Origin of the sequence: Clostridium sp. 10cd* (assembly GCF_044336395.1) — a bacterium.
Classification (GTDB): domain Bacteria; phylum Bacillota_I; class Bacilli_A; order Erysipelotrichales; family Erysipelotrichaceae; genus Clostridium_AQ; species Clostridium_AQ innocuum.
The window spans coordinates 2,476,218-2,532,844 of sequence record NZ_CP172347.1; the positions used below are offsets into that span (position 1 = coordinate 2,476,218).

Here is a 56,627-nt window from a genome sequence, read left to right on the forward strand (position 1 = left end):
TGGCAACGACACGTTCCTATTTTGAAAAGGGAAAGGAGTCTGCCCTATGCGATTAAAGGTATTTGACACAATTGATGAAGCATTAGCCCTGCTTTCTGAAAACAATGAATTCTATCATGAAATAGAACGGGAGATTGAACAGTATCTGATTGCGGTATTTAAGGAATCCAGTGAAATGATCATCGATATCAATTCGCGTGTGAAGTCAAGGGAGAGCCTGCGTGAAAAAATCATCCGCAACCGCTTTTACGTGGAGAATGACAGCGCGCAGGGAATTCTGGATAATCTGAGTGATTTGATCGGTTTTATCATTGAATGCCGTTTTATTGAGGATGAATACAATGTGCTCAATAAAATACGGGAAACACTGAACATCCGTAATGAAGAGGATGGCTTCTATTATAATGAAATCAATCCGCACTTCTTTCTTGACTGCGCCTCACGGCAGCCCCAGATTCAGAAAAACGGCTTTGCGATCTATCGTATTGACGGCTATTATCTCAAGGACGGACAAAAGGTCAACGTAGAGCTGCAGATCAAGGCGCTGGTGCATTCCTTCTGGGGTGAAATCGAGCATAAGCTGGTGTATAAAAATACGAATTATTATGTGTATGATGATTTCATGAAGGATCTGCTTGCCAGCATCAAGGCCAATCTGACCATTACCGACCGGCAGCTGAACATCATATACAATCAGATGCAGGAAACGTCGCTGAGTGATGCGAGTATCACGGAAACCAGCTTTGAAAAGCAGATTTCCAAGGCCATCAATGATTTGTTCGCACTGAAGATGAACGAATCCATCGGCTTTACGATGAATCTGAAAAGTGTATCTACGATTCTGGGACATTACATCTTTATCAAGGACATTCGCTTTGACGGCGGAAACAATGACCGTATCTCCTCCCTGTTTCGTACCTTCAAGAAGCTGAATTCCATTCAGATGGATTTTGAAAATGAAATTCTCATGGATGCGGATTTCTATTCCAAGGATGTGTTTGTGCATATTCTGGGAAACTATCTGATTTCCGTGCTGAACCGCGATTATGACTGGTTCGTCTTCTTTAAGATGCTGTTCGCCATCGAGCCGGGAAACAATATGGAGGATTTCTGTCTGTTTCTAAATGTAATCAAGAATTATCTGGTCGACAATTACTGGCTGAATACGAGCTTTGTCCGTCTGCCGATGGATCAAAGCGACCTGCTGCATGAGGAATGTGCCCGTATTCTGGCAAACTCCCTGTGTGAAATCGGTACAATTGATATCATTCACGATGATAAAATGGTCGCCATCAACAAGGCGTTTGTCCGCTTTATCGAGGAGCTGGAGAACCGTGTGATCTCCTATTCCGATTTCATGCAGTACCGCAGCGCCTATTATGAAGACTGGATGCAGCGCATGAACAATATTTTTCAAAAGTGAATTAACAGGTATAAGAGGTGTCCTTCCTGCATAGGGTGTAATAGCAAGGAGGGCACTTTTTATGAATAAACAAGCACTTGCATTTCTGACCATGTTCTCTCTGATTCTGATGCTGTCTGTCTACTATGTGACACTGCCGGCGGATTCCACCAGTGTCATGGAGGAACAGGCCCCTCAATCTGATAAAAAAGCAGATAAGGAAAACACAGCAGCAAAGACAGAGGATGCTCAGGGCAAGACGGAAGAAGCACAGGAACAGAAGAAAGATACATCAGAATCGGCAGATGGTTCAACAAAGCTGCAGGACAGCATCAATCAGAAAAAGGAAGAGGAGATCAACCGCAATTCCAGTGTGGTTGCGGATACCAAAAGCGATGACAGTGCAAAGAAAGAAGCACTTGCCGCAATCGATGAGCTGAAGGATGAGAAAAGCATGCAGAAAAGCGTGGCTGACCTGCTGAAGAAGGATGGCTATCAGACAGCTGTGGAAATCAATGGAGATACGTGTATCATCTCGGTGTTTGAACAGAAGGATGATAAAAATGTTGCGAAAACGATCATGCAGAAGGCACAGGAAGCTACAAATCACAAATATTTGATGGAAGTTACTTTCAAATAAGAAATCTTTTTGGTATAATAAGCCTAGAAGGTGATGAAAATGGCTCAAGAGTATATTGCATTAAAGGAACGAAACAATGCAGGTGTAATCGCACTCAGCAAATCTGCATTCCAGACGATTGCGAAAATCGTTGTCGAAGAGGATGAAAACATTCGGCTGGCGGACAGCGCTACACCGTTTAAATATCCGATCAGCTGCAAGATCGTGAATGATCAGCTGATTTTGTCCATCGACATAAAAGTAAAGTACAGCGTAAACGTAAATGAAGAATCAAGCAAAGTACAGAGTAAGATCTTTGAAAATATTGAACATATGACCGGGTATACACCGGATATCATCGATATCCACGTCGTTGGCTTTATCTTTTAAAGAAATCCGTACGGATTTCTTTTTTTCATGAACAGAAGGGAAGTGTAAACATGGCGGTAAGTCTTGAGGACTGCCTGGTAATCGGAATATCCAGCCGGGCATTGTTTGATCTGGATGATGAAAACTACATATATGAAACCAAGGGATTACAGGCGTATAGCGAATATCAGCTGGCGCATGAGCAGGAAATTCTGAAGCCGGGCAGCGGATTTGCCCTGGTGAAGGCCCTGCTGAAGCTGAATGAGAGCAGTAAGAAGCGAAGAGTTGAGGTATTGATCATGTCACGCAACAGTGCGGATACCTCGTTGCGTATCTTTACCTCGATTGCCCATTACGGACTGGATATCACCCGGGCGGTGTTAAGCGGCGGAGGACCACTGACCGGCTATCTAAAGGCATTCGGTGTGGATTTGTTTTTAAGCGCCAATGAGGAGGATGTCCGTTCTGCGCTTGCGGCCGGCTTTGCGGCGGGACGCATTTATACCAATGCGATTGAGGGCTATGATCCGCTGCAGGATATCGCTCAGATCCGGATTGCCTTTGATGGTGATGCCGTGCTGTTTTCAGATGCGAGCGAACAGATATTTCAAAAGGACGGTCTGGAGGCATTCGCAGAGCATGAAAAGGCATGTGCCCGACAGGTACTGCCGGAGGGACCCTTTGCGCAGTTTCTCAAGACGATTGCGGCCCTGCAGAAGGAATTTGAAGGGCATGCACCGATACGCACCGCCCTTGTGACTGCACGCAATGCGCCGGCGCATGAACGGGTGATCCGAACTCTGCGTGCATGGGATGTCCGTATTGATGAGGCCTTTTTTCTGGGTGGCATTACAAAGCGCGAGGTGCTGAAGGCGTTTGGTGCGCACATCTTCTTCGATGACCAGAGCAGCCATACCACACCTGCCAGCAGTGTTGTGCCGAGTGCACAGGTTGTGTATGGGGATGGAAAGTGAAAAAATTAGCAGGAGCAAAGACTGCAAAGTAACAGGCAAATATGATAAAATAAGAAAGATGAATGGAGGATTTCTATGAACAGCAGACATAAACTACGGGAGCTGGCAATGACCAGCCTGTATCAGCATTTTTTATTACAGAAGGATATCAAGGAGTGTGTGTACGACAACAGTGAAACCAATGAGATTGATCCGTTTCTCTACACGGTAACCATCGATGCCATCCGCTATCAGGACGTCTATATTGACAAGATCAATGCGGCACTTCGTCAGGACTGGACGTTTGCGCGCCTTGGCTTTGTGGAGCAGGCCATTTTGATGATGGCGGCATGCGAGCTGGATTTGGAAACGGCACCGAAGGCAATTGTCATTGATGAGGCTGTTACACTGGCGAAGAAATACTGCGACGATGAAACGTATCGTCTGATCAACGGGGTACTGGATCGTCTATGAGTCAGAATGTTTATAGTGTATCCGCGCTGGTACACTATATCAAGCAGACGCTGGACAATGATATCCGTATCCAGTCCATTCTCATCAAGGGGGAAATCAGCAATTTTACAAATCACCGCAGCGGACACTGGTATTTTACCCTAAAGGATGCCCGTTCCAAAATCAGCTGTGTTATGTTTTCCTCCCATGCCAGACGCTGTAACATCCTGTTGAAGGAGGGGATGAAGGTCATCGTAACGGCCTCTGTCTCCATGTATGAGGCGGGCGGAAGTGTACAGCTGTATGTGACAGCGGTACGCTCGGATGGCCTGGGTGATCTGTTTCTGCAGCTGGAGGAAGTGAAAAAGAAGCTGGCTGCACAGGGCTTGTTTGATCCGCAGAAGAAAAAGCCGCTGCCGCAGTATCCGATGCGCATCGGTGTGATTACCGCGAAAACCGGAGCGGCCGTACAGGATATCCTGACGACGATTTCCCGGCGCTGGCCGCTGGCTGAGGTTGTGGTGTATCCCAGCCTGGTACAGGGGATTCAGGCAAGTGGAGCCATTGTTGAAAATCTGCGCAAGGCGGATCAGGGCGGACATGATGTCATCCTGCTGGCAAGAGGCGGTGGACCGATTGAGGATTTGTGGTGCTTCAATGAGGAAGCAGTCGCCCGTGCCGTGTTTGCCATGCATACGGTTATCGTAACCGGTGTCGGTCATGAAACGGATACGACACTGGTGGATTATGTATCGGATGCCCGGGCGCCGACACCGACAGCTGCAGCGGAGCTGATCACGCCGGATTTGGAAGAGGTGCGCATGAACGTATCCCTGATGCGGCGGCGGCTCGTAAAGGATATGGAAACACGTCTGCATATGGCGAAGCAGGCCCTGGAGCCGATTCGTTCACACCGCTATATGCGCGACCCGTTAAGCTACATACGGGAAGAGGAAATGAAGCTTGCCATGCATGTGCAGCAGCTGAGCATCGTGGAAGCAACGGTTGCCGCAATGGCCATGCAGCTGAAGCAGAATTCCCATAAGCTCGCCATACACAGCGAACGCCTGTTTCAGAAGAATACACGCAGCATCGCGGAAAGCAGGCTGCGTCTGACGCAGGCACTGCACAATTACGATACGCTGCGAAAACGTCAGATAGGGAATATCAGCGCATTGCTGGATGCCTATTCCCCGCTGAAAAGTCTGTCCCGCGGTTATGCCATCGCCTATCATGGTGATGAAGTGATATCCAGCGTGGACGCTGTAGAACAAAATGACCGGCTGCGCTTGCGCATGCAGGATGGATATTTATATACAAACATCGAGAAGAAGGAGAAATTATAATGGAACAGAAACTGCCGTTTAAACAATCCATGAGCCGGCTGGAGGAAATCATTGCCGCACTGGAAAAAAATGAAATCGAGCTGGAGGATGCCATCGCTCTGTTTGAAGAAGGACTGCAGCTGGTGAATTCCTGTGATTCACAGCTGAAAAATTTTGAAAATCGTGTACAGGAGCTGCTGAACACCTATCAGGAGGGCAGCGACAATGTCTGACTTTGAAAGCTATCTGTCCCATTGTCTGGATACGCTGGAGCACAGCAGAGTCCGCGAGGCAATGCAGTATTCTCTGATGGCAGGCGGCAAGCGGATACGCCCCAGGCTGCTATTGGCAGTGCTGCGTGCCTATGGCTTTGAAGAGACGATCGGCTATCCCGTAGCCGCTGCGATTGAAATGATCCATACCTATTCCTTGATTCATGATGATCTTCCCGCAATGGATAATGACACGCTGCGCAGAGGTATGCCGACCTGTCATGTCAAATTCGGCGAGGATGTCGCTATTCTGGCAGGGGATGCCCTGTTGACGCAGGCCTTTTATACAGCGGCAGCGTGTACCTGCCGTGCAGAGGTTCTTGTGGAAATCTTAAAGCTGCTTTCCGAATTCAGCGGAGCAAACGGCATGATTCTGGGACAGATCAAGGATTTGGAGGGGGAAGCAAATCCCGGCATTGATCATGCCGGACTGCAGGTTATCCATTATTATAAAACCGGCAGACTGCTGAGCCTTCCGCTGGTCTGTGCAGCACTGCTTGCAGGACACAGGGAGGATGCAGCGGTATGGGAGCGCATTGGCGCAGATACCGGATTATCCTTCCAGATTCAGGATGATATTCTGGATGTGACCAGCACCGTTGAGGAGCTTGGGAAAAACATCAACAGCGATGCGGAAAATGAAAAAACAACCTATGTCACGCTGATGGGCGTTGAAGCCGCCCGAGAGGAAGCGGATCGCTATTACCGGCGGGCGCTTGCACAGCTTGATGCGCTGCCGCTGGATGCAGCACCGGTAAGAGAGCTGTTTGACCAGCTGATGAAGCGAAAAAACTGAGAGGAGCGGTTGCATGAACATCTACGATATCAAACAGCCTGAGGACATCAAGGAATGCTCGATTGCGCAGCTGCAGGATCTGGCACAGCAGATACGTGTCTTTCTGATTCAAAGCATTGCCAAAACCGGAGGACATCTGTCCAGTAATCTCGGTGTGGTGGAGCTGACGCTGGCCATGCATTATGTCTTTGATTCTCCAACGGATAAATTTATTTTTGATGTCGGTCACCAGTCCTACGTACATAAAATCCTGACGGGTCGGGGAAATCAGTTCGCAACCCTGCGACAGTATAAGGGGATTGCCGGTTTTCAGAAACGTAAGGAAAGTGAACACGATGTCTGGGAGGCCGGACATTCCTCCACCTCACTGTCAGCGGCACTTGGCATGGCGGTAGGGCGTGATTTGCATAAGGATACCTACCAGATCGTGCCGGTCATCGGGGATGGTGCGCTGAGCGGTGGTATGGCCATGGAGGCATTGAACCAGATTGGCAGTGAACAGCGCAATATGGTCATTATTTTTAACGATAACAACATGTCCATATCACAAAATGTGGGCGCAATGGACGAGGCCTTTACCAAGCTGCGGACAAGCAAGCCCTATACGACATTGAAGGAAGATCTGAAAGGGGCATTATCCACCTCCCGTATGGGTTCCTCTTTACTGCATACCATGAAAAGCATGAAAAATGCAGTCAAGGAAAACGTGGTGGATACCTCTATATTCGGTGATTTTAATCTTGACTATATCGGGCCGGTGGACGGGCACGATTTAAAGATGCTGATCAAGGTACTGAAAATTGCCCGGCAGCACGAGGGACCGATCGTTGTCCATGTCATCACGAAAAAAGGCAAGGGCTATCGCTATGCGGAAGAGGATAAGGAAGGAAAATGGCACGGTGTCAGCCAGTTTGACCCGGAAACCGGAGAATCCCTGGCGAAGCTTCCGGCAGGACATAAAAGCTGGAGTGAGGTCATGTCCCGTACACTGATGAAGCTTGCCGAGCATGATGAGCGCATTGTCGCCATTACACCCGCAATGAAATCCGGCAGTAAGCTGTCCGCCTTTTTTGACCGCTATCCGACACGTTCCTTTGACTGCGGTATTGCAGAGGAGCATGCAATGACGTTTGCGGCAGGCCTCTGTACGCAGGATATCCGTCCGTTTATCTCTGTATATTCCTCCTTTCTGCAAAGAGCCTATGACCAGATCAGCCACGATGTGGCACGTATGCAGCTGCCGGTTGTCATCGGTATCGATCGCTGCTCACTGGTCGGAGAGGACGGTGAGACGCATCACGGTGTGTTCGATATCGCCATGCTGCGGCCCATTCCGAATATGATACTGGCACAGCCCAAGGATGCCCGGGAAGCGCAGAATCTGCTGTACTCCGCCTTTGCGCAGAACAATCAGCCCTATGCGATACGCTATCCAAGAGGTAACGTGTCCTATCAGGCGGTGGAGCAGTACACCTACATACCACCGGGAACCTGGACACAGACGGTGATCCGTGAGGATTATGCGCTCAATATCATCACCTACGGACCGGATGTGGATCGTATCATTTCCAAGGCGAGGGTGAATCAGCTGCCGATCCGGGTAATCAATGCACGCTTCTTCAAACCGATTGATGAGGAGCTTTTGACCTCCGTCTGTGAGGAGGATAAGCCGACGATCATCTTTGAACCGGATATGCTGTGCGGCGGCTTGTCCAGCGCTATTACAGAATTTGCCAATGACCACCGCTATGCGACACATTTTGTCCGTATGGGAATCGATGATCATTTCGTGGAGCACGGCTCGCTGCCGCAGCTGCGAAAGCTGGAGCATCTGGATATGAACACGCTGTTTGAAATCATCACAAGCTACCTGAGGCCGGAAAAGAAATGAGACTGGATGTATATTTAAGCACGCAGGGACTGTGTGACAGCCGTGCAAGAGCACAGGATGCCATACAGGAGGGCAGAGTGACTGTAAATGGAAGGATTGCGAAGAAAAGCAGTATGCCGGTGGATGATTCCATGGATATCAAGCTGGAGGAGGCGGAAACAGCATTTGCCTCCCGCGCAGGCTATAAGCTGTATGATGTGCTAAAGCCCTTTGAAATCGATTTGGAGGGACGCGTCGTTTTGGATGTCGGTGCTAGCACCGGAGGCTTCAGCGATGTCTGTCTGCAAAACAAAGCACGCCTTGTCTACGCAGTGGATGTCGGAAAGGATCAGCTGCTCGAGCGATTGAAAAACGATCCGCGCATTATCAATATGGAGGGTGTCAACTGCCGCTATCTGAGTGGGGATATGTTTGATCCGCGTCCGGATTTTGCCTGCATGGATGTATCCTTTATCTCCATACGGCAGATTCTTCCGGTGCTGGCAGAGCAGTTTGCCGATATGGAAATCGTCGCCCTGGTAAAGCCGCAGTTTGAAGCTGGCAGAGCAAAGGTCGGCAAGCATGGCATCGTGAAAAATGAAAAGGTACACATCGAGGTTTTGCAGTCCATGTGCGACTATGTGAAAACCCTCGGCCTATATGTCCATCACCTGTGTGCCAGCAGTGTGCTGGGCAGGGATGGCAATAAGGAATTCGTCATGCATTTGAAGCATACACAGACGCATAAGGTTTTTCCCATTCGGGATATTGTTAAAAATTATACAGTAAAGAGGTGAGAATATGCTTACACAGATCTATGTGAAAAATTTCATCCTGATGGATGAGGTGCAGCTGGAGCTGCATGACAACATGTCAGCCTTTACCGGAGAAACCGGTGCCGGAAAATCCCTGTTAATGGATGCCATCGGTATTCTGAAGGGAGATCGTGTTAACAGCGACATGATCAAGGAGGGCTGTGACAAGGCTGTCATTGAAGGCGTTTTTGAACTTGCACCACAGCACAGCGTGCTGCAGCAGCTGCAGGATGCAGGCCATGAATGTGAGGACGGCCTGCTGATTGTTACACGTGAGGTAACCCGGGAGGGAAGAAGCATTGCGCGGATCAATCAGCGCACGACAACGGTTTCCTTTGTAAAGCAGATCGTTTCCCAGCTGGTCGATATTCATTCCCAGCATGACACACAGTATCTGCGTAATGCGGCATCTCACCAGCTTCTGCTGGACCGATTTGCACGCGATGAAGATCTGCTGGCAAAGACGAAGCAGAGCTATCACAGCTACCGTTCCATGAAGGATGCCCTGGAGGAAGCGCTCCACAGTGATTACAATGAGGACGATCTGGAATTTCTAACCTTTCAGCTGAATGAAATCGACGAGGCACAGCTGCAGGAAGAAGAACTGGAGGCGCTGGAGCAGGAACAAAAACGTATGATGGCATATGAAAAGCTGAGCTCCTCCGCATCACAGGCGGTTGCCCTTTTGGATGAGGGAAGCGTTTCTTCCATCTATGAAAGCTATCGCCTGCTGCATGCGCTGCATGAGGATGAAACCTTTACGGATGCGGCTGCACAGCTGCTGGATCTGTACTATGCGCTGGATGAGCAGTGCTCCCGCGTCCGCACCCATCTGGAGGAGCTCGAATTCGATGAGGGCCGTTTCCATGAACTTCAGGAAAGAATTTTCCTGATACACAAGATACAGCGGAAATACGGCGGCAGCTATGCGGCTGTCATGGAGAAACGCAGCTTTCTGGAAAAAAAGATCGACAGCATCCTGCACCGCCAGGATTTTATCGCAAAATCCGAGAAGGAGCTGGAGAAGGCCAGAAAGGTATATGAAGAAGATTGTATGCAGCTGCATGTGCTGCGCGAAAAAAAGGCAAGGGAGCTGGAGCAGCTGATTCTGCAGCAGCTAAAGGATTTGCAGCTGCCCAATGCACGTTTCCACGTTGAACTGGAGCCTTTTGAGGGGAATGCGCAGGGCAGTGACAAAATCACCTTTCTGGTATCCATGAATGCCGGAGAGCGGCTGCGTCCGCTGCAGGCTACAGCCAGCGGCGGGGAGCTTTCCCGTTTTATGCTGGGATTGAAGACCGTCTTTACACGGCTGACGGGTATTGATACCATTATCTTCGATGAAATCGATACCGGTGTCAGCGGCAGTGTTGCGTTTTCCATCGGAAAGAAAATGCGTCAGCTTGCGCAAAGGACTCAGGTGTTCTGCGTGACTCATCTTGCAAGTGTTGCGGCCTGTGCCATGCAGCATTATGTAGTGGAAAAGCATCAGGAAGGCGGACATACAGAAACTACGATCCGCCTGCTGAACGATAAAGAGCGCATACAGGAAATGGCTGTGATATCACAGGGCAGCACCAGTGAAAGTGCTCTGCAGGCAGCAAAAGAGCTGTATGAGCTTGCAAAAAAGGAAACAGGTAATAATTAACTGACATGACCATCTCCCGAGGAACCACACTATCTTCAGGAGGTGAACGATTTGTACAAAAAAATAGTTGCTTTTTTATGCGCACTGTCCCTACTGCTTCCCATCGGCATTCACGCCAGCGATGACCTGTATCTGGGCGGTGACAGCATCGGTATTCAGCTGGATTACAACGGTGTGATGATTACGGGAACATATCCGTTCGTCGTACAGGGTGAAACCTATGATCCCGGCGGTACCATCCAGCCCAGTGATATCCTGGTAAAGGTGAATCAGGTACCGATATCCTCCATGGATGAATTGTATCAGCAGCTGTCCGCCTTTCAGGAATCTGTCAATGAGATTCCTGTCGAAATACGACGCGGTTCGAACACCATACCGGTTACCCTGAAAACCACGTATGATGCCTCCACACGTTCGTTTAAAAGCGGCTTGTATGTAAAGGATAAAATTGTCGGTGTTGGAACATTGACCTATTATGATCCCTCCAACAATACCTACGGAGCCTTAGGTCATGAAATTATGGATTCTGATTTAAAGCAGATTGCAGAGGTACCTTCCGGAAGCCTGTATCCGGCCAATGTCATATCTATAACGAAGGCACAGGATAACATTCCGGGTGAAAAGCATGCGGAAATAGATTTCTCCTCCGCCTTCGCCAATGTACTTGCTAATACCAATATCGGTATTTATGGTCATTACGATTCCATGCTGCGAAATGTCGAAGCTCTGCCATGGGCAAAGCATGATGAGGTACATACGGGAAAAGCCGTCATGTATACTGTCTTACAGGGAAATACGATTGAGCCCTTTACGATTAACATCACGAAGGTACACCGGCAGAATACATCCGATGTCAAGGGTATCGAATTTACGATTGCGGATGAGCGTCTAGCTTCTGCGTCGAATGGAATCGTACAGGGAATGAGTGGATCACCGATTGTGCAGGATGGAAAAATCATTGGTGCTGTCACGCATGTCATCACCTCCCACCCTTCCAACGGGTATGGAGTCTTTGTCGAATGGATGCTTGAAAAATCCAGAAATATGGCTTAAAATCCGCATAAACCGACATATTTTGAGCAAATGTTATGCTTTGAAACAAAAGGAACGGCGTTTTCGTCGCTCTTTTTCATTTTTTGGAAGTTTTTGTGAAATTCTTTTCTTCATTCGACATTTTATCTGAATTTCTGCATACGGAGGTTCGTATAATGGATGTCAGTAAGGAGAGAGGAAATGTATGAATAACAAAATGAATGTATATCTGGTGGATGATAGCATGGAGATGATCCACAGTATGAAGGAAGCGCTCACAAAGAGCGACGGGTATCAGGTCATCGGAAGTGCCACCAATGGCGAGCAGTGTGTCAATGAGCTGCGCGGCAAGCATCTGGATGTCCTTGTGCTGGATCTGATTATGCCGAAGAAGGACGGCATCAGCGTTCTGCACGATTTGAAGAAAAACCATATACAGGTGGATCACATCATCTGTACAACACCGTTTGTGAACGATCTCATCGTGGCAGGTGTTCAGAATTACCGTATCGATTATATTCTGATGAAGCCCTTTGAGATAGAACAGCTGTGTGATAAGCTGAACTTCATTGTCGGCTACACACGGAAGGAGCATATATCCAGCAATGTGGTGAAGGTCAATCTGGATGATGATGAGAAGGAGCGTCTGCAGAAGCTGGAGCTGGAAAGTGAGATTACAGAGCTGTTGCATGAAATCGGGATTCCTGCACATATCAAGGGCTACATGTATCTGCGTACAGCAATTCTAGAAACCTATCTAAATGTTGATTTTCTGGGACAGATCACAAAGGTGCTGTATCCGGAAATCGCCAAGAAATATGCAACCACGGCATCCCGTGTGGAAAGAGCCATTCGACACGCAATCGAGGTAGCATGGAACAGAGGGAACATTGATGCAATTGATGATATCTTCGGATATACGATATCTGCCAGCAAGGCAAAGCCAACCAATTCCGAATTCATCGCCATGATTTCCGACAAGCTGCGCTTAGAGCACAGACTGCGCAACAAAAACAATGTGATCAAGACATTCCGCTAGCTTTTCCCCTGTAAATCCAGTATACTATACTGTAAGACAAGGGAGTTGTTTTATGGCAGGAAGAGTTATCTTACATATTGATCTAAATTCCTACTTTGCAAGTGCGGAGATATTGAAAAACTCTGCACTGGAGGGGCAGCCGGTCGTTGTGGCGGGACTGCACAGGCGAAGTGTGGTATCAACGGCAAGCTATGAAGCCCGCAAGTACGGGGTACACAGCGCGATGCCATTGCATATGGCAATGGAGAAGTGTCCAAATCTTGTTGTTGTTCAGGGCGATTACGGCTGGTATGAGGAATTGAGTAATCGTTTTTTTAAATATCTGCGTCGTTTTTCAAGTCTGATCGAGCCGGCCAGTATCGACGAATGCTATATGGATGTCACCGATGTCATCAAGGACTATAAGCGACCGCTGGACCTTGCCTGGCAGATACAAAAGAGTGTGCAAAAAGATTTGAAGCTGCCCTGCAGTATCGGTGTGGCACCGAACAAATTTCTGGCAAAAATGGCAAGCGACATGCGTAAGCCGATGGGAATCACGATATTGCGCAAGCAGGAGGTTCCCAAAAAGCTGTGGCCGCTTCCCATCAGTGATATGTGGGGAATTGGAAAGAAGACGGTACCACTGCTGATCAAGCATGGAATCACAACGATTGGCGACCTTGCGGATGCAGAAAATGAATCCAAAATCATGACGCTGCTTGGCAAGCATGCCTATACATATATTCAGAATGCACGTGGTAACGGAAGTGCACAGCTTTCCTTCAATACCAGTGTGCAGTCCATATCGCAGTCCACAACTCTGGATCGTGATATTACGGATTATGAGGAGGTTAAAACCGTTTTGAAGCGTCTTGCGGCCACATTGAGCAGACGGGCAAGGGAAGATCATATCAAGGGTTCTTTAATATCCATCAGTATCCGCTATTTTGACTTCACCAATGCCGTTCGTTCCACCAACATTCATTCCTATACCGATGATGCAAACGTGCTGCTGGAGCATGCACTGCTCTTATTTGACCGTCACTACAACGGCAGGGAAATCCGTCATCTGGGAATCGGTCTGGGCTCTCTGTATTCCGCAGAGCATACGATCGATCAAATCGATTTGTTTCAGCATGAGATTCAGCCGCTGAACGATGTCGAGGATGTGTTGAAGGAGCTGAATGCGCAGCTGCCGGGAGCGCATCTGATACGAGCCAGTGATATTCATGCGTCCAAGGGACAGAAATAAACGAAAGAGCCTCATAAAAGCTTATGAGAAGTTTGTCGATAAGTTGGCAGCAAGACTGCCTTCTTTTTTTCATATAGTGTAGTGAGGTGACAATATGAAAAAAAATATTCCCCTAAAAAAGAGGCAGGGTTATCATGGGTTTCTCAAGAAATACCATAACGTATATCTGTTTATAGCGATTCTTGTCGGCTGCGGGATACTGATGGGTATCATTGTATCCAATTATATTGATGTATCGGATATAAAGAGCTTATCCAGCTATCTGACGACCATTGATTCCGGTGTTGATAAATACGATTACTTCGTATCGCAGTTTTTCAGCGGTATCGTGTTTATTCTGTTTGTGTTTTTGCTGGGAACCTCCCTGATTGGAATTCCCATTATCAGCTTTATCGCCTTTACGAAGGGTATGCAGATCGGCTTTTCCTGTGCGCTGTTTGTGTATACATATCATTTAAAGGGAATTGCAGGCATTATCATGACCCTGCTTCCACAGGTGGCAATGGATCTGATTGCGACCTTTCTGATCTCCGCCAGCGCCATTCAGCTGTCCATGTATATCATCTATTCCACAACGAATCGGGAGCGGCTCAATTTCAAGCAGCTGGGCAACAATGTACTGAACGATATCTTTATCTGCTTTGTGATCATTCTGGCAGGCAGCTATCTGAAATCGACACTGGTGATCGAATTCATAAAACTGTTTAATTTGATGTGATCTTCCGCTATAATAATAGAGACAGGGAGGTTGCAGCATGGAAAATTACACGTATGATTATATCAACGGGACGGATATTTATCTGTATCAGCATAAAAAGATGTTTCGCATCAACACAGACACGGCGCTTCTGGCGCAGTTCATGAAGGTCAAAAAAGGGGAACGGGTACTGGATATCGGCACGAACAACGGAGCGTTGCTTCTTGCGGCACACCGCTATGCTCCGTCATATCTGTATGGCATCGATATCCAGCCGGAGGCCATAGCGGTTGCGGAAAAGAATATGGAGCATCACCATATAACGAATGTGGTGCTCATGGCACAGGATATATGCGATGCCGCTTTGGAAAAGGTGGATGTTATTGTCTGTAATCCGCCATATTTCAAGGTGGATCAGGAAAGCAATCTCAATGAATCGCAAAGTCTTCAGATGGCGCGCCATGAACGCTTCCTCACACTAAGGACCCTGTGTCAGCGGGTCAGTGAGCTGCTGGATGAAAAGGGACGCTTCTATATGGTGCACCGGGCTTCCCGTATATCGGAAATCGCCTATACCCTGAAGCAGCATCGTCTGGAAATTCGTACCCTCCAGTTTGTCTATGATGCCAACAGAGAGGAAGCAGTCAGTGTATTGGTGGAGGCGGTAAAGGATGGCAGGGTAAACGCCCACGTACTGTTACCGCAGATCATAGAGCGATGAATCTGCAGGAGGCTCTGCAGGACTATCTGCATTACATACAGGCGGTTGATCAGAAATCACTGGCAACCATTCATTCCTATACACAGGATTTGCAGGAATACCTCAGCTGGCTGCAGATGCAGGGAAAAACGGAGATGGAGGATATTCTGCCCCGGGATATCCAAAGCTTTTTATCTGATATGGAGCAGGGGGACATACAGGAGGACGGCCTGTGCTATAAGCGCAGCAGTGTCAATCATATGCTGAGCAGCATTCATATGTTTCACCGCTTTATCTCAATGAACCATCCCTCGATTCTGGATCCCTCGATCCATCTGCGGGGAGGGAAGAAGGAACAGAAGCTGCCCCTGTATTTCAATCCGCATGATATCGAGCTGCTGCTGGACAGCTTTGGACAGGATGCGCAGGGACTGTATCAGAAAGCCATTCTGGAGCTGCTGTATGGCTGCGGTCTTCGTGTCAGTGAGGTGTGCGAGCTGCGCATAAATCAGGTACACCTGGAGCAGGGCTATCTGCGGGTGATCGGAAAAGGGGATAAGGAACGCATGGTGCCGATGCATGAACGCTGTATGCGTGTCCTGCGTACGTATCTGACACAAATCCGTCCAACATGGGAAAAGCGGAAAAGTACACGTGTTTTCCTGAACAGCAGAGGAAATGTTCTGACACGGCAGTATGTTCATACGCTGATTAAGCAGCGCCTGCAGGCACTGGGGCTGGATGAGCGTCTTTCAGCGCACAGCTTCCGTCACAGCTTTGCGACACATCTGTTGGACGGCGGTGCAGATTTACGGGTTGTGCAGGAGCTGCTGGGACACAGCGATATCGCAACAACACAGATTTATACTCATGTGCAGAACCGGAGGCTGAAGGAAGCCATCGATCAGTATCATCCCCGCTCCGTTAAAAAGGAGAAATGACAACGAGGAAAGCGCACATCATAAGCTTAGTCATATACCACCTCACTGCCTCTGCTGCATGGAGTGCTGTCTAAGATAACATACAGGAGGAAGGCAGTTCTAGTTAAAATTATAGAAGGTTTCTGCACGAACAGCGCATAGCCTTCATCGTGCTGGCAAAGAGTCATTTATCGCAGACAGGAAACGCACCTTCCGTTTGCTATACGAGCCCTACCATCCATTTCGCGAAAAAGTGAATCGAAAGCATTGGAAAACGATGCGAAAAGATGTAAAATAAGATAGGTTATACAGATAATATAAGGAGAGCTGAATATGAGTAACTGTAATTCATGCCCCAGCAAGGGAACCTGCGGCAAGCAGGCTGACAGCTGCGGCATCCAGAATAATGAACGCAATAAAATCCGTCATGTCATCGGTGTGATGAGTGGCAAGGGCGGTGTAGGAAAATCCAGTATGAGTGTACTGATGGCAAAGGAAATGGCCAGAAGAGGCTTTCGTGTCGGTATCATGGATGCGGATATCACAGGACCAAGTATTCCACGTCTGATGGGACTGGAGCATGCACAGGCATTCGGTACAAACGACGCCATTGAGCCGGTCGTGGATAAGGATGGCATCAAGGTCATGTCTTTGAATTTTCTGATGGAGGATGAAAACCAGCCGGTTGTATGGCGCGGTCCGATCGTAGCAAATGCAGTTAAGCAGTTCTGGACTGATGTCGTATGGGAGGAGCTGGACTATCTGTTCATCGATATGCCTCCGGGAACTGGTGATGTCGCGCTGACGGTACTGCAGAGTCTGCCTGTCAGCGGAGTTATTATGGTATCCACTCCGCAGCCGATGGTATCCATGATCGTATCCAAGGCAATCAATATGTGCAAGCAGGTCAAGGTCGAGGTACTGGGGATTATTGAAAATATGAGCTATGTCGTTTGTCCGGATTGCGGTAAACGGATCGAAATCTTCCAGCACCGCAATGTGGAGGATTTTGTCAGGGAAAATGAGGTGCCTTTATGGGCAGAGCTGCCGATGATGGACAGCATTTCCAGAATTTACAAGGATGATGATTTCGATACGGAAACAGCACAGCAGATGTATGCCTGGATTTCACCTGCGGCAGATCAGCTGATTGAAAAAATGGGCAAATAAATACATAAAGAGGAATGTTAAACAGCACGATAACCTTTATTGGATATCGGCTGCATCTTCCTCTTTTTTTTGCGTAGTCTTACTACAACAGCAAAGCTCCTTTACAGGGGATATTTAGATAAAAATGCTGGAAATCCTTTCACCCTTCTTGGATGAAACAATTTTCAAAAAAAGATGTTTATTTTTTACATGAAGTGTGCTATATTAGTAAAGGATTTTTTAAAAGTATCAATCTGCTTTGAAAATACCCGTAAGGAGGAATTTTTATGCCAGGATATGTAGTTGTCGGAACCCAGTGGGGAGACGAAGGAAAAGGCAAGGTTGTAGATTATCTGGGATCACGCATGGATGCCGTTGTGCGATTTCAGGGAGGAAACAATGCGGGTCATACCGTCGTTGTACAGGATAAACACACAGGACAGAACCAGCAGGTGGTGCTTCATCTTCTGCCAAGCGGTGTGCTGCAGAAGGCTTCCTGCATCATCGGACCAGGGGTTGTTGTGGATCCGTTTGTCTTTCTGGAGGAAATCAATCAGCTGGAGGAGCGCGGTTTCAATACAGATCATGTATTGCTCAGTGACTGCTCACACATCATCATGCCCTACCATGTACGGCTGGATGCTTTGATTGAAGCAAGTCTGAAGGATCATAAAATCGGAACAACCAAGCGGGGAATCGGCCCCTGCTATGCGGATAAATATTCCCGTCAGGGACTGCGTATCGGAGATTTGCAGGATTTTGAAAGCTTTAAGAAAAAGCTGAAGCTTGCAGTGGATATGAAAAATATCACCTTTCAGAAGGTGTATGAGGATCCGGGCTTTTCCTATGAGGAGCTGGTTGCGCAGTTTGCGCAGATTCGCAAGGCATTACTGCCGCGTATCATCAATGCACAGATTGTAATCAACCAGGCACTGGATGCACAGAAGCAGGTTTTATTTGAGGGTGCACAGGCCGCCATGCTGGATATCAATTACGGGAACTATCCGTATGTGACAAGCTCCTCTCCAACCTCCGCCGGTGTTTGTACCGGTGCCGGCGTTTCACCAAAGAAGCTGGATGTCATCATCGGTATCGCGAAAGCATATTCCACAAGAGTCGGAGAGGGACCGTTTGTGAGTGAGCTGTTCGACGATATGGGTGCGTGGCTGCGTGAACAGGGACATGAGTTCGGGGCAACCACCGGACGTCCGAGACGCTGTGGCTGGCTGGATGTGAATGTGGTGCGTCATGCGGCTATGATCAACGGATTGAGCGATCTGGTTATCACCAAGCTGGATATTCTGAGCGGCCTGAAGAAAATACGCATGTGTGTAGCTTACGATATTGACGGTGTACGCTATGATTATATCCCGAGCAGCATGGAAGAGCTACAGAGGGCAAAACCGATTTATGAAGAGTTTGACGGCTGGCAGGAGGATATTTCTACGATGAAGACCTACGAGGAGCTGCCTGAAAACTGCAAAATCTATCTGCGTCGTATCGAAGATCTGTGCAATACGCGAATTTCTATGATTTCTGTCGGTCCGGAACGCAACTGCAACATTTATCTTCATGAAATGCTGAAATAGTTGACAACAGCACATCACTTTTGTAATATAATACTGGTATCGGAACAAAGGCGTTCTACAGGCGGAAAACGTAGCTTTTCCAGATTTGTAGACGCCTTTTTCGTATAAGCGGCCAAATGCCACACAGGATAGTAAGGAGGATGCATATGGTGACAAGTGAACGTGAAATTATGGAATTCATCGAGGAATATGATGTGAAGTTTATTCGTCTGGCTTTTTTCGATTTGTTTGGCAACCAAAAAAATATATCCATCATGCCCCGGGAGCTGAAGCAGGTATTTGCCCATGGCTTGAGCTTTGATGCAAGTGCAGTTAGCGGATTTTCTCAGGAATCACAATTTACAGAGGAGCATACCTCCGATCTGTTTCTGTTTCCGGATATCTCCACACTGACCATTCTTCCATGGCGTCCGCAGATTGGGCGTGTTGTCCGAATGTATTGTGAGATACGTTATCCTGATGGGAGTGCATATGCTCTGGATACACGCTCTCTGCTGAACCGTATGAGAAAGCAGGTAGGCGGGAAGGGAATGCAGATTATGGCAGGCACGGAATGCGAGTTTTACCTGTTTGAGCGAGATGAAAACGGAAAGCCGACAACGATTCCCTATGATGAGGCTAGATATTGTGATATTGCGCCACTGGATAAGGGTGAGAATGTCCGACGGGAAATCTGCCTTGATCTGGAGGAGATGGGCATTCATCCCGAAAGCTCGCATCATGAGCAGGGACCCGGGCAAAATGAAATCGACTTCCGTTTTGACGAGGTTATGCCCTGTGCTGATAATCTGATGACCTTTCGCAATGTCGTGGACATGGTTGCTCTCTCCAGCGGTCTGAAAGCAAATTTTCACCCAAAACCGCTGCAGCAGCAGCCGGGAAACGGTCTGCATATCAATCTGTCCCTGTTTCGAAACGGCGAAAATCTGTTTGCACAGGAGCAGGGCCGCTACATGGAGGCTTTTCTGTCCGGGATACTTCGTCGTATCCGGGAAATTACCCTGTTCTTAAATCCGGAAACAGAATCCTATCTGCGTCTGGGAGAGGATAAGGCTCCCAAATATATTTGCTATTCCCGCAGCAACCGTTCCGCACTGATTCGGATACCGGCAGCCAATGAGCATCGCACACGCATTGAGGTACGCAGTCCCGATCCCTCCTGCAATCCCTATTTGGCACTGACACTGCTTATTGCCGCAGGTATGGAGGGCATCGAGGATGGATTAACGGCGAAAGAGTTTCATGGAAATGTCTATCTGCATCATGAGGGTCTACAGGAACTGCCCAGTTCACTGCAGGAGGCTCTGCAGCTAGCTCAAAACAGCAGCTTCACAAAGCGTGTTTTGGGAGAGGAACTGCTGCAGGGCTTTCTAAACGCGAAGATCAAACAGCTACGCATGTAAGAAAGGGGGACTGGTCATGTTACATGTGCTTCTCGTCAGTACGAGTGAGAAAACCACAGGAATTCTAAAGGAATATCTGAATATGGAGGACTGTATGAATATCACAGCCTGTAAAACGGCCTCCAGGGCACGTAGAACGGCTCTGGAAACAGCCTTCGACATGATCATCATCAATTACCCGCTTGCGGATGAACGTGAATATGAGCTGCCGCAGGATCTGGCAGAAAAAAGTGATGCCTCTATCATGCTTATGGTACCGGCTGAGGTCTATGATATCATTGCGGATCGCATGGAAAAAGCCGGTATTTATGTGTTGTTAAAGCCGGTTAATAAAACAGTACTGCTCTGCGTCTTACGCTTTGCCATTGTCACGCAGAAGCGCATCCGCGCCATGCGTATGAGAAATCGCTCACTGAAGGACAGACTGAGTGAAATTAAAGTTATCGATCGGGCAAAATGCCTGCTTATGGAACATGAGCAGCTAAGTGAAGCACAGGCACACCGGTATCTGGAAAAGCGAGCTATGGATTCGCAGATGAGCCGACTGCAGGTGGCGGAGCAGCTGTTGAAAAAATATCAGCTGCCCTGACTGTAAGGAAAGTGATGCAAGAGCTGCCTTACGTTTTCTGCATATGCAGGGAAGCTGCAGTATTGGAATGAAAGGAAACAATAGAAAAAGGAAGGTCATATATGAGTAAATTTATATTTGTAAGCGGCGGTGTTGTGTCCGGTCTGGGGAAGGGCATCAGTGCAGCATCCCTGGGACGACTGCTGAAAGCAAGAGGTCTGAAGGTCAGTGCAATGAAGCTGGACCCCTATATCAATATCGACCCGGGGACGATGAGTCCCTACCAGCATGGCGAGGTATTTGTGACGGAGGATGGAAGTGAAACCGATCTTGATCTCGGTCATTATGAGCGTTTCATTGATGAGAATCTGAATCGCTACTCGAATGTGACCACCGGAAAAGTATACTGGAACGTCTTAAACAAGGAGCGGGAAGGGAAATATCTGGGGGAAACCGTGCAGGTTATTCCGCATATCACCAATGAAATCAAGGATTTTATCTATAAGGCACAGGAGGAAAGCGGTGCGGATATCATGATTTGTGAAATCGGAGGTACCACCGGGGATATTGAGAGTCTGCCTTTTCTGGAAGCAATCCGTCAGGTTGCACAGGATAAGGGAAGAGAAAACTGTCTCTTTCTTCATGTAACACTGATTCCCTATCTCGAAAGCAGCGGGGAACATAAGTCAAAGCCGGCTCAGCACTCTGTCAACCAGCTGCAATCCTATGGTATCTTTCCGGATATCATCATAGCGCGCTGCAGCCGCCCGTTGGAGGAGGGGATTCGTGATAAGCTTTCCCTGTTTTGCAATATACCAAAGGAGTGTGTATTCGAAAACAGAACGATGCCTTCTCTGTACGAGGTACCCTACATGCTGCAAAAGCAGGGGCTGGATGATGTCGTTTGTAGAAAATTCCATATCGATGCACCACAGGCGGATCTGCGCTCCTGGAGTATGCTCATGGAGCATGCAGGGGATGTGACAGAAACAGTGACAATTGCTCTGATTGGAAAATATGTTCGCCTGCATGATGCCTATCTGTCTGTGGTAGAAGCGCTGTATCATGCGGGATTGAAAAACAATATAAAGGTACATATCAAATGGATCGATTCAGAGAATATTACGGAAGGCAGTATCCGGGAGCTGCTGCAGGATTGCAGTGGCATTCTGATACCGGGAGGCTTTGGTACGCGCGGAATTGAAGGAAAAATACGGGCAGCCACCTATGCCAGAGAGCACAATATACCTTATCTGGGTATCTGTCTGGGAATGCAGATAGCCGCAATCGCCTTTGCACGAAGCGTACTGGGCTACAGCGACGCCAACTCCTATGAATTTCAGCCGGAAAGCAGCCATTTGATCATTCATTATATGGCAGATCAAAGCGATGAACAGGATATGGGAGGAACCATGCGTTTAGGCGCATATCCATCCAGAATCAAGGAAGGGACGCAGCTGTATCGCGCCTACCGGACAACGGAAATTTCAGAGCGTCACCGTCACCGCTATGAATTTAATAATCAGTTCCGTGAGGAATTTATACAAAACGGCATGGATATCACAGCAACCTCACAGGACGGTTCTCTGGTGGAAGCTGTGGAGTGTGTCAACAATGATTTCTATGTCGGGGTGCAGTTTCATCCGGAATTCAAAAGCAGGCCAAATCGTCCGCATCCGCTGTTTACCGATTTCATTGCCTACTCCAAGGCTAACAGAAAGTAGCTGACTACGGTGCTGCGCATTACCGCCGTAAGAATAGAAAAAGACTCTGATTTACCTATACAATCAAAGTCTTTTTTTATTTTTATGCAGAATAGCTTAGCCTACACATTGATCTCCGCATGCAGACCCAGCGCATCCTTTTCTGTTTCCAGAACCGGATCAATGCATTCTTCGAAAAATTCCACGGTCTGACTTGGCGCACGTCCAACAAAATTGATCGGGGACATAATAGCCTTCAGCTGTTCCATATTCATAGGGAACATTGCATCCTCTGCAATACGCTTCAGCAAATCATTTTCCAGCCCCTCCTCCTTGACAACCTTACCGGCAGCCATGGAGTGAACACGGATACGCTCATGCAGCTCCTGACGGTCACCGCCTGCCTTGACAGCATCCATCAGAATCATTTCCGTCGCCATAAACGGCAGCTCCTTCATCAGGTGGGATTCGATGACCTTCGGATATACAACCAAGCCATCGGTGATATTGAGGTATAAATCCAGAATACCATCCACTGCCAAAAATGCCTCCGGAATACTGATACGCTTGTTTGCAGAATCATCCAGCGTACGCTCAAACCACTGGGTAGCAGCAGTTATTGCAGGATTCAGGGTATCTGCGATAACATAGTTTGCCAGAGAAGCCATCCGCTCACTGCGCATCGGATTGCGCTTATAGGCCATCGCACTGGAGCCGATCTGTCCCTTTTCAAACGGCTCCTCCACTTCCTTCAGATTCTGAAGCAGACGGATATCATTGGAAAACTTATGTGCACTCTGCGCTATGGAGCCCAGTGCATTCAGAATTCGGGAATCCACCTTACGGGAATATGTCTGTGTGGAAACAGCAAAGGATTTTTCATAGCCCATTCTGTGAGCGACCATCTGATCCAGCTGCTTCACCTTCGCTTCATCATTATCAAACAGCTCCATAAAGCTCGCCTGTGTACCGGTTGTCCCTTTGCAGCCGCGCAGCTTTTTATTTTCCAGAAGGAAGCACAGCTCTTCATAATCCAGTAGCAGGTCCTGTGCCCAGATAGCAGCACGCTTTCCCAGTGTTGTGGGCTGTGCAGGCTGAAAATGTGTAAATGCCAGCACCGGCAGGTCCTTGTAATCCAAAGCAAACTTTTTCAGCTCCGCAAGGACGTTTACCAGCTTTTTCTTCACCAGCTCCAGCGCCTCATACATGACAATTAAATCCGTATTGTCACCAACGAAGCAGGAGGTTGCGCCCAGATGAATGATTCCTTTCGCATTTGGACACTGCTGTCCATAGGCGTATACATGGCTCATGACATCGTGACGGACAATTTTCTCCCGCTCCCTTGCGACATCATAGTTAATGTCCTCTGCATGTGCCTTTAATTCATCGATCTGTTCCTGTGTGATAGCAAGACCCAGCTCCTTTTCGCTTTCCGCCAGGGCAATCCACAGCCTTCTCCATGTACGGAATTTCTTGTCATTGGAGAAAATGCGCTGCATCTCTTCACTGGCATAGCGCTGTCCCAGAGGGCTTATGTATCTGTCGTTCATCTGAAAACATCCTTTCTATGTATTCGTTTGTTGTTCAATTATTTAATTCCCAGTCTTCTGTATACTTCCTGATATGCATCCTCAACATTTCCGAGGTTTCTTCTGAAACGATCCTTATCCAGGTGATCATGCGTATGAATATCCCAGAAGCGGCAGGTATCCGGTGAAATCTCATCAGCTAACACAATGCCGCCCTTAAAACGTCCAAACTCCAGCTTGAAGTCAATCAGCTCGATATCAACCGCTGCAAAGATACTCTTCAGCTCTTTGTTTACAGCAAACGCCAGCCTTGTAATCTCATCAATTTCCTCCTGTGTGGAAATACCGACAGCAAGTGCCATGTAATCATTGATCATAGGATCCCCCAGATCATCATCCTTATAGCTGAATTCCAGAATCGGGCATTTCAGCTCCATACCTTCCTTCAGTCCCATACGCTTTGCAAAGCTTCCGGCAACCTTGTTTCGGATAATAACCTCCAAAGGAACGATTTCCACTTTTTTAACGAGTGTTCTGCGATCATCCAGCTCCTCGATCAGGTGTGTAGGAATCCCTTTATCCTCCAGCTTTTTAAACAGGAAGTTCGTCATTTTGTTATTAACAACGCCTTTTCCGAGAATCGTACCTTTTTTCTGACCGTTGAATGCCGTCGCATCATCCTTGTAATCTACGATGACCTGATCCGGATTTTCTGTTGCGAATACTTTTTTTGCTTTACCTTCGTACAGCATTTCTAACTCTTTCATTTTGTTCTTTTCCTCCTGCTAGTTAACATTAACTTCAGCGCAAGAATGGGCAGATTCTGCCTTTTTTTCTTACCATATTATTATAGGTCAGCCCCTCATGCAAGTCAAGAATGCGCAGGACATTTGAAAACATTTTTCAAGCCCAGACAGCATGCCTGTAAATTTCTTACGCATCCATAGAAAAACTTCACCAAAACAGCTTTTTTTCCTGTATAATAGAGAGGTGTTTTAAACATATGCAGGGTGGACATCCTATAAATAGATACTATGGATTGATTTTCCCTGCGGGGTATATACAGGAGGCTGATTTATGACGATGTTTGCAATACTGATAACAAAACTGGCCGGTGCTATGCTGCAGCTGATTCATCGCGGCGGCTCGCTGCCCGGACAGATCGGGCTGAAGCTGTGTCCGGATATACTGAAAAAGCTGCGCATTGACTGTCCTCTGATTCTGGTAACAGGAACCAACGGCAAGACTTCTACCAGCAATATGATAGCCGCTATGCTGGAGCAGGAGGGTCGCACTGTCGTAAACAATCGGAAGGGCGACAATCTGAAAGAGGGAATTACGACGGCTTTACTGATGCACACAACGCTAAGAAAACGGGTACAGGGGGATGCTATTGTTTTGGAAGTGGATGAGCTCAACATTCCTTTCATTATGAAGAACCTGAAAGCAGATGCTCTGGTTGTGACAAACTTCTTCCGGGATCAGCTGGACCGTGCCCGGGAGATGGAGCAGCTGATTGTTAAGATGGAGCAGGCGATTTCCGATTTCGAGGGAACTCTTATTTTAAATGGCAATGACCCCAATGTAGTACGGCTGCACGATGCGGCACCGAAAGCATCCATGCTTGCATTCGGTATGGAGCGCTGCTCCTTCAGCAGTGAAACAACAGGGGAAGCAAGTGAAGGCAAGTTCTGTCCACGATGTGGAAAAAGACTGGAGTATGCATTTTATCAGTATTCCCATATCGGCGTATTTCACTGCAGCGGCTGTGATTTCCAAACACCGAATCTGGATGCGGCAGGAGTGGTGGAAAGCATTCCAAAACGCAGTTTCCGCTATGAAGGCAAAGCATTCAGCGCACCGCAGGGTGGATTGTATACCATGTATAACTGCATGGCTGTTCTGGCAGTCGCAAAGCTTTTGAAAGTGGATACAAGGCATGCTGCAGCGGCTTTTACTCACATCAAGGTACCGGATGGACGAAATGAAGCATTTACATATAAGAACCACACCTGTGTGCTGAATCTGGTAAAAAACCCGACGGGAGCCAATGAGGTCATGAAGGTGATCGAAGAGGACGAAACCGAAAAAAGCATCCTCATTGTATTAAACGATAATGCACAGGATGGAACGGACGTATCCTGGATCTATGACACCTTTTTCGAGAAGCTCATGAAGAATACTACAAAGCGTATCATTGTTTCGGGCAGTCGCTGCTATGACATGGCACTGCGTTTAAAATACGGAGGCTATACAGGAGCGCTGGAGGTTCAGGAACAGATGAAGGAGGCTGTAACAGCTCTTCTGAAATCAAATGAAACCATGTATGCGATAGCGACCTATACCGCCTTGCAGCCGGTACGCAATCTGCTGCTGACTCAGGGTGTGCAGGAACGAAAAGGAGGCGCATGATATGGAGCTGAATGTATGCTGGATGTACCATGATATTATGGATCTCTATGGTGATAAGGGAAACATGATGGTTTTACAGAAACGCTGTGAGGAGCGCGGTATCAGCATCACCATTGATACCCTGTCCATTGGAGATCAAAGGGACCTTCGCGTGTATGACCTTCTTTTTCTGGGTGGGGGCGCCGACAAGGAACAGATGATGCTGATCGATGATTTGCTTTCCAGAAGGGAAAATATTCGTGAGGCGATGGAGCAGGGGACCTTCGTTCTATTGATTTGCGGCGGTTATCAGCTGTTTGGACAATATTATATCAGTGCAGATAACGAAAAAATTGAGGGGCTGAAATTTTTCGATTATTATACGACTACCGGCAGCAATGGAACACGCTGTATCGGCAATATCGCCATACGCTGCAATCTGGATGGTCATGAAATCACTGCTGTTGGCTTTGAGAACCACGGTGGCCAGACCTGCAATGTAGCAACACCGCTGGGGAAAGTCATCAGTGGCTATGGAAACAGCTTTGATAGTGGATATGAGGGCTTTTATAACGGAAGTGTACTTGGCACCTATATGCACGGCCCGCTTTTCCCGAAAAACCCAGAAATTGTCGACTTTGTTATCTATAAGAGCCTGAAAAAGAATCATCCGGATGTTCAGCTGGAGGATCTCATACAATTGGATGACACACTGGAACAGAAAGCAAAGGAAGCTATGCTAAAACGGCTTCAGGTGCAATAACCGGAATAACCGATATCTTATAGGAAATATAAGAGTCGGTTTTCTTATTCCCCTTAAATATTATGTTAATCTATATATATAATATAAAAACAGTTGATAAACATAATATTAGGTGTTATAATTCATGCGAGGAGACGATACTTGTCCCATTGTCACTCAAAAGGAGGTTGTCATGCAACCTCTTTTCACAATGAAGGCACAAAGACACGTCGAAATGAAAAGCTGAGAGCCTTATGCTTACTTACACATTCTGCCGGCTTCTCTATCTGTTGAAGCAAATAAACGGATACTGGTTGGTGCTATGTATAGGATATATCAAATGAACAAAAGAGGTGCTGTTATGGCTAAGGAACATAATTTTTTTAAAATGGAAATGCTGATTCTCCTTATATTAAAACAAGGGGATTGTTACGGCTATGAGCTTGCCGGTATTCTGAAGAAGCAGACAGAGGGGATTATTGATATAAAGATGGGCACCCTGTATCCCATTCTCTATAAGCTGGCTGATGATCACTGCATCACCGGTATGGAGGTAAGGGAAGGACGCAGAACAAAAATCATTTACAAGCTGGAGCCAAAGGGAGAAGCTTTGCTGGTAACTTTGCAAAAGCGTTATACAGTCTGGGTTCAGGCAATTGATTTGATTATGAAGGGAGCATAGGAACATGGCTGGTAAAGAAAGATACAAACGGGAAATTGCGATGCTGTTCCCTTATATGTCAAAAAAGGAGAAAATGTTTTTAAATAACTACATGCATAATATCGAGGATGCAGAATATAAGGATATCGTAAAGGAATGGGGAGCACCGATTGCAGTTGTGCATTCCTATATTGAAGCACAGGATACAGAAATCATCATGAAAAAGTTAAACAGAAGAAAGCTTTTAAAGAAATTTTTATCTGCTGTTTTATTCCTGCTGATTGCAACACTTGCAATCTATACGTATTTTCTAAATAAATCCTATCAGGCCGTACGGGATACGGTTCCCAATGAAATCAAGGAGACCTTGATTATTGAAGAGTAACCTGATGGAGCAGCGTTACTTGTTAATTAGAAGAACCCGATTTTGCTGTTCTTCTTTTTCGTTTACAAAGTACGCAGATTCTATTAAACTTAAAACATTACATAATATACATTATGCGAAGTAAAAACATAATACATATGTATCCAATATATCCAAGATCAGCCATCATTATCAATTACAGACCATAATGAAGCAGTTGGCAGCTTGTATACCACTTTGGGTAACTTATCGGCATTTCATTGCATTTCTGCTGTGTGCCCTTTATACTGAAATCAACAGGAGGAATACAGGATGAAGCTTACCATACTTCAGGATGACGCAATAGCAGAAGATGAAATCATCATCAGAACAGCAACACGTCATCCGTGCTTAGAAAGACTGATAGATTTGATAAAGCAATACAGCATTACCTTAAAGGCTTATCACAACAATCGGGAATATTATCTTCCCATAGAGACTATTTACTATATTGAATCTGTTGATGGAATCACATATCTGATAACGGAGAAGGATTCCCTGTTATGCAGAATGTCTCTTCGCGAGATTGAGGATAGTGTTCAGCATACCTCGTTTTGCAGGATAAGCAAGCATATGATTGTAAATACAGCACATCTGAAGGCTGTAGAATCCTATGCTAACCATCGGCTGCTGCTGGTGCTGAAGAATGACGATAAAGTACTTGTAAACAGAAATTATGTAGAGCATCTGAAAAAACAGATAAAAAAATTATAGGAGGATGAATATGAAAAGCTTTTTAAAAAATTATGTGCCCTATGGATGCATGTGCTTCACTGCAATCTTACTGATCAATGCATGTTCTGCTTTCCTTCACAATACACCACTTATTCTGGATGCTGCCAGCCTGCTTAGGGATTTTGGAATATATATGCTTCTTATCATAGCCGATTACGGTATCAATGAATACATGGAATTCAAAACATACCGAAGCTTTGTCATAACAGAATTTCTCATACTCACAGGAATTTTCCTAATCCTGAACAATGCGGGACACCTGGATACTCTTCAGGTACGCTCCATCATTTCCCAAATTCTGAGTATGGCTGTGATTCTGGGGGCAATACGCCTGTATATCGCCTATAGCTTTCGAAAGGAAATAGATGATCTGAATGAACATCTGAAATGAAACCTGTTGATTTCTTATTTTCGCCAGGAATACTCAAAGTGCCTGTTTCCTACATACAGCATGTGGATACAGGCACTTTTATTTATATTTATCTATCTTTTACAACATATTCTTTGTTACGTTTGTTCACCAAGAGCTATTGAGCTTCCGTAAGGTTTTTCATCTGCATAAGAAAATCCTTCTGATTATCCTCTTCACTTTTTGTTGGATCCTGTGCTTCATACAAAATACAGGGCAGTTCATGACAGTGTCCGCAGTGCTTTAGCTTCTTACTTTTCTTACAGCATTCATAAATATCACAGACATCTCTATCCTCCACATATTGCAGCCAGTATGGCTTCCCTTCCAAAGCCTTACATCCAAGGCAGATGTCCGGATAATGCTCACATGCATCACACTGAACACCACAAACACTCATAGTTCTTGTTTTTACAGCCTCCATTACAAGTTCTCCTTTCTACAGAATCTGGTTTAACCTCTACCCTAACCATACCATAGATAGGTACATATTGCCATCCTTTTTCACGATTACTCTGTTTTCCTTGTACTGACCTCTGCATAGCATAATGTAATGGATGTCTCTGCGGGAACGATTTTCTTATAGAAACGACCCTCCTCATCTCTATACTCTGAAATTTTTGTGGAAGAGGTATTGAAAAATTCTTCCGATTCCTGTTTTCCGTCACGATTGATAAAGCTTTGCCACAGTACCACATAGGTATCCTCTTGAGAAGGGGGTATCTCTTTTATGAAATCCTCCTGCGGCATATAAAGAACGGTAGAATCTGAAACCTTTTCAATCGTCAATGCTTCCGAGAAGGCATGAATTTCATAGTTCTTTTTCATATCCCGAAAATCTGCAGGATTTGCTTTCCCCTTGTAAATATTCACCGTATCGTTTGTATCTCTGCCATATTGATCAAACGTGTAATAACAGATTCACCAACAAAACGTGGTGTATAGTCTGTATGATACTCTTCCCCATTCGTGATTAAAATAGAATCTTTCAGATCCTTGGCGAAATTCTTTTGTAGATCTCTGTAAATGAATATGCCATCATCACTCAGATTATCGATGAAGGATATTTCATTTTTTGCAAGCTCATGCAAGAAATCACTTTCCCCATTTTTTGAAGTAAAATTCAATAGAATGAGATTGGTACGATTGATATCTTTTCGATGCTGCAGCGTTTTTGGCTCGGGTTCATCCACCGTATATAGCAGCGTCTTACTATACATATCTTTCATAAATGCATCAATATCACCGCCATCATACTTTATTTCCTTTGGAAAGACATTCTGATACCATGCTCCTTTATACTGGAAGAAAACATCAAACGCAGAAATATGCAGGTCTGTGTCCAATTTCAACGAAGCTTCAATTCTCTTTCTGTATGCCTCTTGCAGCTCCGGCATCTGATAGTCATCACTTCCATCCTGATTGTTTTCATCTGTGTAGACATTTACTGTAAACGATCTTTCCTGATACATCATTTCAACCCATGCTGTACCATCCGATTTCCGTTTGAGCCTGGGAATTGGTGATGCATCGCCATATCCCAGATGGGTTTCTTTTACAGTTGGCTGTATACCGTATTTATCCTTCATATAAAGAAGAGCATTGGCTGTTCCCTGTTGTTTTTCCCTATCCAGCTCCTGTTTCTCCTCTTTGCTGGTACAGGCACTCATACAAAGCAGCACCAGCAGAATCAATAAGCATTTCTTCACCATAGACGGCCTCTCTTTCTAAATCCGGTTATTTTTTCGTACGCTGTTTATCAGCTAAATTATACCATATGCCCTTATCAGTGAACAGCAAAGTCAAAAATGCCTGATCTTTGTGCAGCTGCTTCCATCATCTGGCTGTATGCTCATCCGTAAATATTTTCCAATATCTTTCTATGATTCACGCAAAACAAAAAGCTGTCATAAACCTTCCCTTTATTCGTGAACCCTGAAGGATTCAGAAGCTGACCAAGACACGAAAAAAGAACCCCAAAGGATTCTTTCAGTCATCATCTCTTCTTCCCAGTACCATAAGCAGGATACGTAAGATTTGTGCGAGAGTGGAGAGCACTGCTGCAACATAGGTGAAGGCTGCTGCACGAAGCATTCCCTTCACATCATAGCGCTCCTGTTCGCTGATCATGCCGTACATGGCAAGCTGCTTCACAGCCCGGCTGCTGGCATTGAATTCCACCGGCAGCGTCACAATCTGAAACAGCAGAATGATACAAATCATAGCAATACCCGCATACAGAATAACCGGTGTGGAGGCAAACAGAAACAAGCCGAGCACAAGCACGACCCAGCCAAGCTGGGAAGCAATATTTGCCATCGGCAGCAGCCGGTTTCGCAGACCGATCGCCCCATAATGCTCCTTATGCTGAATGGCATGTCCTACCTCATGAGCGGCAACACTGATAGAGGCAATGGAGGCGTTGTAGAAGATATCCGGAGATAGACGCACAACATGATGGACAGGATCATAGTGATCCGATAGCATACCGCCCTTGGCTACCTCTACACGGATGCTTTGCAGATTGTTCATATCCAGAATTCTGCGGGCAACAGCCTCTCCAGTCAAACCATGCTCGTTCGGAATTCTCTTATATTTGTGATAAGCAGCCTGTACACGGGACTGGGCAAGCATTACAACTGCGAATGCCAGAATATACAGAAAATACTGAGACATATACGAATTATTAAACATAGGTATCCTTCCTTTTCAATATGTATGTATTAGTTATTATATCACAACTGCAGATGAATTATCAGCAGGTTTGCATAAAGTTGCAGGAAAGCGAATGCTTTGGTCTTTGCTTATGAAAATATGAAAAAAAGGATATCTGTATAAATGATCCCAGACATCCGTTTTTAGCCTACTATTTTACTGCTTCCTTCAATGCTTTTGCAGCTTTGAATTTCGGCGCTTTTGAAGCGGCGATTTCAAGAGGTTCCTTAGTTGCAGGGTTGATTCCCATACGTGCAGGACGTTCGCTGATTTCAAATTTTCCAAAACCAGAGATATCAACTTTTCCGCCTTCAGATAAAGTCTTTGCAATTTCATCGAAAACAGTTTCTACTGCTACAGTTGCATCTTTCTTTGTCATTTCCAATTTCTCAGCAACGACTTCTACTAAAGCTTTTTTATTTAAAATTTCACTCATGTTCATTACCTCCAACATAGCTATATGATACCATCTGGAAGCGTATATTTCAACATTTTTCTCAAAAAAGATGGTTTTAAAATCCCCATTATTTCTGCGGTTTTCAAATGCCGTTATTTCTAGAGAACGATGGCGATGACATTGCCTTTTCCCTTATTTACAAGTTTTGTAAGAATGTCCTGCAATCTTGCTCTGGCTGCTTCCGGTATCATGGAAAGCTTGGCATTGAGACCGTCACGGATCAGATCCGACAGCTTGCGTCCGAAGATATCGCTGTCCCAGATGCTCTGATCATCATTTCCATCATCCCGCAGCAGATAACGAATCAGCTCTTCACTTTGCTCCTTACTGCCGATAATCGGCTCAAAGGTGCTTTCCACATCCACCTTGATCATATGAATGCTTGGGGCGATTGCCTTCAGCTTCACACCATAGCGGCTGCCCTGCTTCACAACCTCCGGCTTGCTGAGCTGAATATCCTGCAATGAGGCACTCGCAAAGCCGTATCCGGTCTGCTTGACCATTTTCAATGCACTTTCAACTGCATCATATTCCCGCTTCGCCTTGCTGTAATCCTGCATGAGAGATATCAGCTCCGCCTTATCCTTTATCTCGTGACCGATGATTTCCTTCAGAATTTCATTATACAGCCCAGGCTTTACAGTGATGTCTACATTGACAATCCCCTGCCCTGTATCTATGGTGGCAAGATTGCTGCCGTCGATATACTCATTTTCATTTAACACATCGGTGATATTTTCCACCTCGCGAAGACGGTCCACGCTGGACATGCTTTCCTGAATCGTATCATGGAAGCTTTTCTTCAGCCAGTGATCATCGCTCAGTACTGCAATCCACTGCGGCATGTTGATATTGATCTCCGATACCGGGAATTCATACAGAGCCTCCCGAAGGATATCATGAACATCCTCCTCACTCATATGGTTTACTGCGATTGCAAGTACCGGTACCTCATATTTTTCCTTAAGCTTGTCCACGACAGCCTTGCAGGCCGGAGAATGCACATCCGCACTGTTGACAACGACAATAAACGGCTTGCCAATCGACTTGAGTTCATCAATGACCTCTGCCTCAGCTTCGATATAGGCTTCTCTTGACAAATCGGAAATCGTACCATCCGTCGTCACAACAATGCCGATTGTGGAATGATCCTGAATAACCTTCTGTGTACCGGTCTTGGCAGCCTCATTGAATGGTACCGGTTCATCATTCCAGGGGGTACGTACCATACGGATTCCATCCTCATCCTTATAACCCTTCGCTTCCGGTATAACATAGCCTACACAGTCCACCAAACGGACATTCACGGTAAATCCGTCATCAAATTCGATTGTTGCGGCATTATTCGGCACAAATTTCGGTTCGGTGGTCATAATCGTTTTACCGACTCCTGCCTGCGGCAGTTCGTCAATCATGCGTGATTTCTCAAATTCATCACTGACATATGGAATGACTGCTTTTTCCATAAACTCCTTGATGAAGGTTGATTTGCCGACGCGTACAGGACCCACGATCCCTAAGTATATATCGCCACCGCATCTTTGTGCTATATTCTTTAAAATCTCTGTGGTATTCATTGTTTGTCCTCCCTTAGTCATTCTAAACTTATGATGAATTGAGGTACTTTATGACTAAACAGACAAAAGAAGAAAAAGAAAAACAGATGGATTTCACCTGTTTCTCAGTAATTGCTCAACAACGCTTTCCAGGACATCATTGCAGGCACCGCAGACAGTTCCTGCTCCGGTAGCATCCTGCACCTCCTGGAAGCTGGAAGCACCTGCCTCAATTGCCGTTTTGATATCACGAACAGAGACACTCATGCAGGTACATACAATATCTTCATCATGCATATAGCTCACACCTCACTGTCTACTAGGATACCCGTTTTCGAAAAAGACATACAGCATTCCCTGAAAAAGGTACTTCCACAAAAAAAGGAAGATCCGAAGTCATCGATTTCGGCAATCCTCCTGTTAGGTAAATGCTTGCTGATTATGTATATTGTAATTATTCGGCAGTACCCACATCACTCAGTGTCAGACCCTTGTTTTGTTCCAACGCCCACTTGATGCCCCAGTTATTCATGAAAATAATCAGATTTCTACCCTTTAAATCACGTACGCGCTTGGAATCACTGGTAAGATTCAGCGTATTCGGATCTAATGCCTGATCATCGATCCAGCGAACGCACTGGAACGGCAGAATTTCGAGCTTGATATCGACATTGTATTCACTTTTTAAGCGCTGTTCCAGCACCTCAAACTGCAGCACGCCGACACCGCCGACGATGATTTCCTCCATTCCGATATTGATTTCCTGAAATACCTGAATGGCACCTTCCTGTGCAATCTGCGTAATTCCCTTTGTAAACTGCTTCCTCTTCATGGTATCCTTTTGCGTAACACGGGCAAAGTGCTCCGGAGCAAAGGTTGGAATCTTTTTAAATTCAAACTTCATGGAGGGATCGCACAGCGTGTCTCCGATGGAGAAAATGCCCGGATCAAACACACCGATCACATCCCCTGCATATGCCTCTTCGACAATTTCACGATCCTGTGCCATAAACTGCTGCGGCTGTGAAAGCTTGATTTTACGGTTTTGCTGCATATGCATAACCTCCATTCCCTTTTCAAATCGTCCGGAACAGATACGCATAAAGGCAATACGGTCACGATGTGCCTTATTCATGTTTGCCTGAATCTTAAAGACAAAGGCAGAAAAGCGCTCATCCATGGGATTGATTTCTCCCTGTGAGGATTCTCTTGGCAGCGGAGAGGTTGTCATATCCAGAAAATGGGAAAGAAACGGCTCCACACCGAAATTCGTCAGTGCACTACCAAAGAATACCGGTGTCAGCTCTCCCTTTGAAATAAGCTCCTGATCAAATTCAGTGCTGGCGATATCCAGCAGCTCACTATCCTCACGCAGCTGCTCGAAGAAATGATCGCCCAGTACGCCACGGAAGGTTTCATCCTCCAGCGTACCTTCGCTTACCTCCGCAGCCTTTTGTCCGTGATCGCCTCCATGAAAGGCGATGATACGGTGATGATCACGTTCATAAACGCCTTTGAATTCTTTTCCGGAACCGATTGGCCAGTTCATGGCATAGGTGGCGATTCCCAGTTCACTCTCGATATGCTCCAGCAGCTCAAACGGATTCATGGCAGCACGGTCCATTTTGTTGATAAAGGTAAATACCGGTATCTTTCGCAGCAGACATACCTTGAACAGCTTCTTCGTCTGTGCCTCAACACCCTTGGATGCATCGATCACCATAACGGCAGAATCGGCAGCCATCAGGGTACGATAGGTATCCTCCGAGAAATCCTGATGGCCCGGGGTATCCAGAATGTTGATACAGAAATCATTATATTCAAACTGCAGCACAGAGCTTGTGACGGAAATACCTCTTTGCTTTTCGATTTCCATCCAGTCACTGACCGCATGCTTGTTCGCTTTTTTTCCCTTTACACTTCCGGCAGAAAGAATCGCCCCGCCATACAGCAGCAGCTTCTCCGTCAGCGTTGTTTTTCCGGCATCCGGATGGGATATGATGGCGAAGGTTCTCCGCCTTTGTATTTCATTGACATAATTCGTCATACAGCTTCCTCCTATAGTTCTATGTGAAACGATATTCTCGTATTTTTTCGTTTAAAGCAGTTCTCATCTACATGGTGATTCCTCCAGTTCCGTTAGATGACTAGCGTTTTTTATTATAGCATATTCCAACGCTTAAAATCCATAAAACCAAAAAAAATGACGCTGTTTCAGCATCATTATTTCATTTCATGCTTCAAATCACGCAGCATCAAATCCCTTGCGGACTGCTGTGGTTTCTTGTCCTCATACAAAACCCGGTAAATTTCTTCCACAATCGGCATATCGATCTGCTTCTGCTTTGCTACCTCATAAACAACCTTGGCAGTACGTACACCCTCTACGGTCTTGGTGTTGTTCTCCCAGAAATAGCGGGCGCTGTTATGCGTTCCGATTTCATAGCCTGCCTGAAAATTCCGGGAATGTACACTGGTACACGTAACGATCAGATCACCGATACCGGTCAGTCCCATAAAGGTTTCGGCTCTGCCACCCAGAGCGACGCCATAGCGGATCATTTCCGCAAGTCCACGCGTAATCAGGGCAGCCTTGGTATTATCACCATAGCCAACACCACTCAGCACACCGCTGGCAACTGCGATGGCATTTTTCAATGCAACGCCGATTTCACTTCCAACCTCGTCATCTCCGCGGTAAACACGCAGATATTCATTCGAGAACAGCTCCTGTACGGCACAGGCATCCTCTTCACATAAGGATACGGCACAAATCGTTGTCAGCATGCGCAGGACAACCTCCTCTGCATGGCTGGGGCCGATCAACGATACGACGCTTTTCAGTTTATCCTTCGGCATAAAGCGACGAATGACATTGGACATGCGCTCATTTGTCTGCGGATGAAATCCCTTGGAGGTATTTACGACAATAACCGGCTTTTCAACAAGCGCTCCGATTTTTATACACAGCTCTTCCACAGCGATGGTCGGAACGGATAACACAAGAAGATCCGCATCGCGAACAACGTTGAGGTCGCATGTTGCCTTCAGGCTTTCATGCAGTGTCACATCCGGAAAAAACCGGGTATTTTGATGCCGCAGATTGATATCGTCTATTTCCTTGGGATTCTTTCCCCATAATACAACCTCTCTTGCGTTGTCAACAAGCACCTGTGCAAGTGCTGTCCCCCAGCTTCCGCTTCCGATCACAACTGTCTTCAACATGATCACCTGTTTCTTTCTCTGGCTAATATTCTTAGTGTGGTTCCGGTAAATCCGAACGCCTCCCGCAGTCTGTTTTCCAGATATCGCTTATAGCTGAAATGCAGCAGCTCCGGATCATTGACAAACAGCACAAAGGTCGGTGGAGCCACGGATACCTGAGATGCATAGTAAATCTTCAGACGCTGTCCCTTGTGCGTTGGCGGCGGTGTCATCAGCTGCGCATCCATGATGACCTCATTCAATACATTGGTCTGAATCCGCAGTACGGAGTAATCATGAACCTCGTCAATGACCGGCAGAATCGTGTGAATCCGCTGCTTTTTCAATGCGGATACAAACAGGATCGGTGCATAGGATAAATACAGAAACTGTGCACGGATCTCCTTTTCAATGGTATGCATGGTCTGCTCATCCTTCTCTACAGCATCCCATTTATTGTATACGATAATAACACCCTTACCTGCCTCATGGGCATATCCGGCAACGTGCTTGTCCTGATCCCGGATACCTTTTTCTCCATCGATGACTACAAGTACGACATCACTTCGTTCAATGGCACTCATGGCACGCAAAACAGAATATTTTTCAATGTTCTCATAGACCTTGCCGCGCTTTCGGATTCCGGCTGTGTCAATGACAACATATTCCTTGCCTTCCCGTTTGAATGGTGTATCTATGGCATCTCTGGTAGTGCCCTCGATATTGGAAACAATGACACGCTCCTGGTTTAAAATCGCATTGACAAGGGAGCTTTTCCCCACGTTTGGACGACCGATAACACAGAATTTCGTCATGCCGTCATATTCGTTTTTCTCTTTTTCCGGTAAAGCGTGGATAACTGCATCCAGTACATCACCGATACCGATACCATGCGCACCGGATACTGCCAGCGGATCCCCGAGCCCCAGACTGTAGAATTCATAGATTGCATCATTCTGTGCAAAATCATCCACCTTGTTGACGGCCAGAATGACCGGCTTTTTTGTTTTATGCAGCAGTCTTGCGACATATTCATCATCATGGGTCAGACCATCCTTGCCGCTTACGACAAATACAATGCAGTCTGCCTCATCAATAGCGATTTCCACCTGCATGTTGATTTCCGTCTGGAAATCCTGATTTGCAAGCTGAATACCTCCGGTATCGATCACCCGGAATTCTCTGGTCAGCCATTCCGCTTTTCCATAGATACGATCCCGGGTTACTCCCGGTGTATCCTCCACAATACTTTTACGTTCACCGATAATTCGGTTAAAAATCGTTGATTTACCGACATTCGGACGACCAACGATGGCTACAATTCCATTTATCATATGTTGACTTCAGCTTGCGCTGAATGCACCTCCTATCATGAAAGGGTAGGAATATTCCTGCGTATTTCTTCAACAACCTCTGTAATCGTCATATTTGACGTATCTATTTCGATTGCATCCTCCGCCTTACGCAGCGGCGAGGTTTTACGGTTCATGTCCTGATAATCCCGCTGTTCGATATCACGGTAGATTTCATCATAATCCGCTTCCACATGCTTTCCCAGATATTCCTTATATCTGCGATCCGCCCTTGCCTTGACACTGGCAACCATGTAGATTTTCAGCTCTGCATCCGGTAAAACAACCGTACCGATGTCGCGTCCATCCATAATGAACCCCTTATCTCGTGCCATCTGCTGCTGCAGCGCCACCAGACGCTCTCTTACCTTAGGATGTGCAGAAATGCTGCTGGTAAGCATGGATATTTCATTTTCGCGAATCTGCTTGGATACATCCTCGTTATTGAGATATACATTTCCTGCCGGATCAAAGCTGATCTTCATTTCATCCAGCATGGCTGTCAGAGCAGCTTCATCGTTTGGATCGATACCGCGCTTTTTAGAAGCAAGCGCCGTACAGCGATACATCGCTCCGGTATCCAGATGTGAATAGCCCAGCTCCTTTGCCAGTATTTTGGCAATGGTGCTTTTACCGGCCGCACTCGGCCCGTCGATAGCGATATTTATTTTCATCTTTAAATTCCTCCAGCCTTCCATAAAGAATAAGCGATAAAGCCGATGATCACCAGCAATACCAGTATCAGAAAGCACAATACAAAATTCAACAGCTTATTGGTCTTCTCCACACCGTCGGAAAGGTCGGTCAGCTCATCCTCATATTCATCCATCTGTACACGCAGCTGCTGTGTTTCCTCCAGCAGCTTTTTATGCAGAACCGCCTGCTGCGGCGCATCCTTTTTCACAGGTATCTCATCTTCATCCTCAAAAGCATCCTCCATCATAGCTGGCTGAATGATTTTTTTAGCAGGACGCTGCGGACGCTGCTCCGGCTGCGGAGCATATTCCTCGACAGCTTCCACAGCTGCGGGCTGTGGCTGAAAGGATTCCACAACAGGGGCTTTCTCCAACACCGGCTCCTCATATTCGACATCTTCGGCTTCTGCACGATAAGCAGGAGTTTCTACAGGCTCCTTTGTAAAGCGCATATCCGATTCCGGCAAAGGGGCTTCCTCCTCCTTCAACAGATTTTGTACCTGCAGGGCGATATCATCCCGGCTCAATACGGTTTTCTTCGGCTCCTCCGGCTGCGGCTCATCCTGTATTTCCTGTATGTAATGGGATCTTTTTGCACGGTTTGCCGCATTCAGCTGATACAGAATATCAGCCTGTGTGTTATCGCTCTCTCTGGTACCCTTGCGAATATTATATTCTCTTACTTCCTTAATGAAATCATCCAGATATTCATTGGTAAAGGTATCATCTACCGGCGGCTGCTCCAGCGGCTCCTCTTTCTTTTCCCGAACCGGAGTATATTCCCCATCCTCTTTGATATCCACCTTTTTGAAGATAGATGAATCGAATTTCTTTAGGGTTTCCTCCTGCTCCAGCGCACCGTTTTCCTCTGTGTGCAGAGTTTTATCTATATTATTATCAGTTTCAATGGATTTTCTCAATTCCGCATATTTTTTTACTCTTGATAGCTTTTCCATCCGATTACCTCCCAATCTAACAATCATTATAACAAAAATAAAGGTTCTTGGATACGTATATTCCTTAAGAAATCATACTTTTTGAAAACGATTTGCAAAAGAAAAGCTGCATGGGCAGCTTTTTAGTCTTTTGCTCTTCCGGAATATTTTCCATCAGACGTGTTTACCAGCACCATTTCATCCTGATTGATGAACAGCGGCACCTTGATTTCCAGTCCGGATTCCAATGTGGCATTCTTGCTTGCGGAAGTAGCTGTATCACCCTTGACAGCAGGCTCGCATTCCACAATCTGCAGCGCCACCTTATCCGGCAGGATCACACCGAGAATTTCACTTTCAAACATGGAAATATTAACGTTGTCATTCGGCTTCATGAAGTTCATTTCCCATTTCAGACGATCCTTAGGAATCTCAATCTGCTCATAGGTTTCATTATCCATGAACACCAGTGCATCATCTGTATCGTACAAATACTGCATCTCTTTCTTTTCAATGTGTGCAGGTGTGATTTTATCGCCACCGCCCCATGATAATTCTACATTTGATCCCGTTCTCAGGTTTCTGACTTTCGCCTTTACCACCATTGCGGAACGAGCTGTTTTATTCTGACTCTGTTCCAGCACAACGAAGATTTCTCCATCCTGCTGAATTGTCATACCAGGTTTTAAATCATTGGAACTGATCATAATACATTCACCTTTCCTTTATATTTTCTTATGTCCTATTCTATTTTATAGGATTTGACGCATTTGTCAAATTTTTTATGAAAAAAGTCTGATTTTTCACATCAGACTTTTAAAACGGATACTGTCCGCATACAGCATAAAGGCTATAAATGTTGTAAGATACAAATACCAGAAGGTTGTAAAATCAAACAGCTCCTGCCGCCATTCAAAATAGCCAAGAAACAGCAGGACGATCACCAGCGTCAGCAAAAAGTCCTTTCCTTCCAGCGCCTTACAGTTTGCCTCGCGATAAAACAGCCTGCCAAACAGCAGCAGCACAGCATACAGCGGAACCAGCATATAGGCTGTTTCATTCATAATCAGCAGCAGATTTCCAAGTCCTGCAAATGCCAGAAACAACAGTGTGCTCAACCCAATCGTCAGCATGTAAACCACCTCCTTGTTAGTGTGGTTCACACTGCTGTAAATATACAACGTCCTGTATGGTACCATCTGTACGATCAAAGAATATCTGCATATGCACGGTATTGCTTTTTTGCGTATAGGTCACAGCGATATGCTCCTCCTCTTTTGTGAAATGAAAGTATGTGTTTCGAAACAGCACCTCCCATTCCTTCGGCTGCTCTTCCTTCTGCGGTTCCTCCCCTGTCTCGCTCTCTTCACCTTTTCTTTCTTTCATATCAGCTTCAGCATCAGCATCCGGCTTTAGAGTCTCCTGCAGATACCTGCGGCAGTTGTGAATTGCAAATAGGTCATAGGACTCCTGTAATCCACGTACGGCTGCATAGGCTGCAGCGCGCTGTACAAGCAGGGTGACAAAGCAGAGGAAAATCAAAAGAAGCAGCATGGCATACAGACTGATAAAGCCCTGCTCATTCACACGTAAGCAGTGCTTCTTCACGCTTCTCTTTCCGAACCCATGTGACATAATAGCATTCCTTTCTCTTTTGAAACTGCAGCGCATCCACATCCTGCAGAAAAATTTCATAGCCGCTTCTGCGCACCAGACGCCTGCGGTCATATTCCAGTGTCTGCTTCTTTTTTTGATAAATGAAGGAAAGGGTGTTCTCCTGTAAAGACAGCCTGCTGCTTTGTGCAAGCAGGAAGCGAAGCTGATACATGGCGATGCGGTCTTCACTGTAGTAGACAGGCTCCTGCAGCCTTTGCAATGCGGATACCACCGGCATCAGCAAAACACAGCTGACTGCAACACAGCTGAAGGCTACCAGCATTTCCACCAGGGTGAAGCCGCCGTTATTTCTGATAGGCTTCTTCCACTGCATCATTGTCATACCCCTTTCCTGTATCATGCATCGTATGTGTCATTCCCGCACACTGCAGGCAGAGCAGTGCCAGAATGCCCAGAATCATCAAAAGAAACAATGCCTCCATCAAAACGACGCCACGCTTATCGAACATCCATGCGCCCGCTTCCCAGCTGTGCCACAAGCTGAACAGTGGAGGAGGCACTGCGGCAGTTCAGCGTGAAGGCCTTTGAAATCGTTCCCTGTGCGGTATAGTGAAAGCTCATGGACGAACAGCTGGTGGACGACTGCAGAGAATAGATCTCACGATCACAATATACCTTGCTGCCCTGAATCTTTATAGGGATGCTTTTGTGTTCTCTTATCGCCTGAGCCTGGGCCTTTGTACAGATTTCACGTATCTGCTGCACATCCATACGCAGCAGGATGCGCTGCTGCCGCTTCAGCAGCGGTGTCACAAGCAGCAGCACAGAGAGCAGAAGCAAAACAAGCAGCATTTCCACCAGGGTGAACCCGCTATCGCACGGCGGCCTGTCCATTGCTGATTTCAATGGTGTCTCCATTCGGGCATCGGCGCTGTGTATCCTTTAAATATCCCTTACTGATTAAATCGGACATACTTTTCGGCGGACTCAGATTCTCCACCTCATACAAAAGAATCTGTGCATTGGCAACCTCAATCAGTGCCTCACAGCCCTTGCTGCGTATGATTTTTTCCTTCTGCTGAATGTTAGGCAGCGTCAGCAGAAATACGAGTGCGATAATGGATAATACGATCATCATTTCCAGAATGGTAAAGCCTTTGTTATTTTTCATAAGTTCAATTCCTTTCCGATTTCTACATCTGTTCCAGCATTGTAAGCGGGATCAGCATAATCTGGTATACAAGCAAAACCACAACACCCACAAAGCTGTATGCAATGCACTGCACGGTGACTGCCGTACGCTTCAGCAGCCGCTCCCATGTACGTTCCTGCTGCTGCAGCCCTGTCTGCAGCATACTGCACAAAGAACCGGTAGAGCTGCCAATGCGAAACGACTGCTTGAAGATATCGTTCAGCAGCACCTCACGCTCAATCACACAGAGGATATCCTCACCATTTTGCAGGCCGTTCATCAAATGCTTATGTAATTCACAAAACAGGGAGCCTTTTCGAATCTGCTCCAGATACTGCAGGGCGGTTCGTGTCGGTATACCCTGCTTCAGCAGTTCAACCATGTAGCCGGCGAACAGATAGGATTCCACATGGGATGCCAGCTTGCACAGGCGCGTGCTTCTTAAAATCAATGCATTCCTTATGGCAGGCTTATTTCTCAGATACAATGCACCAGCCAGTAAACACAGTGCACAAACACCAATTAACCTGCAGCCTCCCTGCAGAAGACTCACACCGAGCAGCAGTCCTTGAAAGTCCTCCCCCTGATCAAAGCTTTGCAGCATTTGCGGAATAATGGCAGTGCTGAACACCAGCAGCATCACATAGGCAAACACAAAGATGGAAAGCGGATAAGCCGTTTTCTTCAAAAGACGGGATAGCAGATTCCGTTCAAAGTCATACAGCTGCAGGGAGCTGTCGATAGCCCGGCTCAGGGAGGTGATTTTCAGGAAGAAGGAAAGATGCTCAAAAAAGCGCCCTGTTCCCTGTGTTATCAAAATTTCCTCGATGCTGTGTCCCAGCTCCAGCTGTTCTCTGATTCTTGTGGTATCCTTGCCCAGCAGCTGTAAAGCCTCCAGATAGGGATAGCCGTTCTGCAGCAGATCATGCAGATAGCGCCATTCCTCATTGCACATATGGAAGGTCGATGACGGCTTCCTCCTGTGCAACAATTCCTTTTGAAACAGCAAGCTGAATCTCCTGAAAAATATCACGATGCTGCTGAGGCAGCTGTTCCTCACGGAAGTAAGCATCCAGCTCATTTTGTTCCAGTATTTCATATATACACACCCTTTCCTGCGTTCCCTTTTTCTTGTACAGACGCTGTGCACAAACAGCACTCAGTGTATGATACAGTTCCTCCCTGCGCAAGCCGAATTCAAGCAGACGCTTGATTGCCTCACTGCAGCATTTGGCATGAATCGTTGTAAATATCAGATGTCCGCTTAATGCGCATCGAAGCAGCATACGTGCCGTGGATGGATCACGTATTTCTCCAATCATGATGACATCCGGATCATGACGCAAAAGCTCCTTGATTCCTTCCTCATAGGTAAAGCCTCCTGCCTCATTGATCTGCAGCTGCAAATAGCTGTCATCAAAGATTTCAATAGGGTCCTCCAGCGATACGACATGCAGTCTGTTCTCTTGAGCAATCCGCTTCAATATCGCGTGCAGGGTTGTCGTTTTCCCGCTGCCGGTGGGACCGCTCAATACGATGAGTCCGCTTCTTGTTTTCGTCCAGTTCAGAAAGCTGGCTGTCTGCTTGCTGTCTAAGCTCAGATCTTCCAGTGATATTTCTTTGTGGTTGTTCAGCACGCGCAGTACCGCTGTCTGTTTTTCAAGCGTCGGCAGCAGGGAGAAGCGAAAATACAGAAGCTCCTGACGAAACTCATACTGAAAATTTCCGCTTTGCGGCTGCAGAGTGTTTCCTAAATCCAGATTACTGATGTACTTCAGATAACAGAACAAGCCTTCATCAAATGCAGCGTTCTGAACAGTTTCCAGACCATTCCATCCGCGTACCTGTACATGCAGCCTGTGCTGCATCAATGTGAAGTGTACATCAGTAGCCCGCTTGCGTTCCACCATGTGCAGCAGCTGTTCAAATTTTTCCTTCATACTCTCACCTTCTTTCTATTTACATACTTCTATACGTTTCAAAATGGCAAAACTCCTAAATTATTCTCAAAAAAGGTAAAAAAAAACGAGAATTATCCCGTTTTCTTAAAAATGTATCATTTTAAATTCTTTTTCATGGTTTTAACCGCCGTCATATAGCCATGCTTTTCATAAAGCCTCTGAGCACTCCGGTTTTCCTGCAATACGTTTAGCTCCACATATTCCAGATGCCGTTCTCTGGCCCAGTGCTCCACCTCCTGCAGCAGGCGGTTACCGATACCAAGACCTCTGGCTTCCCGGCTGACCACCAGATCCATCAGCGTGGCATATGCATGCGGAATCACAAAGGAATCCGCCGGTGTCAGCTGCTTCATCACCAGTGCCAAACCGAAAATACAGGAATTTTCCACAGCCAGCAGGATGTCGCAATCCTCCAGCCGGATCATCGTTTTTAAAAACTCCTCATCCTGCATGCCCCGACAATAGCTGAAGGGCTGCAGTCTTGCCATGTCTGCATATAGAACCTCATACAGCCTCAGAATTTCCCGTATATGAGACTGCGTCGCCGTAATGATTGTCATAATCAGAACTGCAGATATGGGTTATAGCGAAATTCCATATCCAGCGTCGTATCCGGTCCGTGCCCCGGGTACACCTTCAGCTTTGAAGGCAGTGTTTCCCGTATCATCCGAAGCGTCTGCATCATTTTGGTATTGCTGCCAGTCGGTAAGTCCGTACGTCCGATGCTCCCCTGAAAGATGACATCTCCACAGATCAGATTATCATCCCACAGCAGCATGGTACTTCCCTCACTGTGTCCGGGGGCGTCGATTGCCTGAAGCGTAAAGGCACCGATGCTGTTTTTACCCGGCTTCAGCTTTGTTACCGGACTGTTCACAACAACAGGAGCCTGATAGGAGAAGTTCAGCATCGGGTCCTGCAGCATCGCCATATCCAGCTCATTGATATAAACAGGACAGTGATATTTCTTAACAAGCGCATCCACACCGGCAATATGATCAAAGTGTCCATGTGTCAGCACAATCGCATCCACAACACCATTTTGTGAATCAATCGTTTCCTGCAGCTTGTGAGATTTGCTTCCGGGATCAACAATCAGTACATGATTCTCTTCCCACAACAGGTAGGTATTTACCTGCACCATACCCAAAACAAAAGTATCCATCTTTTTCATGTCAGTCACCGAATAAAAAAGACCGTAGTCGGCCCTTCTTATTTTTTCTCCTTATGTAAAGTTTTCTTGTTACAACGTGGGCAATATTTCTGAATTTGCATACGTTCTGGATTTTTACGTTTATTACGTGTCCCGATGTAGTTTTCTTCGCCACATTCTGAACATTTGAACGTGATTCTATCTCTCATGTTGTCCCTCCTCGTACTTGCTTGAAAATTATATCATACTCTTTACAAAAAAGCTAATACTTTTTGAAAAACTCTTTTAAAACTTCCGGCATGATATTGTAGGCGCACAGGTTTCCGGCAACGCTTTGATCATTTGTTGCAGATTCCGGTACAGAGCAGGCAAATGCCACCTTGGCTTCCTTATCATATGGCGCATAGCCGACAAGAGAAGCATTGGTAAAATCCTCTACCTCGGCAGTACCGGTTTTTGCAGCTACCTGTACATCCAATGACTTGATAGGGTCGATTGCATGCTCTCCTGCAACCACCTCGCGAAAGCCCATCTGGATCGTTTCCAAATCCTCCTTGCTTCCCGGCAAAGCTGACAACACCTGTGTTTTATTTTCATATACTGTATAATCTGTATTTACTTCTGTTGCCGTATTAACCAGCTTCGGCTGTACCTTTTTACCGCCATTGGCGATGGTTGCCGCATACTGCACAAGCTGAATCGGCGTATAGTTATCATACTGCCCGATGGAATAATCTAGTAATAATCCAGGATTCATAGTATTCCCTGTAAAGCCTTGTGCTTCATTTGGGACATCCAATCCTGTTTTTGTACCGAGACCAAACATGGAATAATAATTCCGCATCAGCTTGAAGGTTTTCTGCGCCATTTCATTTGTGATGCCCAGTGGCTGATTATATACATAATTACCGCCAGCTAATTTTATAACAGACTTAAACATATAAACGTTACTGGATACCGCTAATGCACGAATCGAATTCACCGTACCATATGTGTTGAACGATCGCTTAAATGGTGTTCCCGCTATTTTCATTTCTTCATCCTGCTCGGTACTGTAGCGTGTCTGAATTCCCTGATCCAGCATCATATACACCGTAGCGCCCTTTACAACGGAACCGGACGCAAAGGCATCCAAATACGCACCACTGGAATAGTTCTGAATTTTCCCATCCTCATCCAAATATTTACCGCTCATCGCATAAATTTCACCGGTCTGAGGATTCATGAGGACAACGATCGCTTTCTTGAATTTTTCACGACCTGCTGTGCCTGCATACTTCTTTAATGTATCCTCCAGAATGTCATCAACCTTCTTCTGCAACTCCACATCGATGGTCAGATGCAAATCATAACCGTTCTTGCCGCTGCTTGTTTCATTCATAATAGCTGTGCCATCGGAATCATACGATATCTCACTGACTCTCGGTGTGCCGCTCAGTAAATCCTCATACTGCTTTTCCAGACCGCTTTGCCCGACACGATCCGTCAGCGAATACCCCATCGCTTCGTAATAGGAGCGCAGCTCGGAGGGTACACCCTGCTTGGAGGTCGTAATACTTCCCAGCACATCACGCAGCGTATCTTTATATGGATATTCCCGCTTCCAGGAGCCTAGATTCACATCAAAGCCCCGGTATTTGTCTTTATTTTCCATCAGCTTTGCGACACTATCACTGTCCACATCCTCCAGAATCACCTTATTCTGATTGTTGGGCAGCTTGCGCATAGACAGGTAAACAGAAAAAGCATCCTTTATATCATCATCCGCCAGCTCATTCACCATTTTCATCGTAATCCGGCTTCTGATTTTCTTTTCCTGTTCCTCTGCTGTCAGTGTTTCCTTCTCCTGTTCAGACAACAGGTTCTTCCCGGAGTCCTTATTTCCTTTTTCATCCTTATGTAAAAACATATACAAATCCTGATAATCCGAATTTGTCATACCCTTGTGATCCACCTTGAAATCCTTGGCAAAGGTCTGTGCCAGCTTCCACTGCTCCTCACTTGTTGTATCCTTGGGAGGAAAGTAGACAATATTATGAGAGGAAACGGTCTTTGCAATAACCTTTCCGTTTCGATCCACCATTTCTCCGCGCGCCGTACTGTCCGTCTGCTTTTGCGATGAGTAATTTTCCAGCTTCGCTGCATAGTCCTCCTGATTTCTTATCTGCAGGAAAACCAGCCGTACAGAAACAACGGCAAAAATCAGACAAATGATAATACCGAAAATAAAGATGCGCCTGTTTACGATTTTAAAATAATCGTTCTGCGTCTTCAGAACATCAGAGCTTCTGCTTAATTTTTTTTGATCAAGATCTCGAAAGGGATTTCGTATCATGCGCACACCTCCTGCCCATTAGTATACCATAAACAAAATAGTGATTCCATACATTTGAAAATTTGTAAGATTTTCGTAATGGGGCAGCGGATTGCTTTTCGCAAGCGACTTCTGCTATAATGAAGACATGAGGTGAAACGACATGAAAAGAACGGAAACAAGAAGTATTCAGGTACGAGATATAACGATCGGCGGACAGAATAAAGTAGTTATTCAGTCCATGTGCAATACACGAACAAGTGACATAGAGGCCACCGTGGCACAGATTTTACAGCTGGAGCAGGTTGGCTGTGAGCTGGTGCGCATGGCGATTATAGATGAAGCGGATGCAGCTGCCATCACTGAAATCAGGAAGCGTACACATATCCCGCTCGTTGCGGATATCCATTATGACTATCGACTGGCTATTGCTGCAGTAAAGGCCGGCATTGATAAGATACGTCTGAATCCGGGAAATATCGGCAGCAAAGAAAATGTGAAGGCGGTTGTGGCGGTATGCAAGGAATACCATATACCGATTCGCATCGGCATTAACAGCGGTTCTCTGGAAAAGGACATTCATGAAAAGTATGGCAGACCTACCGCTGAGGGCATGATGGAAAGCGCACAGCGCCATGTGCAGATTCTGGAGGAGCTGGACTTCCATGACATCTGCCTGTCTTTTAAATCCAGTGATCCACTGCTTTGTATCGATGCCTACCGCATGGCATCCACAGCCTTCCCCTATCCGTTGCATCTGGGTGTAACGGAAGCGGGCACCTTCATCGGCAGTGCAATCAAAAGCAGCATGGCACTGGGAACATTATTAAATGAGGGTATCGGTGATACGATTCGCATCAGTGTCAACGGGGATCCGGTGAATGAAATAACAATCGTCAAGCAGCTGTTGAAATGCTGCGGTTTATTGAAAAACACGCCGAATTTGATTGCCTGCCCGACCTGTGGCAGAACAGCGTGGGATATGCAGCCGGTTGTAAATGAAATGGAAGCCTTTCTGCAGACCATAAACTGTGATGTAAATGTGGCGATTATGGGCTGTGCAGTAAATGGACCAGGAGAGGCGAAGCATGCGGATATCGCGATTGCCGGCGGCCGCAACGAGGGCTTGCTCATCAAAAAGGGAGAGATTATTGAAAAGCTGCCGCAGGAACAGATGGTGGCACGGCTGAAGGAAGAGATTCTGGCATTTGAAAAAGAACACAGCTGATATAAACCCACGGCATAAGTTCATGGCAATATCAGTCTATACACCCCTTGCTTAGAAAAGTAAAAGAATTCACTGCTACCAATCATAACGGTAACACTGAATTCTTTTTTATGCATCCTAAAACATATAATACAACATTTTCATTTTCCTTCGCAAAGAGAACATTCCTTTTATGATATGTGTATTTGAAAGGAATGTAGCCTGAAAGTGTATTTGAAAGGAATGTAGCCTGAAAGTGTATTGAAAAGATGTACCTTTGCTATTGGGGTTTGTCCTATTCCTTTGCATTCTTGAACGGCCAATCAATTACAGATAACAGCCCATTTCAATGCGGACATTTTTTCTTTGTATATCCTGATTGCTTGCAACACTCAAATCACAGCCCAGAAACACGAAGCCGCTGCGCAGGTAGCATTGTATGGCAGGATCATTACAGGATTGCGTTTCCAGCAGAACGCAGCGGATATCACGCTACATTGCCAGCTGTCTGGCATGCTCCAGCAAACGGGTAGCGCAGCCTCTTCCCCGATAGGCTGGCTCTATAAACAGATTGGTAATCCGCAATCTCTGTGTCCAAGCCTCCATGCAGATTTCTAAAAGACCGGCAATCTGTCCATCCACACATACGCCATACAGCTCCGGCTGCTTTAGCCATTCACTGCCCCAAACATCATCAAAGCCGCAGGACAGCGGTTTTGGTAAAGCCGTGCGCTGAAACATTACGCCAAAGCAAGCTGCGTCCTGACTGACGACTGCTTCATAAACATACGATGTCGTGTATTGAACCTTTATGGCTTTGCCACGATATGCGGCAATATCCAGTTCACATATTTCCATATCAGATGTCTCCCTTGATTTTCTCCATAATCTGTTCATCAAACACACCGCTTCTCAGCATGGCGATTTCTTGACGATATGGCGGATGATCCTCGACATATGGTGTTTCCAAAATCTTTACAACATCCTTTACACGTTCATTATGTACAATGGCATTCAGCTTTTCAAAACCGATTTCGCCAAAGCCGATATTCGCATGCCGATCCTTACGAGCTCCCTGTACATTTTTGGAATCATTGATATGCATACAGGCCAGACGTTCCAGACCGATGACAGCGTCAAATTCATCCAGCACTTTATCAAAGTCGGACAGATCATAGCCAGCATCATGAATATGACAGGTATCCAGACAGACGCGCAGACGATCACCGTATTTTGCATGATCCATCAGATAACGGATATGCGCAAAGCTATAACCGATTTCACTGCCCTTGCCAGCCATCGTTTCAATGGAAATCTGAACATCCTGTACATCCTGCATTGCCAGATCCAATCCCTCAACGATCTTCTTGAGACCTTCTTCTTCTCCGGCCTTTACATGACTTCCGGGATGCAGCACCAGAACCGTTGCATGCAGCGCCTGTACGCGCGCTATTTCCTTTTGTAAAAACTCCACGCCCAGCGCAAAGGTTTCCTCACGGATACAATTTGCCAGGTTGATGATATAGGGAGCATGCACTATCATACTGCCTTCGTCAATCCCATGCTCCTTCATCAGGCTGTGTGCTTCCTCTATTTTCAGTTCGTGCATTGCTTTGCGTCGTGTATTCTGCGGTGCACCGGTATACAGCATAAACGCATTGGCGCCATAGCTGATTGCTTCTTTTACCGATCCCAGCACATAATCCGGCGCAGACATGGAAACATGACAGCCCAGCTTCATTCCTGTCCACCCCGTTTCTCCATGACCCTTTGCTTTGCACGTTCCTTTTTCTGCCGCTGAATATCCTCCTGAATCATTTGGCGGCGTGCCTTACGCTTCAGCTTTTCCACTTCCTGCTTCCGTTTCACCTTATAGCCCGGCTTCACCTTTTTCTTCTTTTTGGAAACGATTTTGGAAATTTCCTTTTCCAGCGGATCATCCTTTTTGACCTTTTTGCGATGCAGCGGCTCCAGCTCACTCCAGGTGCCGTTTTTCAGATTGCGATGCTTGAAGCCGACTCCCTTAACCTCCAGGGAGCGGATCATGGCATCATCCTGCTTTTTATACAGGGCATAGCAGATACCGTCCCGACCGGCACGTCCGGTACGTCCGCTTCGATGAATATAGTAATCCAGCTCCTTTGGAAATCCCAATGAAATCACATGAGAAATCCCTTCAATATCAATACCGCGCGCAGCGATATCCGTCGCTACCACATAGGATTTCTGTATATTTACCAAATCCTTCATCGCCTTTGTTCGCTCTCGCGGTGTCAAATCCCCGTGCAGCTCGATAATACCGTATCCGGCATCCCGCATCATCCCGGCAACACTTGCGGCCTGCGTTCTCGTGTTAGCGAAAATCAGACATACATATGGTGTAAAGGTCGCTAACAGCTCCATCAGCTTTTCTTCATAGCTCTTTTCCTGACACGGTATCAGCACATGCTCGATTTTCGGATGAAAATCACTCTGCTCCTGAATATGCACCGTACTTGGATTATCCATATATTTCTTTAAAAACTGCTGCAATGCAACCGGTATCGTTGCTGAAAAGCTCATCATCTGTAAATTCTTCTTCATTTTTCCGGCAATGGCATCCACATCCTCCAGAAAGCCAAACTCCAGTGTCATATCCGCTTCATCGACAACCATGATATCAGCGGTATCCACACGCAGGGTCTGTTCCTGTAAAAACAGGTCCTTGATACGTCCCGGTGTTCCCACGACGATATGCGGCTGTACCTTCAGCTGTTCGTTCATTCTGGATTTTTCCATACCGCCGGTAATCAGACGGATGCGAAGCTTCGGGTCTGCTTCACTCATTTTTTCACAGCGATTATAAATCTGTAAGGCAAGCTCTCTGGTCGGTGCCGTTATAACTGCCTGAATCACAGACAGACTGCTGTCCACCCTCTCCATAATCGGAATCAGAAAGGAATGTGTTTTTCCGGTACCCGTATCGGAAATACCAATGATGTTTCTTCCCTTGCATGCCAGCGGGATCACCGCCTGCTGAATCGGTGTAGGCTCTTTGAAGCCTTCCAGGTTTATAAATGTTTTCGTGGTCTCACGAAAGTTGTAATCCGTATATTTGCTCATAAATACCTCCTTATACAAATAAGCAGCTTCTTTATTATACAGGAAATCTGAAAGTTGTAAAACAATTTCTTTTTTCTGTAATACGTGCGCTCTTTTTCTATTACCTTGCATATCGTATACGTTTATTATGGCATAATCTGCGGCAAAATTCTATGCATGTGCCGGGCTTTTCCTGTATAATGATATCTGAGGTGAAGTACATGGAAGTTATAAAGGTCGTACCGCGTGGATATTGCAAGGGAGTTATCAATGCCATTCTTATCGCAAAGAAAACAGCACAGGAGCATCCGGATACCCCGATTTATGTTCTGGGAATGCTGGTGCATAACTCCTATGTTATGCAGGCACTGAAGGAATTGCATATTTATCCCGTTGATGATAAAAATAAAACCCGACTGGAGCTGCTAGATGAAATTGAAGAAGGAATCGTCATATTTACCGCACACGGTATTTCCCCCGCAGTAAAGGAAAAGGCACTTCGGAAGGGACTTCAATGTGTTGATGCAAGCTGTCCGGATGTGGTCAAAACACAGGATATCGTTATGGAGCAGCTGAAAAACGGCTGTGATGTCCTGTATATCGGAAAGTCGCGTCATCCGGAGGCAGAGGCCGTTTTATCGCTCAGTGAGAAAGTGCATCTGATCAGTACGCAACAGGATCTGGATACCCTGCCTCCTTTGGCACAGGTGTTTGTCACCAACCAGACAACCATGTCTATTTTTGATATTGAAGCACTGTTTGAGGCAATACGTGAACGGTATCCGAAGGCTGTCTTCTGTGAGGAAATCTGCAACGCAACCCGTATACGCCAGCAGGCAGTTGCCGATTTGAAAGACAAGCAAATCGATGTATTGTATGTGGTTGGTGACAGGTATTCCAACAACTCCAACCGGCTTGCGCAGATTGCCCGTGATCAGGGCATTCATCAGGTATATCTGATTGATGATGTCAATGATATTCAGGATGAGCAGATATGCAATGCAGGACGTGTGGCGGTAACCTCGGGAGCTAGTACGCCAACGTATCTGACAGCACAGGTTATCGCATATCTGGAGGATTATGCGCCGGGGAAATGTAAGCCGCAGATAAGACTGTCTGAAATATTGTCATAAAACATAGCAGGATAGGAAAGTAAATAGCACGAAAAAAGGTAGACGATGGCGGACGTCTGCCTTTTTCCTTCTTGTTTTACATAAAGGAAAGCCGTGCCTGTTGTTTGATTATAAAGCTGCCTTCCCATTGTCGCACGCATATGCAGTAGCCTAACCATTCACATTACACAGGTAAGGATTTCCCCTTCAGATTTGCCGCTATCTGCTTTTTTGGAAGTAAACAGCAAGCGTATCCTTCAGCTCATGGTACCAAAGCTGCAGCGGGTGTGTCAGAATATGAACCCGCATCATGTCCTCGAATGTGGATTGATCAACCAGCATGGCATCGATGGTCTCCTTTTCCTGCAGCTGCAGCTTATCCAGCTCTACCGGATACTGCAGCAGATAATGATCGTAAATCCCCTGCCCCTTTACCTTGGTATGCAATTTTTGCAGCTGCTCCACTCTGCAGGAGATACCGGTCTCCTCATACAGCTCCCGTTTTGCCCCCTCCTGCGAGGTTTCTCCATGTAATACAGAGCCGCCTGTAACCTCCCATAGCAAACCGCCGGGCTTGCAGGCATCCCGCTTTGTCAACAGCAGTCTGCCGTCATAGGTGAATGTCCAAATGAAGACAACGATATGATAACAGCCTTCTGGTATTGGCTTGCCCCGCATCTGCAGCTTATTCATCGGCTGCCGCTGTGCGTCATACAGATCCCAAAGTTCCATGTACTCACTTCTTTCCAGTGAATATTATATCAGAAATTCCCGCATTCGAACAATCCCTATTCCTAACAGCTTTCATGCCTGCTGCGTATAGCCTGCGATTCCTATAGCTCTTATAGCCGTACCAAAAAAGGAACCGGTATTTAGTCCAGCTCCTTCAGCTTCTTTTCAATTGTTTTGATTTTCTCAACAGCAGCTGCATATCCGTCATGATGCGGCTGTGTGTGCTGTATGATTATTTTCTGCTTTTCCAGAATATACGTCCAATACTCTTTAAATAGTGGATGCCGATCAAGATACACACCGAATAGATACTGATCTTCCCGCATATCAGATGGCTCCTTATGTACGGAGAGCATCTGATAATAGTGATGATCCTTTACGAGCTGCTCCGCATCGATTGTAAAACCGTTTTGATGCAGCCAGCGGCGCATATCCTCGACACGTGTATTGCATTGCAGAATTATCTGCTTATAATGTTTCAGCTGCTTATCACCTTTCATAAGAATCCTGCAAATGGTGTCATATCCCATACCGGCAATAACGACAACCTCCACATCATCCTCCAGACCCTGCAGACCGTCACACAGCTTTGTGGTGATGGAATTCTGCAGACCGTATTGTCTGATGGCTTCCTGTGCCCGTGACAGCGGACCCTTTCGTACATCACACGCATACACGTGTTCACATTTTCCCGACTGTATAAGGGCGATAGGCAGCAAGCCGTGATCACAGCCAATATCCGCAGCAACGCCACAGGGCTGTACCATATCAAAAATCGTATGTAATCGTGTACTCAGCTTCATTATGGCTTATCGACGAAATCCTTTAGACGCTTGGAGCGTGTAGGATGCTTCAGCTTACGCAGTGCCTTTGCCTCAATCTGACGGATTCGTTCACGGGTAACGTTGAATTCCTTTCCAACCTCCTCCAGTGTACGGGTTCTGCCATCATATAAACCGAAACGCAGGCGCAATACCTTTTCCTCACGCTCGGTCAGGCCCTGCAGCACCGTATTGATTTCATCCTTCAGCAGCTGATTGTTGGCATATTCATCCGGTGACAGAGCTTCCTTGTCCTCGATGAAATCACCCAGATGAGAATCGTCCTCCTCACCGATCGGTGTTTCCAGAGATACCGGTTCCAGTGCGATTTTCTGAATTTCACGCACCTTTTCCGGAGAAATGTTTTCCATTTTTGCTGCGATTTCCTCTGCAGATGGATCCCTTCCAAGATCCTGCACCAGCTGACGCTGAATACGTGTCAGCTTGTTGATTGTTTCCACCATATGTACTGGAATACGAATCGTTCTTGCCTGATCGGCGATGGCACGTGTGATTGCCTGACGAATCCACCATGTCGCGTAGGTTGAAAACTTAAAGCCCTTGGTATAATCGAATTTCTCAACCGCCTTAACCAGACCCATGTTTCCTTCCTGAATCAGATCCAGAAACAGCATACCGCGGCCAACATATTTCTTCGCAATGGATACAACCAGACGCAGGTTGGCAGAAATCAGCTTTTTCTTTGCCTCTTCATCACCTGCCTGAATGCGCCGCGCAATTTCCGGCTCCTCTTTCGGATCCAGAAGCTCAACGCGTCCGATTTCCTTTAAATACATTTTTACCGGATCATTGATTTTTGTGTGGGAAGAGTTGGCAAAGGACTGCTCCAGATTTTCGATATCGGCAGCCAGCGTATCCTCTTCATCGGTATCGTCATCCAGAAAATCAATATCATCGTCATCCTCGGTTGCGACCAAAGCGTCATCATCCATCAGATCGACATCATCGTCTTCATTTTTTACTTCAATATCATTGTCGGAAAACCACTGGAACAGATCATCAAAATCTGTATCTGTCATTGCCAGATGCTCCACGGCATCCATAACATCCTTCTGATAGAGGACATCATTTTG

General features: G+C 46.3%; 64 protein-coding genes (2 of these 64 cut by a window edge). 31 read left to right on the forward strand and 33 right to left on the reverse strand.

All coding sequences use genetic code 11. The features are described from left to right. The 23 genes from ACG3M1_RS12230 to ACG3M1_RS12340 form a co-directional block, all read left to right on the forward strand. Positions 1-56 carry the end of a bifunctional riboflavin kinase/FAD synthetase gene (locus tag ACG3M1_RS12230; RefSeq protein ID WP_009269140.1) on the forward strand. The gene continues 889 nt to the left of window position 1, outside the view, so only the last 56 of its 945 coding nucleotides appear in the window; the start codon falls outside the window, past its left edge; the stop codon is at positions 54-56. Beyond that, positions 47-1,423, forward strand: coding sequence for a GTP pyrophosphokinase (locus tag ACG3M1_RS12235; protein WP_009269139.1), 1,377 nt, complete (start codon positions 47-49; stop codon positions 1,421-1,423). The genes ACG3M1_RS12230 and ACG3M1_RS12235 overlap by 10 nt, the downstream gene beginning before the upstream one ends. A gap of 61 nt (positions 1,424-1,484) precedes the next feature. After that, positions 1,485-2,042, forward strand: coding sequence for a SpoIIIAH-like family protein (locus tag ACG3M1_RS12240; RefSeq protein ID WP_002609025.1), 558 nt, complete (start codon positions 1,485-1,487; stop codon positions 2,040-2,042). A 39-nt stretch (positions 2,043-2,081) separates the two neighbouring features. Next, positions 2,082-2,411 carry an Asp23/Gls24 family envelope stress response protein gene (locus ACG3M1_RS12245; protein ID WP_002609026.1) on the forward strand — a complete coding sequence of 110 codons (330 nt, stop codon included), beginning with the start codon at positions 2,082-2,084 and terminating at the stop codon, positions 2,409-2,411. 50 nt (positions 2,412-2,461) lie between these two features. After that, entirely contained in the window at positions 2,462-3,364 is a 903-nt protein-coding gene (locus ACG3M1_RS12250) for a 5'-nucleotidase (protein ID WP_008817244.1), read from the forward strand. A gap of 75 nt (positions 3,365-3,439) precedes the next feature. Beyond that, the gene (gene nusB / locus ACG3M1_RS12255) at positions 3,440-3,817 is read left to right on the forward strand and encodes a transcription antitermination factor NusB (RefSeq protein WP_002609028.1); all 378 of its coding nucleotides are present in this window, start codon (positions 3,440-3,442) and stop codon (positions 3,815-3,817) included. After that, positions 3,814-5,142: an exodeoxyribonuclease VII large subunit gene (xseA, locus tag ACG3M1_RS12260; protein ID WP_009269138.1), complete on the forward strand. Its 1,329-nt coding sequence runs from the start codon at positions 3,814-3,816 to the stop codon at positions 5,140-5,142. Before nusB ends, xseA begins: the two co-directional genes overlap by 4 nt. Continuing rightward, on the forward strand, positions 5,142-5,354 hold the full coding sequence (gene xseB / locus ACG3M1_RS12265; RefSeq protein WP_002609030.1) for an exodeoxyribonuclease VII small subunit: 213 nt from the start codon (positions 5,142-5,144) through the stop codon (positions 5,352-5,354). The genes xseA and xseB overlap by 1 nt, the downstream gene beginning before the upstream one ends. Continuing rightward, positions 5,347-6,189: a polyprenyl synthetase family protein gene (locus tag ACG3M1_RS12270; protein WP_008817242.1), complete on the forward strand. Its 843-nt coding sequence runs from the start codon at positions 5,347-5,349 to the stop codon at positions 6,187-6,189. The genes xseB and ACG3M1_RS12270 overlap by 8 nt, the downstream gene beginning before the upstream one ends. 13 nt (positions 6,190-6,202) lie before the next feature. Further along, positions 6,203-8,080, forward strand: a complete 1,878-nt coding sequence (dxs, locus tag ACG3M1_RS12275; protein ID WP_008817241.1) for a 1-deoxy-D-xylulose-5-phosphate synthase — start codon at positions 6,203-6,205, stop codon at positions 8,078-8,080. Continuing rightward, complete coding sequence (locus tag ACG3M1_RS12280) at positions 8,077-8,856, forward strand: TlyA family RNA methyltransferase (protein ID WP_008817240.1); 780 nt, start codon at positions 8,077-8,079, stop codon at positions 8,854-8,856. Before dxs ends, ACG3M1_RS12280 begins: the two co-directional genes overlap by 4 nt. A 4-nt stretch (positions 8,857-8,860) precedes the next feature. Further along, a complete protein-coding gene (gene recN, locus ACG3M1_RS12285; protein WP_008817239.1) occupies positions 8,861-10,522 on the forward strand; it encodes a DNA repair protein RecN in 1,662 nt (553 codons plus the stop codon). Positions 10,523-10,564: 42 nt separating this feature from the next. Next, the gene (locus tag ACG3M1_RS12290) at positions 10,565-11,575 is read left to right on the forward strand and encodes a SpoIVB peptidase S55 domain-containing protein (RefSeq protein WP_227761288.1); all 1,011 of its coding nucleotides are present in this window, start codon (positions 10,565-10,567) and stop codon (positions 11,573-11,575) included. 184 nt (positions 11,576-11,759) lie between these two features. Continuing rightward, complete coding sequence (gene spo0A / locus ACG3M1_RS12295; protein WP_002609036.1) at positions 11,760-12,593, forward strand: sporulation transcription factor Spo0A; 834 nt, start codon at positions 11,760-11,762, stop codon at positions 12,591-12,593. Between the two features lie 52 nt (positions 12,594-12,645). Then, positions 12,646-13,827 (forward strand): DNA polymerase IV, encoded by a 1,182-nt coding sequence (gene dinB, locus ACG3M1_RS12300; protein WP_008817237.1) that lies wholly within the window; start codon positions 12,646-12,648, stop codon positions 13,825-13,827. Positions 13,828-13,921: 94 nt separating this feature from the next. Next, positions 13,922-14,545 (forward strand): stage II sporulation protein M, encoded by a 624-nt coding sequence (locus tag ACG3M1_RS12305; RefSeq protein ID WP_002609038.1) that lies wholly within the window; start codon positions 13,922-13,924, stop codon positions 14,543-14,545. A gap of 37 nt (positions 14,546-14,582) precedes the next feature. Further along, entirely contained in the window at positions 14,583-15,245 is a 663-nt protein-coding gene (locus ACG3M1_RS12310; RefSeq protein WP_008817236.1) for a tRNA1(Val) (adenine(37)-N6)-methyltransferase, read from the forward strand. After that, positions 15,242-16,165 carry a tyrosine recombinase gene (locus ACG3M1_RS12315; protein ID WP_008817235.1) on the forward strand — a complete coding sequence of 308 codons (924 nt, stop codon included), beginning with the start codon at positions 15,242-15,244 and terminating at the stop codon, positions 16,163-16,165. The genes ACG3M1_RS12310 and ACG3M1_RS12315 overlap by 4 nt, the downstream gene beginning before the upstream one ends. 312 nt (positions 16,166-16,477) lie before the next feature. Next, a complete protein-coding gene (locus tag ACG3M1_RS12320; RefSeq protein WP_002609041.1) occupies positions 16,478-17,314 on the forward strand; it encodes an Mrp/NBP35 family ATP-binding protein in 837 nt (278 codons plus the stop codon). A 266-nt stretch (positions 17,315-17,580) separates the two neighbouring features. Further along, positions 17,581-18,882: an adenylosuccinate synthase gene (locus tag ACG3M1_RS12325; RefSeq protein WP_009269136.1), complete on the forward strand. Its 1,302-nt coding sequence runs from the start codon at positions 17,581-17,583 to the stop codon at positions 18,880-18,882. A 146-nt stretch (positions 18,883-19,028) separates the two neighbouring features. Beyond that, positions 19,029-20,285, forward strand: a complete 1,257-nt coding sequence (locus ACG3M1_RS12330; RefSeq protein ID WP_008817234.1) for a glutamine synthetase family protein — start codon at positions 19,029-19,031, stop codon at positions 20,283-20,285. 16 nt (positions 20,286-20,301) lie between these two features. Next, entirely contained in the window at positions 20,302-20,874 is a 573-nt protein-coding gene (locus tag ACG3M1_RS12335; protein WP_008817233.1) for an ANTAR domain-containing response regulator, read from the forward strand. A 101-nt stretch (positions 20,875-20,975) separates the two neighbouring features. Beyond that, positions 20,976-22,577, forward strand: a complete 1,602-nt coding sequence (locus tag ACG3M1_RS12340; RefSeq protein WP_008817232.1) for a CTP synthase — start codon at positions 20,976-20,978, stop codon at positions 22,575-22,577. A 101-nt stretch (positions 22,578-22,678) separates the two neighbouring features. Here the strand turns inward: ACG3M1_RS12340 and purB are convergent, their stop codons facing one another. Further along, positions 22,679-24,109 (reverse strand): adenylosuccinate lyase, encoded by a 1,431-nt coding sequence (purB, locus tag ACG3M1_RS12345; RefSeq protein ID WP_009269133.1) that lies wholly within the window; start codon positions 24,107-24,109, stop codon positions 22,679-22,681. A 38-nt stretch (positions 24,110-24,147) separates the two neighbouring features. Further along, complete coding sequence (purC, locus tag ACG3M1_RS12350) at positions 24,148-24,855, reverse strand: phosphoribosylaminoimidazolesuccinocarboxamide synthase (RefSeq protein WP_009269132.1); 708 nt, start codon at positions 24,853-24,855, stop codon at positions 24,148-24,150. Between the two features lie 310 nt (positions 24,856-25,165). On the opposite strand from purC, the gene ACG3M1_RS12355 reads away from it, so the two are divergent. The 6 genes from ACG3M1_RS12355 (at position 25,166) to ACG3M1_RS12380 (ending at position 29,411) form a co-directional block, all read left to right on the forward strand. Continuing rightward, a complete protein-coding gene (locus tag ACG3M1_RS12355) occupies positions 25,166-26,500 on the forward strand; it encodes a Mur ligase family protein (RefSeq protein ID WP_009269131.1) in 1,335 nt (444 codons plus the stop codon). Between the two features lies 1 nt (position 26,501). Next, the gene (locus ACG3M1_RS12360) at positions 26,502-27,242 is read left to right on the forward strand and encodes a type 1 glutamine amidotransferase (RefSeq protein WP_008817229.1); all 741 of its coding nucleotides are present in this window, start codon (positions 26,502-26,504) and stop codon (positions 27,240-27,242) included. A 340-nt stretch (positions 27,243-27,582) separates the two neighbouring features. Next, the gene (locus ACG3M1_RS12365) at positions 27,583-27,903 is read left to right on the forward strand and encodes a PadR family transcriptional regulator (protein WP_009269130.1); all 321 of its coding nucleotides are present in this window, start codon (positions 27,583-27,585) and stop codon (positions 27,901-27,903) included. Between the two features lie 4 nt (positions 27,904-27,907). Then, a complete protein-coding gene (locus ACG3M1_RS12370) occupies positions 27,908-28,267 on the forward strand; it encodes a DUF6120 family protein (RefSeq protein WP_009269129.1) in 360 nt (119 codons plus the stop codon). Between the two features lie 291 nt (positions 28,268-28,558). Then, the gene (locus tag ACG3M1_RS12375; RefSeq protein ID WP_008817227.1) at positions 28,559-28,999 is read left to right on the forward strand and encodes a LytTR family DNA-binding domain-containing protein; all 441 of its coding nucleotides are present in this window, start codon (positions 28,559-28,561) and stop codon (positions 28,997-28,999) included. Positions 29,000-29,009: 10 nt separating this feature from the next. Then, positions 29,010-29,411: a DUF3021 family protein gene (locus ACG3M1_RS12380; RefSeq protein WP_009269128.1), complete on the forward strand. Its 402-nt coding sequence runs from the start codon at positions 29,010-29,012 to the stop codon at positions 29,409-29,411. A 136-nt stretch (positions 29,412-29,547) separates the two neighbouring features. On the opposite strand, the gene ACG3M1_RS12385 is transcribed toward ACG3M1_RS12380, so the two are convergent. The 25 genes from ACG3M1_RS12385 to ACG3M1_RS12505 all read right to left on the reverse strand — a co-directional run bounded on the left by ACG3M1_RS12385 (position 29,548) and on the right by ACG3M1_RS12505 (position 48,601). After that, complete coding sequence (locus ACG3M1_RS12385; RefSeq protein WP_008817225.1) at positions 29,548-29,853, reverse strand: DUF3795 domain-containing protein; 306 nt, start codon at positions 29,851-29,853, stop codon at positions 29,548-29,550. 86 nt (positions 29,854-29,939) lie between these two features. Continuing rightward, positions 29,940-30,257 (reverse strand): hypothetical protein, encoded by a 318-nt coding sequence (locus tag ACG3M1_RS12390; protein WP_395814217.1) that lies wholly within the window; start codon positions 30,255-30,257, stop codon positions 29,940-29,942. Positions 30,258-30,298: 41 nt separating this feature from the next. Further along, positions 30,299-31,141: a hypothetical protein gene (locus ACG3M1_RS12395; RefSeq protein ID WP_395814220.1), complete on the reverse strand. Its 843-nt coding sequence runs from the start codon at positions 31,139-31,141 to the stop codon at positions 30,299-30,301. Between the two features lie 277 nt (positions 31,142-31,418). Next, positions 31,419-32,123, reverse strand: a complete 705-nt coding sequence (locus ACG3M1_RS12400; protein ID WP_002609056.1) for a zinc metallopeptidase — start codon at positions 32,121-32,123, stop codon at positions 31,419-31,421. A gap of 172 nt (positions 32,124-32,295) precedes the next feature. Next, the gene (locus ACG3M1_RS12405) at positions 32,296-32,580 is read right to left on the reverse strand and encodes an HU family DNA-binding protein (protein ID WP_002609057.1); all 285 of its coding nucleotides are present in this window, start codon (positions 32,578-32,580) and stop codon (positions 32,296-32,298) included. Between the two features lie 119 nt (positions 32,581-32,699). Further along, positions 32,700-34,178: a stage IV sporulation protein A gene (gene spoIVA, locus ACG3M1_RS12410; RefSeq protein ID WP_002609058.1), complete on the reverse strand. Its 1,479-nt coding sequence runs from the start codon at positions 34,176-34,178 to the stop codon at positions 32,700-32,702. A gap of 93 nt (positions 34,179-34,271) precedes the next feature. Continuing rightward, positions 34,272-34,454: a (2Fe-2S)-binding protein gene (locus ACG3M1_RS12415; RefSeq protein ID WP_002609059.1), complete on the reverse strand. Its 183-nt coding sequence runs from the start codon at positions 34,452-34,454 to the stop codon at positions 34,272-34,274. Between the two features lie 157 nt (positions 34,455-34,611). Further along, positions 34,612-36,204: a peptide chain release factor 3 gene (locus ACG3M1_RS12420; protein ID WP_008817222.1), complete on the reverse strand. Its 1,593-nt coding sequence runs from the start codon at positions 36,202-36,204 to the stop codon at positions 34,612-34,614. A gap of 176 nt (positions 36,205-36,380) precedes the next feature. Continuing rightward, on the reverse strand, positions 36,381-37,382 hold the full coding sequence (locus tag ACG3M1_RS12425; RefSeq protein WP_009269126.1) for an NAD(P)H-dependent glycerol-3-phosphate dehydrogenase: 1,002 nt from the start codon (positions 37,380-37,382) through the stop codon (positions 36,381-36,383). A 2-nt stretch (positions 37,383-37,384) separates the two neighbouring features. Further along, complete coding sequence (gene der / locus ACG3M1_RS12430) at positions 37,385-38,695, reverse strand: ribosome biogenesis GTPase Der (RefSeq protein ID WP_009269125.1); 1,311 nt, start codon at positions 38,693-38,695, stop codon at positions 37,385-37,387. Positions 38,696-38,730: 35 nt separating this feature from the next. Continuing rightward, positions 38,731-39,387, reverse strand: coding sequence for a (d)CMP kinase (cmk, locus tag ACG3M1_RS12435; RefSeq protein WP_008817220.1), 657 nt, complete (start codon positions 39,385-39,387; stop codon positions 38,731-38,733). A gap of 2 nt (positions 39,388-39,389) precedes the next feature. Further along, positions 39,390-40,364 carry a hypothetical protein gene (locus ACG3M1_RS12440; RefSeq protein ID WP_009269124.1) on the reverse strand — a complete coding sequence of 325 codons (975 nt, stop codon included), beginning with the start codon at positions 40,362-40,364 and terminating at the stop codon, positions 39,390-39,392. Positions 40,365-40,486: 122 nt separating this feature from the next. After that, on the reverse strand, positions 40,487-41,050 hold the full coding sequence (gene efp, locus ACG3M1_RS12445; RefSeq protein WP_002609065.1) for an elongation factor P: 564 nt from the start codon (positions 41,048-41,050) through the stop codon (positions 40,487-40,489). A 96-nt stretch (positions 41,051-41,146) separates the two neighbouring features. Next, a complete protein-coding gene (locus tag ACG3M1_RS12450) occupies positions 41,147-41,476 on the reverse strand; it encodes a hypothetical protein (RefSeq protein WP_008817218.1) in 330 nt (109 codons plus the stop codon). Between the two features lie 16 nt (positions 41,477-41,492). After that, positions 41,493-41,951: a hypothetical protein gene (locus tag ACG3M1_RS12455; protein ID WP_224727202.1), complete on the reverse strand. Its 459-nt coding sequence runs from the start codon at positions 41,949-41,951 to the stop codon at positions 41,493-41,495. Next, positions 41,923-42,336 carry a type II secretion system protein gene (locus ACG3M1_RS12460; RefSeq protein ID WP_021420784.1) on the reverse strand — a complete coding sequence of 138 codons (414 nt, stop codon included), beginning with the start codon at positions 42,334-42,336 and terminating at the stop codon, positions 41,923-41,925. The genes ACG3M1_RS12455 and ACG3M1_RS12460 overlap by 29 nt, the downstream gene beginning before the upstream one ends. Then, a complete protein-coding gene (locus ACG3M1_RS12465) occupies positions 42,305-42,469 on the reverse strand; it encodes a hypothetical protein (protein WP_002609069.1) in 165 nt (54 codons plus the stop codon). The genes ACG3M1_RS12460 and ACG3M1_RS12465 overlap by 32 nt, the downstream gene beginning before the upstream one ends. Continuing rightward, positions 42,459-42,866 carry a competence type IV pilus minor pilin ComGD gene (gene comGD, locus ACG3M1_RS12470; protein WP_008817215.1) on the reverse strand — a complete coding sequence of 136 codons (408 nt, stop codon included), beginning with the start codon at positions 42,864-42,866 and terminating at the stop codon, positions 42,459-42,461. The genes ACG3M1_RS12465 and comGD overlap by 11 nt, the downstream gene beginning before the upstream one ends. After that, positions 42,832-43,131 carry a competence type IV pilus major pilin ComGC gene (gene comGC, locus ACG3M1_RS12475; protein ID WP_002609071.1) on the reverse strand — a complete coding sequence of 100 codons (300 nt, stop codon included), beginning with the start codon at positions 43,129-43,131 and terminating at the stop codon, positions 42,832-42,834. The genes comGD and comGC overlap by 35 nt, the downstream gene beginning before the upstream one ends. 22 nt (positions 43,132-43,153) lie before the next feature. Next, entirely contained in the window at positions 43,154-44,161 is a 1,008-nt protein-coding gene (locus ACG3M1_RS12480) for a type II secretion system F family protein (RefSeq protein WP_224727201.1), read from the reverse strand. Further along, the gene (locus ACG3M1_RS12485) at positions 44,097-45,092 is read right to left on the reverse strand and encodes an ATPase, T2SS/T4P/T4SS family (protein WP_008817213.1); all 996 of its coding nucleotides are present in this window, start codon (positions 45,090-45,092) and stop codon (positions 44,097-44,099) included. Before ACG3M1_RS12485 ends, ACG3M1_RS12480 begins: the two co-directional genes overlap by 65 nt. Positions 45,093-45,208: 116 nt before the next feature. Continuing rightward, positions 45,209-45,673, reverse strand: a complete 465-nt coding sequence (locus ACG3M1_RS12490) for a GNAT family N-acetyltransferase (RefSeq protein WP_008817212.1) — start codon at positions 45,671-45,673, stop codon at positions 45,209-45,211. 2 nt (positions 45,674-45,675) lie between these two features. Further along, positions 45,676-46,287, reverse strand: a complete 612-nt coding sequence (locus ACG3M1_RS12495) for an MBL fold metallo-hydrolase (protein WP_002609075.1) — start codon at positions 46,285-46,287, stop codon at positions 45,676-45,678. 38 nt (positions 46,288-46,325) lie between these two features. Next, positions 46,326-46,475 (reverse strand): 50S ribosomal protein L33, encoded by a 150-nt coding sequence (gene rpmG, locus ACG3M1_RS12500; protein WP_002609076.1) that lies wholly within the window; start codon positions 46,473-46,475, stop codon positions 46,326-46,328. A gap of 53 nt (positions 46,476-46,528) precedes the next feature. Continuing rightward, positions 46,529-48,601 (reverse strand): peptidoglycan D,D-transpeptidase FtsI family protein, encoded by a 2,073-nt coding sequence (locus ACG3M1_RS12505; protein ID WP_009269123.1) that lies wholly within the window; start codon positions 48,599-48,601, stop codon positions 46,529-46,531. A gap of 142 nt (positions 48,602-48,743) precedes the next feature. On the opposite strand from ACG3M1_RS12505, the gene ispG reads away from it, so the two are divergent. After that, positions 48,744-49,808, forward strand: coding sequence for a flavodoxin-dependent (E)-4-hydroxy-3-methylbut-2-enyl-diphosphate synthase (gene ispG, locus ACG3M1_RS12510; protein WP_008817210.1), 1,065 nt, complete (start codon positions 48,744-48,746; stop codon positions 49,806-49,808). Positions 49,809-50,279: 471 nt separating this feature from the next. On the opposite strand, the gene ACG3M1_RS12515 is transcribed toward ispG, so the two are convergent. From ACG3M1_RS12515 to ACG3M1_RS12525, 3 genes are read right to left on the reverse strand one after another with little or no spacing between them, the layout of a single operon-like run. Continuing rightward, positions 50,280-50,645, reverse strand: coding sequence for a GNAT family N-acetyltransferase (locus ACG3M1_RS12515; protein ID WP_009269121.1), 366 nt, complete (start codon positions 50,643-50,645; stop codon positions 50,280-50,282). Between the two features lies 1 nt (position 50,646). Then, complete coding sequence (locus ACG3M1_RS12520; RefSeq protein ID WP_009269120.1) at positions 50,647-51,528, reverse strand: deoxyribonuclease IV; 882 nt, start codon at positions 51,526-51,528, stop codon at positions 50,647-50,649. Further along, positions 51,525-52,889, reverse strand: a complete 1,365-nt coding sequence (locus tag ACG3M1_RS12525) for a DEAD/DEAH box helicase (RefSeq protein ID WP_008817207.1) — start codon at positions 52,887-52,889, stop codon at positions 51,525-51,527. The genes ACG3M1_RS12520 and ACG3M1_RS12525 overlap by 4 nt, the downstream gene beginning before the upstream one ends. A gap of 200 nt (positions 52,890-53,089) precedes the next feature. Here ACG3M1_RS12525 and ispH point away from each other — a divergent pair, with 200 nt between their 5' ends. Then, positions 53,090-54,001 carry a 4-hydroxy-3-methylbut-2-enyl diphosphate reductase gene (gene ispH, locus ACG3M1_RS12530; RefSeq protein WP_008817206.1) on the forward strand — a complete coding sequence of 304 codons (912 nt, stop codon included), beginning with the start codon at positions 53,090-53,092 and terminating at the stop codon, positions 53,999-54,001. A gap of 198 nt (positions 54,002-54,199) precedes the next feature. Here ispH and ACG3M1_RS12535 read toward each other — a convergent pair whose 3' ends face one another. The 3 genes from ACG3M1_RS12535 to rpoD form a co-directional block, all read right to left on the reverse strand. Further along, a complete protein-coding gene (locus tag ACG3M1_RS12535; protein WP_008817205.1) occupies positions 54,200-54,712 on the reverse strand; it encodes an NUDIX hydrolase in 513 nt (170 codons plus the stop codon). Positions 54,713-54,852: 140 nt separating this feature from the next. Continuing rightward, positions 54,853-55,515 (reverse strand): tRNA (adenine(22)-N(1))-methyltransferase, encoded by a 663-nt coding sequence (locus ACG3M1_RS12540; protein ID WP_008817204.1) that lies wholly within the window; start codon positions 55,513-55,515, stop codon positions 54,853-54,855. Beyond that, positions 55,515-56,627, reverse strand: the 3' portion of a protein-coding gene (gene rpoD / locus ACG3M1_RS12545) for an RNA polymerase sigma factor RpoD (RefSeq protein ID WP_002609085.1). The gene runs 84 nt beyond the window's last position; the window shows 1,113 of its 1,197 coding nt (coding positions 85-1,197); its start codon lies beyond the right edge, outside the window — the gene reads right to left on this strand; it ends in the stop codon at positions 55,515-55,517. Before rpoD ends, ACG3M1_RS12540 begins: the two co-directional genes overlap by 1 nt.

Coding starts and splice junctions, on each gene's coding strand:
- ispH (WP_008817206.1), top strand. CDS start 53,090: ATGGAAGTTATAAAGGTCGTACCGCGTGGATATTGCAAGGGAGTTATC.
- xseA (WP_009269138.1), top strand. CDS start 3,814: ATGAGTCAGAATGTTTATAGTGTATCCGCGCTGGTACACTATATCAAG.
- ACG3M1_RS12310 (WP_008817236.1), top strand. CDS start 14,583: ATGGAAAATTACACGTATGATTATATCAACGGGACGGATATTTATCTG.
- spoIVA (WP_002609058.1), bottom strand. CDS start 34,178: ATGAATACCACAGAGATTTTAAAGAATATAGCACAAAGATGCGGTGGC.
- ACG3M1_RS12330 (WP_008817234.1), top strand. CDS start 19,029: ATGGTGACAAGTGAACGTGAAATTATGGAATTCATCGAGGAATATGAT.
- ACG3M1_RS12315 (WP_008817235.1), top strand. CDS start 15,242: ATGAATCTGCAGGAGGCTCTGCAGGACTATCTGCATTACATACAGGCG.
- ACG3M1_RS12380 (WP_009269128.1), top strand. CDS start 29,010: ATGAAAAGCTTTTTAAAAAATTATGTGCCCTATGGATGCATGTGCTTC.
- ACG3M1_RS12235 (WP_009269139.1), top strand. CDS start 47: ATGCGATTAAAGGTATTTGACACAATTGATGAAGCATTAGCCCTGCTT.
- dinB (WP_008817237.1), top strand. CDS start 12,646: ATGGCAGGAAGAGTTATCTTACATATTGATCTAAATTCCTACTTTGCA.
- ACG3M1_RS12415 (WP_002609059.1), bottom strand. CDS start 34,454: ATGCATGATGAAGATATTGTATGTACCTGCATGAGTGTCTCTGTTCGT.
- ispG (WP_008817210.1), top strand. CDS start 48,744: ATGAAAAGAACGGAAACAAGAAGTATTCAGGTACGAGATATAACGATC.
- ACG3M1_RS12355 (WP_009269131.1), top strand. CDS start 25,166: ATGACGATGTTTGCAATACTGATAACAAAACTGGCCGGTGCTATGCTG.
- efp (WP_002609065.1), bottom strand. CDS start 41,050: ATGATCAGTTCCAATGATTTAAAACCTGGTATGACAATTCAGCAGGAT.
- ACG3M1_RS12385 (WP_008817225.1), bottom strand. CDS start 29,853: ATGGAGGCTGTAAAAACAAGAACTATGAGTGTTTGTGGTGTTCAGTGT.
- ACG3M1_RS12485 (WP_008817213.1), bottom strand. CDS start 45,092: ATGAAGGAAAAATTTGAACAGCTGCTGCACATGGTGGAACGCAAGCGG.
- ACG3M1_RS12465 (WP_002609069.1), bottom strand. CDS start 42,469: ATGTTCGATAAGCGTGGCGTCGTTTTGATGGAGGCATTGTTTCTTTTG.
- ACG3M1_RS12405 (WP_002609057.1), bottom strand. CDS start 32,580: ATGAGTGAAATTTTAAATAAAAAAGCTTTAGTAGAAGTCGTTGCTGAG.
- purC (WP_009269132.1), bottom strand. CDS start 24,855: ATGAAAGAGTTAGAAATGCTGTACGAAGGTAAAGCAAAAAAAGTATTC.
- ACG3M1_RS12390 (WP_395814217.1), bottom strand. CDS start 30,257: ATGAAAAAGAACTATGAAATTCATGCCTTCTCGGAAGCATTGACGATT.
- ACG3M1_RS12490 (WP_008817212.1), bottom strand. CDS start 45,673: ATGACAATCATTACGGCGACGCAGTCTCATATACGGGAAATTCTGAGG.
- comGC (WP_002609071.1), bottom strand. CDS start 43,131: ATGAAAAATAACAAAGGCTTTACCATTCTGGAAATGATGATCGTATTA.
- ACG3M1_RS12450 (WP_008817218.1), bottom strand. CDS start 41,476: ATGCTGACGATTGGGTTGAGCACACTGTTGTTTCTGGCATTTGCAGGA.
- ACG3M1_RS12240 (WP_002609025.1), top strand. CDS start 1,485: ATGAATAAACAAGCACTTGCATTTCTGACCATGTTCTCTCTGATTCTG.
- ACG3M1_RS12305 (WP_002609038.1), top strand. CDS start 13,922: ATGAAAAAAAATATTCCCCTAAAAAAGAGGCAGGGTTATCATGGGTTT.
- ACG3M1_RS12365 (WP_009269130.1), top strand. CDS start 27,583: ATGGCTAAGGAACATAATTTTTTTAAAATGGAAATGCTGATTCTCCTT.
- nusB (WP_002609028.1), top strand. CDS start 3,440: ATGAACAGCAGACATAAACTACGGGAGCTGGCAATGACCAGCCTGTAT.
- ACG3M1_RS12540 (WP_008817204.1), bottom strand. CDS start 55,515: ATGAAGCTGAGTACACGATTACATACGATTTTTGATATGGTACAGCCC.
- spo0A (WP_002609036.1), top strand. CDS start 11,760: ATGAATAACAAAATGAATGTATATCTGGTGGATGATAGCATGGAGATG.
- ACG3M1_RS12375 (WP_008817227.1), top strand. CDS start 28,559: ATGAAGCTTACCATACTTCAGGATGACGCAATAGCAGAAGATGAAATC.
- ACG3M1_RS12250 (WP_008817244.1), top strand. CDS start 2,462: ATGGCGGTAAGTCTTGAGGACTGCCTGGTAATCGGAATATCCAGCCGG.
- der (WP_009269125.1), bottom strand. CDS start 38,695: ATGATAAATGGAATTGTAGCCATCGTTGGTCGTCCGAATGTCGGTAAA.
- ACG3M1_RS12370 (WP_009269129.1), top strand. CDS start 27,908: ATGGCTGGTAAAGAAAGATACAAACGGGAAATTGCGATGCTGTTCCCT.
- ACG3M1_RS12515 (WP_009269121.1), bottom strand. CDS start 50,645: ATGGAAATATGTGAACTGGATATTGCCGCATATCGTGGCAAAGCCATA.
- ACG3M1_RS12325 (WP_009269136.1), top strand. CDS start 17,581: ATGCCAGGATATGTAGTTGTCGGAACCCAGTGGGGAGACGAAGGAAAA.
- ACG3M1_RS12335 (WP_008817233.1), top strand. CDS start 20,302: ATGTTACATGTGCTTCTCGTCAGTACGAGTGAGAAAACCACAGGAATT.
- ACG3M1_RS12460 (WP_021420784.1), bottom strand. CDS start 42,336: ATGATGCAGTGGAAGAAGCCTATCAGAAATAACGGCGGCTTCACCCTG.
- rpmG (WP_002609076.1), bottom strand. CDS start 46,475: ATGAGAGATAGAATCACGTTCAAATGTTCAGAATGTGGCGAAGAAAAC.
- dxs (WP_008817241.1), top strand. CDS start 6,203: ATGAACATCTACGATATCAAACAGCCTGAGGACATCAAGGAATGCTCG.
- recN (WP_008817239.1), top strand. CDS start 8,861: ATGCTTACACAGATCTATGTGAAAAATTTCATCCTGATGGATGAGGTG.
- ACG3M1_RS12425 (WP_009269126.1), bottom strand. CDS start 37,382: ATGTTGAAGACAGTTGTGATCGGAAGCGGAAGCTGGGGGACAGCACTT.
- ACG3M1_RS12245 (WP_002609026.1), top strand. CDS start 2,082: ATGGCTCAAGAGTATATTGCATTAAAGGAACGAAACAATGCAGGTGTA.
- ACG3M1_RS12495 (WP_002609075.1), bottom strand. CDS start 46,287: ATGAAAAAGATGGATACTTTTGTTTTGGGTATGGTGCAGGTAAATACC.
- purB (WP_009269133.1), bottom strand. CDS start 24,109: ATGAACGACAGATACATAAGCCCTCTGGGACAGCGCTATGCCAGTGAA.
- ACG3M1_RS12420 (WP_008817222.1), bottom strand. CDS start 36,204: ATGACGAATTATGTCAATGAAATACAAAGGCGGAGAACCTTCGCCATC.
- cmk (WP_008817220.1), bottom strand. CDS start 39,387: ATGAAAATAAATATCGCTATCGACGGGCCGAGTGCGGCCGGTAAAAGC.
- ACG3M1_RS12440 (WP_009269124.1), bottom strand. CDS start 40,364: ATGGAAAAGCTATCAAGAGTAAAAAAATATGCGGAATTGAGAAAATCC.
- ACG3M1_RS12520 (WP_009269120.1), bottom strand. CDS start 51,528: ATGAAGCTGGGCTGTCATGTTTCCATGTCTGCGCCGGATTATGTGCTG.
- ACG3M1_RS12400 (WP_002609056.1), bottom strand. CDS start 32,123: ATGTTTAATAATTCGTATATGTCTCAGTATTTTCTGTATATTCTGGCA.
- ACG3M1_RS12395 (WP_395814220.1), bottom strand. CDS start 31,141: ATGGTGAAGAAATGCTTATTGATTCTGCTGGTGCTGCTTTGTATGAGT.
- ACG3M1_RS12320 (WP_002609041.1), top strand. CDS start 16,478: ATGAGTAACTGTAATTCATGCCCCAGCAAGGGAACCTGCGGCAAGCAG.
- ACG3M1_RS12505 (WP_009269123.1), bottom strand. CDS start 48,601: ATGATACGAAATCCCTTTCGAGATCTTGATCAAAAAAAATTAAGCAGA.
- ACG3M1_RS12340 (WP_008817232.1), top strand. CDS start 20,976: ATGAGTAAATTTATATTTGTAAGCGGCGGTGTTGTGTCCGGTCTGGGG.
- xseB (WP_002609030.1), top strand. CDS start 5,142: ATGGAACAGAAACTGCCGTTTAAACAATCCATGAGCCGGCTGGAGGAA.
- ACG3M1_RS12525 (WP_008817207.1), bottom strand. CDS start 52,889: ATGAGCAAATATACGGATTACAACTTTCGTGAGACCACGAAAACATTT.
- ACG3M1_RS12280 (WP_008817240.1), top strand. CDS start 8,077: ATGAGACTGGATGTATATTTAAGCACGCAGGGACTGTGTGACAGCCGT.
- ACG3M1_RS12535 (WP_008817205.1), bottom strand. CDS start 54,712: ATGGAACTTTGGGATCTGTATGACGCACAGCGGCAGCCGATGAATAAG.
- ACG3M1_RS12270 (WP_008817242.1), top strand. CDS start 5,347: ATGTCTGACTTTGAAAGCTATCTGTCCCATTGTCTGGATACGCTGGAG.
- ACG3M1_RS12360 (WP_008817229.1), top strand. CDS start 26,502: ATGGAGCTGAATGTATGCTGGATGTACCATGATATTATGGATCTCTAT.